Raw genomic sequence first — 57,671 nt, forward strand, 5'->3', positions numbered from 1 at the left:
CTGTGCCGCCTCCAACATACGGTGCGCCCAATCTACCCCCCCCCCGCCCCCCGGGCGCCCGGGCCCACAAGGTAAAAAAACGAGGGGGGGGGGGCCCCCCCAACCGGGGCGCCCACCCCTCGCGCGAGGAGAAGCGGGAGACCTACTTCGCGGACAGCTCCGCCGCCACCAGCTCCGCGATCTGCACCGCGTTCAGGGCCGCGCCCTTGCGGAGGTTGTCGCCCGAGACGAACAGGGCGAGGCCGTTGTCCACGGTCTCGTCGCGGCGGATGCGGCCGACGTACGAGACGTCCTTGCCGGCCGCCTGGAGCGGGGTCGGGATGTCGGAGAGCGCGACACCGGGGGCACCGGCCAGCAGCTCGGTCGCGCGCTCGGGGCTGAGCGGACGCGCGAAGCGGGCGTTGATCTGGAGGGAGTGGCCGGAGAACACCGGGACGCGTACGCAGGTGCCGGAGACCTTCAGCTCGGGGAGCTCGAGGATCTTGCGGGACTCGTTGCGGAGCTTCTGCTCCTCGTCGGTCTCGTTCAGGCCGTCCTCGACGAGGTTGCCCGCGAAGGGCAGGACGTTGAAGGCGATGGGGCGCTTGTAGACCTGCGGCTCGGGGAAGTCGACCGCACTGCCGTCGTGGGTGAGCTTGTCCGCGTCGGCGGCGACCTTCTGCACCTGCCCGTGCAGCTCCGCCACGCCCGCGAGGCCGGAGCCGGACACCGCCTGGTAGGTGGTGGCGATCAGCGTCTCGAGGCCCGCCTCGGTGTCCAGCACCTTCAGGACCGGCATCGCGGCCATCGTGGTGCAGTTCGGGTTGGCGATGATCCCCTTGGGGCGGTCCGCGATGGCGTGCGGGTTCACCTCGGAGACGACCAGGGGGACCTCGGGGTCCTTGCGCCACGCCGAGGAGTTGTCGATCACCACGGCACCCTGCGAGGCGACCTTTTCGGCCAGGGCCTTGGAGGTCGAGCCGCCCGCGGAGAACAGCACGATGTCCAGCCCGCTGTAGTCGGCCGTCGCCGCGTCCTCCACCGTCACACCGTCCAGGACCGAACCCGCCGAGCGCGCGGAGGCGAACAGCCGCAGCTCGGTGACCGGGAAGGCGCGTTCCTTGAGGATCCCGCGCATGACCGTGCCGACCTGACCGGTGGCTCCGACGATTCCGACCCTCACGGTGACTCCCTCACGTGTTCCTGTATGTCTGCGGCGTTTCCATCATGCGGCCGACCCGGGTCCGCCTGTCCAATTCTTTGCGCCCCATGCCCGAGGAATGGACGGCTGGACGGTGTGACGTACGCCTCTGCGCGAAAGTCCCGGGATCCGCCGAACGTTTCCGTGCGCTGCGGCGTCGTAGAGGAAACGCGGGGAGGGGTGGCTTGTGCTGCGCAGAAGGGCACGCCGGGTCCAGGAGGACGACGATCCTCTGGACGCGGCGCAGGAACGCCGGGTGCGAGCGGTGCTCGCCCTGGGCGGGGTGCCGCAGACGGACCTGCCGGACGGGGTGCAGCAGGTCCGTCTGCGGTTGCTGGAGCGGGCGGCGAAGGGGTACGAGGCGCCGCGGGACGTGTCCGCGTGGGCCGCCGTGGTCGCCTCCAACCTCGCCATGGACTGGCACCGGGCCAGGAAGCGCCAGGACCGGCTGGGGGAGCGGCTGGCCTCGCTGCGCCAGCACGAGCACCCGTCGGGGGAGGACACCAGCGTGCTCTCCCTCGCTGTCGCCCAGGGCCTGGACGAGCTGCCCGACCAGCAGCGCCAGGTCCTCGTGCTGCGGTTCTTCGCCGACCTGCCGGTGCGCTCGATCGCCCAGGAGCTGGGCGTCCCGGAGGGCACGGTCAAGAGCCGCCTGCACACGGCGGTCCGGGCCCTGCGAGCCCGCCTGCACGAGGACGAGGTGGTGTGACATGAGCGCCGAGAACGAGACATACGACGGCGACGCGCTCATGGCCGCGATCACCGGCGAGAAACCGGCCGGCGAGGCCCGCGAGGACGCCGCGTTCATGGCCGAGTACCGGTCGGCCGAGACCGACATCGCCCTGCTGCGGGAGCAGCTCGGGATCCTCGGCGAGACGCTCGCCGAACCGCCGGCCGTCCGGAAACCCGTTCCCCCGCGACTACGGCCGCCCTCCCCGGCCCGCCGCCGCGCCCGCACCCTGGCCTTCGGCACCCTCGCGGTGGCCGCCGTGGCCAGTGTGGTCACGGGTCTGGGCTGGCTCGTCGGACACAGTGGTGCGGACAACATCAGCTCGGCCGACTCGGGATCCTCCAAGGCGCAGGCCACGGTCCGCTTCGGTACCCCGGTCTACCTGGCCTGCGCCACCACGGTCGCCGAGGGCGAGGTCACCGTGGTCCGACGGCTCCCCGGAGAACTCCAGGTCACCGTGCATGTCACCTACTCCTACAAGCCGGCCACCGGCGTCGAGAACCTCACGTACGTGATCGGTGAGCACGACCTCCCTGAGCCCCTCGCCCAGGGCACCCGTGTCCTGTTCGGCGTGACCCAGGGCTCGCCGGTCCCCGACCACTGGGCCGTCGGTGAGAAGGCGGTCGCCCGGGAACGGGCCTGGGTCGTCGCCTCGCTGCCCGAGTCGCGCACGCTGTCCTGCTGAGAGACGGGGCTGAGGCACGAGAAAGGGCGGGCGCCCGGATGGACGCCCGCCCTCATCGCCGTACGGAGAAGTGTTACGGCGTGACCTTCTCGATCTTCACGCTGCCGACGCCCGCGACCGTGCCGCGCGTGTTGACGAGGCTGACCTGGCCGAAGAACTCACGGCCCGCCGGTGCGGCCGCCAGGGCGGTGACGCTGCCGGAGACGGTCGCCGAGCCGCCCGTCGCGATCTTGACCGGCGTGCCGTCGACGCTGACGGTGCCCAGGGCGCTGGAGAAGAACACGTCCTGGTAGTCGTACGCGGTGGAACCGGCCGGGACCGCGTAGCCCGCGACCTCGACGGTGTACGTGCCGGCGGCGGGCGAGGCGACCGAGACCGCCTCCTCCGAGTCACCGTCGGCGGACTGGCCGACCACGGTGCCCGCCGCGTTCTTGACCGTCAGGTCGAGGTCGGCGGACGGGTCGGAGACGTTGCCGATGACGACGTCGAGGGACGTGGCGCCCGCGGGCACCTCGACCGTGCTGGTCTGGACGACGCCCTCGGTGATCGTCGGGCGGGCCGACTTGGAGGAACCGAGGGGGCCACCGGCCAGCTTGCCGTCGATCGCGGCGAACTTGTTGGTCACCGTCCAGGAGGCGGTGACCGGGGTGCCGACCTTGGCCTCGGGGACGGTCACGGTCGCCGGGTCGAAGACCGCGCCGTAGACGGCGACGTCCAGCTTGTACGGGTTGTCGAGCAGCGGCGACGTGCGGCGCGACTCGACCTCGACCTCCCAGACACCGGCCTGCGGGTTCGCGTACGAACGCACGTCGGGCTTGCAGCCGTTGGTGTTCGGGTAGTTGCTGTAGCAGTACGGGGTGCCGGTGTCCTCGACCGCGACGCCGTACGGGTGGATCGAGATGAAGCGGGTCTGGCTCTTGTCCTTGAGCCCGCCGATCGCGACCTCCAGGGCGGTGGCGCCCTCGGGGACGGTCAGGAAGTAGTGCTGCGTGCTGTTGCGCTGCACGGTGTTAGACGCGGAGAAGGTGTACTTCACCGGCGTCGAGACGATGACCGTGGTCATGATCTGCTTGTCGACACCCTCGGTCCTCGGGTCGTCGAGCTCCAGGACGGCGCTCTTGATACCCGCGGACTTCGGCGCGGCCTGGACCTTGACGGTGACCGGCTGGTTCAGCGGGAGCGTCACGTCGCCCTTGCCGACGACCTTGAAGGTGTCACCGGCGTTGTTCTCGAAGCGCAGCTTGTGCCGGATCGCCTTGTCCGCGCCGGACGTACGGGTGATCGTGACGTCGTACGTCTTCTTCTGGCCGGCCTTCAGGCCGCCCTCGCGGTCGTAGAGACCGGTGCCGAAGCCCGGGGTCTTCAGCAGCTGGTCGAGGGCGGTGTCGACGGGCGCCTTGACCGTGTAGTCGGAGGCGGTCGCCTTGTGCGTGATGGCGTCCCAGGCGTCGACGATGTCGATGCGGCCCGCGCCCTCCTCGTACGCCTGCAGGCCCTTGATGTGGCCGGCGGTCGAGGTCAGGGCCGTGCGCAGGACCTGCGGGGTGAGCGCGATGCCCTTCTGCTTGGCGGCGCTCAGCAGCAGCGCGGAGGCGCCGGTGGCCTGCGGGGAGGCCATCGAGGTGCCCTGGAGCATCGAGTAGCCGGCCGGCAGCGTGTAGCCCGCCTCGGCGACCGGGGAGCCCGGCAGCCAGGTCTGCGTGGTGTTGATCGCGGCGCCGGGGGCGACCAGGGTCGGCGCGAAGCCGCCGTCCTCACGCGGGCCGCGCGAGGAGAAGGGCATCAGCCAGTACTTCTTGGTCACCTGCGAGCCGTAGTTGGCGGCCCAGGTCTCCTTGGAGACGGCCGCGCCCACCGAGATGACCTTGTCGGCCAGGCCCGGGTCGCCGATGGTGTTGGCGCCGGAGCCGGAGTTGCCCGCGGAGATGACCAGCTGGACGCCGTAGGTGTCGATGAGGCGCGTGTAGAGCTCGGCGCGAGCGTTGTTGCCGTCGTTGAGTGCGGGCAGGCCGCCGATCGACATGTTGACGATGTCGACGCCGCGGTTGACGACGAGGTCGATCATGCCCTCGGTCAGCGCCACGTTGGTGCAGCCGCCGGTCCAGGTGCAGGCGCGCGAGGAGACGATCTTCGCGCCCGGGGCCGCGCCGTTCATCTTGCCGCCGAACAGGCCGTGGGCGGCGGTGATGCCGGCGACGTGGGTGCCGTGCTCGGACTCGATGACGCCGATGTTGACGTAGTCGGACTTGCTGCCGGCGGCGTCGAAGACGACGTCCTTGCGGATCTCGACGACGAAGGGCTGGCGCTCGACGACGTCGGTCGACGGGTTGTCCGTGCCGAAGTAGCCGACCTGGTAGCCGTCCTTGTAGGGCTTCATCGGCGTGTCGTCGCTGAAGTCCTGGTTGTTGTTCAGGTCGACGCGGACGGTCCCGGCGGCCGCGTCGTAGAGGACGCCCCAGACGTCGGTGGTGTCGCCGTCGCGGTTGGCGTCGCCCTTGGCGTCACCGCCGGTGGTGGCCGACTCGCGGAACAGGTTGAACTGGTAGGAGCCCGCCGGGGCCTTCCAGGTGGCGCCCGCGATGGTGAAGGTCGGGCCGCTGACGGGGTTGTTCATCCGTCGCCAGGTGGCGTCGCCGTCGGAGACCGGGTCGGTCGCCGTCACCCAGTCGACGATCTTCCGCTCACCGGTGGTGGTCTTCTGCAGCGCCGGGTGGCCGAGGTCCACGCCGGAGTCCAGGATGCCGATGGTGACGCCGCGGCCGTCCGCCTTCGGGTGGTCCTTCACGAAGTCGACGGCGCCCGTCTCGAAGGACGGGTTGTACGGGTTCTCGGCGGGGGTCTTCGCGCTCGGCGCCGGGTAGGTCTTCGTGGCCTTGCCCGCGGCACCCTTGACGGTGTCGGCGCTCGGCGTGGGGTCGTCCAGCGGGATGTCCTGCTTGACGTCGATGCCGTGCACGGAGGAGAGCTTCGCGGCGGCGGCGATGGCCGAGTCCGCCTTCGCGGTGGGGACGGTGGCCCGGACGTAGCCGAGCTTGTCGTACGTGAGGCCCACCAGGCCGCCCTTGACCGCGTCCAGCTCCGCGGCGACCTGCTCGGTCTTGCCGGGCGCCGTGGCGACCATCAGCGTGATGCTCTTGTCGCCGTCGGCCTTGGCCTCGGCGAGCGCGTCGGCGTCGTCCGAACCGAGCTTCGCGGCGGCGGACTTCAGGCCCGGGTCGGCGGCGGGCGCGTCGTTCGCGGCGGAGAAGGCCATGGGTATCGGCCCCGCCGCGGAGAGGGCGGCGACCAGACCGGCCGCCACCGCTATTCGCGCCACACGTCTCGCGCCCGTTGTCTCAGTGGGCTGGGGGGTGAGGGTCATCGGCATCCCTTGTAGGTAAAGGAACGAGCAGGCATGTGACCGGGACCGATCGATCCTGGCCACGATGATCCGGAATACGACCCCGGATGAGCGCCCAGCTTTACCCATGGGAAGGATGTTTAGGGAGAGTTGACCGAATCGATATGGGTGTATGGGGAAAACCCGCGATGCCCTTTGGGTTCTTCACGGTCTTTCGTGATATTGGAGAAGATGCGTGAGGAAGCGGACTATTCGCCTGGACCGGGCCCGGAAGCCCACCGGACAATCCGGACCCCGGCGGGCTAACTTCCTCCTATGCGCAAGAAGTTGAGGGTGGCGGCCTACGCCGTGTGTGTCCGCGACGGACAGGTTCTTCTCGCCCGCTGGGTCAACGACGGCCAACCGGAGTGGACGCTGCCCGGCGGCGGCATGGAGCACGGCGAGGACCCCTACGACACCGTGCTGCGGGAGGTCGAGGAGGAGACGGGCTACCGCGTCGAGGTCACCGGGCTGCTCGGGGTGCGATCGGTGCGCTTCCAGACCCGGCACTCCTTCGGCCGCACGGTCGACCGGCACCACGTGGGACTCATGTACGAGGCCCGGGTCACCGGAGGTGAACTGCGCTTCGAGGTGGGCGGCTCCACGGACATGGCCGAATGGCACGACCTGGACGCGGTCCCCGCGCTGAAGCAGGCGCCCCAGGTCGACTGCGGCCTGCGCCTGTGGCGGGAACGCCCGGTGACCGGACAGCCCGGGGGATAGGTGTCGTACCCCGGAAGATGAACACGGCGTAGCCGCTCCCGGGCCGTTCGACGAGCGCTCATGAACGCGCAGGGTGGGCCAAGATCGACGTACGGTGATCGGCGTTGCGCGTTGCCGTCTCGTTCACGCGCAGGTCATCCCCAGTGCCAAGCATCCAGTGAGAACGGGTTGTTCGCGAACGCGATCACCCGTGACCACTGCCGACGCAGTTCGCACTCGGGGAGATCGCGCCATGTCGCGCACACGCTCTGTCGCCAGCAGCACGCTGGGGGTCCACCGCCGTACCGTCCTCGCCGCCGCAGGCGCCGCCGCCGTCTCCGCGGGCGTCGGCTACGCCCTGCGGCCCACCGACAGCCAGGCCGCGACCACCGCCGCTCCGGCCGAGGCGCCGGTGGCCCAGACCGTCCACAAGGCCGCCGCCCCGGCCGAGGCCCCCCTCGCCCCGTACACCCGCGGCACCACCGTCGCCTCCGTCGCCGCCCCCCGCACCAGCTCCGGCTACCGGCGCCTGGGCGACGGAACCGGCTGGAGCCGCAAGGTGCGCTCCGAACTCGCCGCGCCGAAGGCCGGACGGGCCGGCCGCCGTACCTCTCTGGCCGCGTTCGTGCAGCTCACCGACCTGCACCTGATGGACAGCCAGCACCCGACGCGCCTGGAGTACCTGCGCTCGACCGACGTGCACGCCTGGCGGCCCCAGGAGGCGCTGACCGTGCCCGGCGCGATCTCGCTCGTCGAGCGGATCAACGCGCTGCGCGCCGGCCCCGTCACCGGCGCCCCGCTCCAGTTCGCCATGACGACCGGCGACAACACCGACAACAACTCGCACACCGAGCTCGACTGGTTCCTCACCATGATGAGCGGCGGCCGGATCACCCCCAACTCCGGGGACCCGCGCCACTACGAGGGCGTCCAGAACAGCGGACTCAAGCAGTACTGGCAGCCCGACTCCACCACCCGCGACAACGACAAACAGCTCGGCTTCCCGCACCTTCAGGGCTACCTCGCCGCCGCCATCCGCGAGGTGAACAGCCCCGGCCTGAACATCCCCTGGTACTCCACGGTCGGCAACCACGACAGCCTTCCGCTGGGCTGCTACGGCCACGGCGACTCCTGGCTCGCCGAGTACGCCGTCGGCGGCAAGAAGCTCATGTCGCTGCCCGCGTCCGAGTCGAAGAAGCTCCAGGACATGATCAGGAAGGCCTCCGACCCCCAGGGCCACGCCTTCCGCGACCTGCTCAAGGCGCACGCCCGGAACATGCGCACGGTCACCCCCGACGAGCGGCGAGCCCCCTACACCTCCCGCGACTACCTCACGGCCCACCTCGACCCCGCGCACCGGGGCGTGGGCCCGGTCGGCCACGGCTACTCCACCGCCAACCTCGACGCGGGCACCCAGTACTACAGCTTCCGCATCGCGGACGACGTCGTCGGCATCAGCCTCGACACCACCGACCCGGGCGGCCACTACCAGGGGTCCGTCGGCACCAAGCAGCTGCGGTGGCTGGAGCGGACGCTGCGGGAGAACAAGGACTCCCACGTCGTCGTCTTCAGCCACCACACCAGCGACTCGATGGACAACACCCGCCCCGACCCGGCCCACCCGGGCGAGCGGCGGCACAGCGGTCAGGAGGTCGTCGCCGTCCTCACCGGCCACAGCAACGTCGTCGCCTGGGTCAACGGCCACATCCACCGCAACGTGATCACCGCCCACCAGGCCTCCGGCGGCCGTTCCTTCTGGGAGATCTCCACTGCCTCCCACATCGACTTCCCGCACCTGGCCCGGGTCATCGAGCTGGTCGACAACAAGGACGGCACGCTCTCGGTCTTCACCACCCTGATCGAGTCCGCGGCCCCGCACCGCACCGACTTCACCGACCTCTCCCAGACCGGCCTCGCCGCCCTCTACCGCGAACTGGCCTACAACGCCCCCGGTGGCAGCGACAAGCTCGGCGGCGCCGCGAGCGACCGGAACACGGAGCTGGTCCTGAAAAAGGGCTGAAACCGGCCCAACCTCCTTGATCCACCTCAACCTTCGTCCTCCGGTGTGAGTCTCCCCCGCCGATCGCGCTCGCCGAGCGTGACCGGACAGGGGGAAGACATGACCGTACGTACGACAGTGGTGGTGGCGACGACGGCCGTGGCGCTCACGGCCGGCCTCGCCGGTCCGGCGATGGCGGCCGGGCCCGGCGACCACGACGCGACCCGCCGGGCCGTCCGCGCCGCGGTGAAGGACGGTGTGCCGGGTGTGACGCTGACGGCGAAGGACGGCCGGAGCACCTGGTCGGCCACCGCCGGGGTCGGCGATCTGAAGACGCACGCGCCGCGTTCGGCGGACGACCGCTACCGCGTCGGCTCCATCACCAAGACCTTCGTCTCCACCGTGCTGCTCCAACTGGAGGCGGAGGGACGGCTGTCGCTCGACGACAAGGTGGAGAAGTGGCTGCCGGGCCTGGTCCGCGGCAACGGCCACGACGGCCGCCGGATCACCCTCCGTCAGCTCCTCAACCACACCAGCGGGATCTTCAACTACACCGCCGACGACACGTTCGGGCGGACGTACTTCCTCAAGGACGGCTTCTTCAAGCACCGTTACGACACCCAGAGCCCCGGGGATCTCGTCGCGATCGCCATGGCTCACAAGCCGGACTTCGCGCCGGGCGCGTCCTGGAACTACTCCAACACGAACTACGTCGTGGCGGGCATGGTGATCCAGAAGGTCACCGGCCGGTCGTACGGCGAGGAGATCCGCCACCGCATCATCGGCCCCTTGCATCTGACGGCCACCTCGGTGCCGGGCACCCGCGTCACCGTCCCGCAGCCCAGCAGCCGGGCCTACTCCAAGCTGGCGCAGACCGCGACGGGGCCGACGTACGACGTCACGAGGCTGAACCCCTCGCTGGCCTCCTCGGCGGGCGAGATGATCTCCGACTCGGCCGATCTGGACCGCTTCTACTCGGCCCTGCTGAAGGGCGGACTGCTCCCGCCGAAGCAGCTGAAGGAGATGAAGACCACGGTGGCCGCCCCGGGCATCCCGAACGCCGGGTACGGCCTCGGTCTGATGGACCGCGAGCTCAGTTGCGGGGTCCATGTGTGGGGGCACGGCGGCGGCATCCACGGCTCGTCCTCCGAGGCCGTGACCACGGCGGACGGCCGGCACTCGGTCGCCTTCAACTTCAACGGCGACTGGTCGGGGGACAGCGACGCGGTGATCGACGCGGAGTTCTGCGGCGGGTAGCCGCGCCGACCCGGATCCGAAGCACCCAGTTCATCCGGACGTAATGTCCGTACCGCCTCATATCGGCTAACCCGCACTTCACGGGGATGGCTCGATTCATGTGCGAGGCGGGTGGTCGTGTGCGTACCGGACGCGAACTGCGGGTGCTGTCGGTGTACGAGGGTTTCTTCTCCGGCGGGGCCCGGATCGTGCACAGTGACATCGTTCTGGGCCTCACTGAGGGCGGCCAGCACCATGAGGTGCTGAGCCTGTACGGCGAGGTGCACCGGGAGGCGACCCGTCAGCGGATGGCGGACGACACCTGCTACCGGGCGCTGACCGCGGCCGGGGTGGGCGTCACCACCCTCGGCCGCACGTTCCGCGGCACCGGCGTTTCGGCCGACTTCACCGGTGCGGAGCTGGCCGAAACAGCCCGGGCGACGGCCGGCGCGGACGTCATCCTGTCCCTGAAGGAGCAGCCGCTGGGGCTGCTGAACCAGGCGGGCCTGCCGCGCCGCCCGGTCGTGGTCTGCCTGCACCGCTCCGACCCGCAGAACCAGGGCGCCGCCCTCGACGAACTGAAGGCCGCCATCGCCGACGGCACGGTCGTGGCCTGCGTCTGCTGCGCCGAGTCCACGAGGGCCGCCTACCTGGCCGCCGGCATCCCCGCGGGCCTGCTCCACGTGATCCCCAACGGCGTCGACCTCTTCCGCTTCCGCCCCGACGCGGCCCGCCGCCTCGCGGTCCGCACGGAACTCGGCATCGACCCCGCGGCCCCCGTGGTCGTCTTCGCCGCCCGCTACGACGCCATGAAGAACGTGCCCCTGCTGCTCGCCGCGGCCCGCGCCTGGCTCGACCGCGTCCCCGACGGGCAGGTGCTGATGTGCGGGGCGGGCATGGCGGCGGCGAACACGGGCCTGACGGCGGACATCGCGGAGGCGTTCGGCGCGCGGCAGGGCCTGACCGGCCGTCTGCGCCTCCTGGGCGTCCGCCGTGACATGGAGGGGCTGTACGCCGCCTCCGACGTCGTCGCCCTCACCTCCGCCTGGGGCGAGGCGGCTCCCCTGTGCCTGATCGAGGGCATGATGTGCGGCGCGGTCCCGGTGGCGACGGACGTCGGCGACAGCGCGGCGATCGTGGCGGGCCACGGCCTGATCACGGCCCCGGACCCGGAGGAGATCGCGGCGGCCTGGTCACAGGCGGCGGCCTCCCGCACCGACCTGGCCCCGGCCCTCGCGGCGAGCCGTGAACGCTTCAGCCGTACGAGGATGATCGCGTCGTACGCGGCCCTGCTGGACCGTGCCGCCGCGGACGTCTTCAGGGAGTTCGACGAGTCCCCGGCCGGCTGAGGGCGGCGGAGGGAGCGGTTACTTCACCACGCTGACCGTCGTGCCCATGCTGGCGAACGCCCACATGGCGGCGCCGTCCGCGACCCGCTCGCGGATGGCGCCGGTGCGGAGGTCGGGATTCGGGGACGGGGAGGAGCCGTCCACCGCGTTGGAGAAGGCCGAGCTGGTTCCGAAGTAGACGGCGTGCTCGATGGCCACCCCGTCGGATCCGGTCCCCTGCTCCCGCCGGAAGGAGACCTTGTACGACCCGGGGGCGGGAGTGATGGTCCCGGCCCACACGGTGAAGGACCGCAGGACGCCGCCGTTGACGTCGACCAGCCACACACGCTTCTGGCCGGTGGAGTAGACGACCCGACGACCGGTGCCGGAATCGCCCGGAAGCGGACTCTGTGCCTTCGGAGTGCTCGACCCGGAGGGCTTCGCGGCCGGCGTGGAAGCGCTGGAGCCCAGGCTGTCCTTCGGCGCGTGCTGGCGTGCCTGCACGGCCAGCGCACCCACGGTGACCAGTGCGCCCACCAGCAGGGCGGTTATCCAGGCACCCGAAGGAACTCTGCGGCTCGACACTCGACTATTCTCCACGATCATCCCGGTACGAACGCGCGGATGGCCCGCGGTGGCCTCAGGCTATCGGAGCGAAGCCGTCCGTCCGGCGCCCCGTCCAGGAGCGGGCCACCAGGGCGAACGTGCGCCGAACTCCCCGGCCGGCGCCCCGACTTGGAGGAGGGGCCGCGGGCATCCCCGATGCCGACGGCCCCTCCTCTCCCCTCCTGGCCCCGCCCCGGTCCGTCACTACCGGGGCAGCACCACGACATAGGCGGCGGGTTCCCGGTCGCCGGAGGCCATGAGGGCCGTGCGGACGACCGCCGCCTGCTGTTCCAACGCCTCCCGCAGCTTGCGCGGCGTGATGTGGACGACCGTGATGCCGAGCCGCTCCAGGTGCTCGCGCTTGCGTGCGTACTCCGACCACAGGGCGTCGTCGTCCTCGCGGTGGCCCTGACGCGGGGCGCGGGTGTCCAGCTCGACGGCGACCGCCTGCTCCGGCCAGTACGCGTCCAGGCCGCCGAGGTGCGGCCCGCCCGGGATCCTCAGGTCCACGTTCCACACCGGGTCCGGGAGGCCGTACTCCTCGACCATGCGGTACAGCCGGTCCTCCGCGATCGCGCGGCCCTCGGCGAGCAGGGAGTCCACCGCGTCCACCACGTGCGGGCGGCTCAGCAGCTTGGCGTTGTTCAACTCCCGGACGACGGCGGCCGGTTCGCAGTGGCCGCCGCGCACCGCCTCGGTGAGCAGCCTGCGTACCGTGCCCGCGTCCGTCAGTTCGGTGACCGCGTCGGCGAGGGCGCGCGGGACCGGGGCGACCGGGAGGCCCGTGACCTGTTCGGGGGCGGGGAGTGCCGAGGTGCGGACGATCCGCGCGCCGCCCGTCGAGCGCAGCCGGCGCAGCCTGGGCACCAGGACGTCGATCCGGTCCAGGGAGGGCAGGGGAGGGGTCGAGGTGAACCCGTGCAGTGTCAGCGCCGCCAGTCCCGTGATCATCGCCTCGGCGTAGACCGGCCGGTGCGGTTCCTCCGCGCCCGGCTGCGTGGGGACCCCGGTGCCGCGCTCGCGTGCCGCGTACATCAGCACCGCGTGCAGCCGCTCCTCGCTGGTCGGCGGGCCAGGGTGGAGCAGGAACACGCCCGGGAGGATCTGCTGCCAGGGCCCGCCGGGCCGGCACTGCTCGTTCGCCTCGGCGGCCGAGACGCCCTGCGTGCGGAGCCGGCCGGCCGTCACGACGCGGCGGTGCACCTCGGCGAGGTGGCGCAGGGGGCGGGGGGAGAGCGGGGGGACCGGGGTGTTGTGGTTCATGCAGCGGAGATTCCCGCAGTTCGTCCGGCTCCTAACCGCTGTTACACGTCCGTCGACAAATACGGACAAGGCAGTACTAAAGGACGGGTGTTCGGGTGCCGAGTAGGCAGCGAAAACCCCTGGTCCATTCGGGTCGGACCAGGGGTTACGGCTGCTATTGACCGTATTTCGTAACGGCTACCGGGCGCCCAAGCTCAGGCCAGAGGTCACCCGTGGTTGACGGCCCCGGCGTCGCACTCCTGCCCCCGCAGCGCCCGCGCCAGATCGTCCCGCCCTTCCAGCACCAGCCGCCGCAGCGCCGGCGCCGCGTCCGGGTGCGCCGCGAGCCAGGCGTCGGCCGCGTCCAGCGTGGCCCGCGAGTCCCGCAGCGAGGGGAACAGTCCCGAGACGATGTTCATGGCGATCTGGATCGAACGGTCCTGCCACACCCGCTCGAGCACCGCGAAGTACTTCTCCGTGTACGGCTCCAGCAGCGTCCGCTGGGACGGCTGGTTGAAGCCCGAGATGGTCGCCTCGGCCAGGGCGTTGGAGAGCGCGTCGGACTCCACGATCTGCGCCCACGCCTGCGCCTTCACCGCCTCGGACGGACGGGCGGCCAGACAGCGGACCTGGTGCCGCTTGCCGGACGCGGTGTCGTCGCGGGCGAGTTCGGCGGCCAGCGCCTTCTCGTCGGCGTGCCCCGACACGGTCAGCGGGTGCAGGAACGCCCACCGCAGCTCCTGGTCGACCTCCAGCCCCTCGATGGCCGACGTGCCGTCCAGCAGGCCCTGCAACAGCTCGAAACCGGCCGGGCTCTCGGCCGTCCGCGCGAAGAACCGCGCCCACGCCAGCTGCTGTCCGCTGCCCGGCTCGGCGGCGAGCAGCTCCCGCTCGGCCCCCTCGGCGAGCAGCGCCGCCCCCTGGTCCCGCCACGCGGGCGCCGCGTAGTGCACGAGGGCCGACTCGGCCCAGGCATGCAGCATCTGCAGGACGCCGATGTCGGACTCGCGGCCCGCGAAGCGCAGCACGATGTCCACGAACTCCCTGGCCGGCAGCAGCGCGTCCCGCGTCATGTTCCACAGCGCCGACCAGCACAGGGCCCGGGCGAGCGGGTCGGTCAGATCACCGAGCCCCGCCCTCAGGGTCTCCACGGAGCCCGCGTCGAAGCGGGTCTTGCAGTAGGTCAGGTCGTCGTCGTTGACGAGCACGAGTTCCGGTGCCTCGGCGCCGGCCAGCTCCGCCACGACCGTACGCGGGCCGTCGACGTCCACCTCGGCGCGTGCGTACCGCTCCAGCGCGCCGTTCCCGGAGTGGCGGTACAGGCCCACCGCCACCCGGTGCGGCCGCAGCTCCGGGTGTGACTCGGCCGCCTCCTGCACGACCGCCAGCTCGTCGACCCGGCCCTCCGCGTTCAACAGCACCTGCGGGGTGAGGGAGTTGACCCCGGCCGTCTGGAGCCAGGACCGCGCCCACGTGCCCATGTCGCGCCCGCTGGTCTCCTCCAGCACCGACAGCAGGTCACCGAGGCCCGTGTTGCCGTACGCGTGCCGCTTGAAGTAGCGCCGCGCGCCCTCCAGGAAGGCGTCCTGGCCGACGTACGCGACGAGCTGCTTCAGCACGGACGCGCCCTTGGCGTACGTGATGCCGTCGAAGTTGAGCTTGGCGTCCTGGAGGTCGCGGATGTCGGCCGTGATCGGGTGCGTGGAGGGCAGCTGGTCGGCGCGGTACGCCCAGGCCTTGCGGCGGTTGGCGAAGGTGATCCAGGCGTCCTTGAAGCGGGTCGCGCCGACGTTGGCGAAGGTGCCCATGAAGTCCGCGAAGGACTCCTTCAGCCACAGGTCGTCCCACCACACCATGGTGACCAGGTCACCGAACCACATGTGCGCCATCTCGTGCAGGATGACGTTGGCCCGGCCCTCGTAGGACGTCTGCGTGACCTTGCCCCGGAAGATGAACTCCTCGCGGAAGGTCACGATCCCCGGGTTCTCCATCGCGCCGAGGTTGTACTCGGGCACGAACGCCTGGTCGTACTTCCCGAAGGGGTACGGGTAGTCGAAGTGCTCGTGGAAGAAGTCCAGCCCCTGCTTGGTGACGAGGAAGACGTCGTCGGAGTCGAAGTAGGGGGCGAGCCCCTTGCGGCACAGGGCGCCGAGCGGGATCTCCAGCGTCGTGCCGTCGGCGAAGGTACGGGAGTACGAGTCGGTGACGTAGTGGTACGGGCCCGCCACCACACACGTGATGTACGTCGGGATCGGCTTCGTCTCCGCGAACCGCCAGACCCCGTCGGACAGGTCCCCGGCTCCGTTGCTCCACACCGTCCAGCCCTCGGGGGCCCGCACCTCGAAGCGGTACGGCGCCTTGAGGTCCGGCTGCTCGAAGTTGGCGAAGACCCGGCGGGAGTCGGCCGGCTCGTACTGCGTGTAGAGGTAGACCTCGCCGTCCTCGGGGTCGACGAAGCGGTGCATGCCCTCGCCGGTGCGGGAGTAGGCGCACTGGGCGTCGACGATCAGCTCGTTGTCGGAGGCGAGGTCCTCCAGGGCGATCCGGGAACCGTCGAAGACCTCGCCCGGGTCGAGGTCCCGGCCGTTCAGCGAGAGCGCCGTGACGCTCGGGGCGATCAGGTCCGCGAAGCTGGACGCGCCCGGCTCGTTGCACCGGAAGCGGATCGTGGTCACGGACCGGAACGTCCGCGGACCGTCCCCGGCCTGGTCGCCGACCGCCGAGCGCAGGTCGAGGGACACGTCGTACCCGTCGACGGACAGCAGGGCGGCCCGCTCCCGGGCCTCGTCACGGGACAGATTCTCACCGGGCACGGGGGGCGCTCCCTCGGGTCGTGTTCAGCATGCGGACAGGCCGATCCTGCCATGTGCCCCTGACATCGGTCAGCCGGGAATGGGGAAGGCGGCGGCCGGTGTTGCCAGGGGAAAAGAACTCTTCTCTAGGAGACCCATGTCCGAGTCCGCGAGCGCTCCCGGCAAGACCCCCGTCGACTTCTGGTTCGACCCGCTGTGCCCCTGGGCCTGGATGACCTCCCGCTGGGTCCTGGAGGTCGAGAAGGTCCGGGACATCGAGGTGCGCTGGCACATCATGAGCCTGGCGGTGCTGAACGAGCCGAAGATCGACGAGCTTCCCGACGAGTACCGCGAGCTGCTGGAGACCAAGGCCTGGCAGCCGATCCGGGTGGTCACCGCGGCCTGGCAGAAGCACGGCTCCGACATCCTCGGCCCGCTGTACACCGCGCTCGGCACCCGTATCCACAACGAGGGCCTGGGCCCGGTGCGCGAGGCCGTCGAAGGCGCCCTTGCGGACGTCGGTCTGCCCGCCGACCTGATCGAGTACTTCGACCAGAAGGACTTCGAGTTCGACGCCGAGCTGCGCGCCTCCCACAAGGAGGGCATCGACAAGGTCGGCCAGGACGTCGGCACCCCGGTCATCGCGGTCCCCGGCCCCGACGGCGAGCAGATCGCCTTCTTCGGCCCGGTCGTCACCCCGGCCCCCAAGGGCGAGGAGGCCGCCAGGCTGTGGGACGGCACCGTGGCGGTCGCCTCGGTCCCGGGCTTCTACGAGATCAAGCGCTCCCGCACGAAGGGCCCGGACTTCAGCAACCTGTAGTCACTTCTTCGGCTCGGGAAAGGAACCTCCGTCGTTCTGGTCCCCGAGCCGCTGGTACCGCAGACACCCTTCACGGGAGCACCGGAAGTACGAGCCCAGGCGGGTATGCCTGGGCTTGTGCTCCCGGACGAACGCCTGTTCTTCATCGGTGAGGGCTCGAAACTCCTGAAGAGTCCCCCCACAGTTCGAGCACCGCATGAACACCGTGCACCCCCACCCACCCAGGGGCGCGGGGAACGGCGCGACCAGCCACGACGGCGCCGCAGCTAACGACCGGCCTGTCCCCGAGCCACATCCAACCGAGCCACATGCTCCTGGAATCCCTTGGAGTAGTACGCGGAACGCCCAGGATCCGGCTCGACGATCGCCGTGGGTTCGGTCCAGACCCCGGCATCAAGCGAAACCCCGTACCGCTCAGCCGCGGCCAACACCGCCCCCCGAGCCCCCACCTCGCCCTCGACCACCCTGAGCGGCCGCCCGAGCACATCGGCGAGCAGCTGCATCCACGCCGAACTCCGCGTCCCGCCCCCGCACACCGCGAGCGACCCCATCAGTCCCGCCGCCTCCAGACAGTGCCGGGCCGCGTACCCGATGCCCTCGCAGGTGGCCCGGACCAGGTCGGCCTTGGTCGTCTCCAGGGAGACCCCGCTGAGCTCGGCCCGCAGATGCGGCTCGACGAAGGGGGCGCGCTCGCCCGAGGGCGCGAAGTACGGCAGCACCCGAACCCCGTGCGCCCCCGGCGGGGTCGCGGCCAGCAGGTCGTCGGCCTCGGCGTGGGTGACGCCCGTCGTGGACAGCACCCAGTCCAGCGCCGCCGTCCCGACCATCGCCGGCATCGCCCGCAGCCAGTGCCCCGGCCGGTCGGTGGAGATGTACAGCCCGGCGGGCTCGCCGCTCAGATCGAGCTCGGTCGTGGCGACCAGCGCCGCCAGACAGGTCCCGACGATGAGGAGCCCGTCGCCCGGCGTGGTGACCCCGGCGCCGAGCGCACAGGCCGGCAGATCGTACGGCCCGTTCGAGATCCGCGTCCCGGACGGCAGCCCTTCCCCCCGGGCCGAACCCGTGGCGATCGGATCCCCGACGGACGGGAGCAGCCCCCGGCGACGGGTGAGTCCCAGCAGCTCGACCACCCGGTTGTCGTACGTCCGGGTCCGCGGGTCGAGGAACGGCATGGACGCGTCCGACACGTCCGTCACGGCCCGCTCCGCACCCGTCAGCCGCTGGAAGACCATGTCCTTGCAGTACAGGGCGGCCGCGGCGGCGTCCAGGGACTTCGGGTCGTGCCGGTCCAGCCAGGCCAGCAACGGCCCCGGCGAGCCGGGGAACATCGCGCCGCCCGTCCGCCGGAACACCGTCTCGAACGTGCCGTCCGCCAGCCACTGGTCGAGCAGTTCGTGGGCCCGCCCGTCCATCCAGGAGACGGCGGACCGCACCGGCCGCCCCTTCCGGTCGACCAGCCACACCCCGTCGCCCTGCCCGGTCAGCCCGGCCAGCTCCACCGGCTCGGGCACCCGCCCGGTGAGCCTGCCGAGGACCTCGACCACGGCGTCGTAGACCTCCGCCATGTCCTGCTCGACGAACCCGCCGTGCAGGGAGAGCTCCACCGGGCGTGATTCGACGGCCAGTTGACGGCCCTCGGCGTCGAAGGCGGCGGCCTTGACGACGGACGTGCCCACATCGATACCGACGTACATGGAAATCCCTTCTCGGTCACGTCAAGCAGTGCGCCAACCGCTCCCCCCGCACCCAGCGGCCCACCTCCTCCGCCGCGATCCTCGCCGCCTTCTCGGCCACCGCGCGGCTCGCCCCGCCGAGGTGTGGGGTGAGGACGACCCGGTCGGCCAGGGCGTGCAGCCGGGAGTCCGCGGGCAGCGGTTCCTGCTCGTAGGTGTCGAGGGCGGCGGCCGACACCTGGCCGCTCTCCAGCGCGTCGCACAGGGCGGCCTCGTCGACGAGCGGTCCGCGGGCCACGTTCACCACGACCGCGCCCTTCGGCAGCAGCGCCAGTTCGCGGGCGCCGATCAGATGCCGGGTCTCGGCGGTGAGACGGGCGTGCAGGGTGATCACCCGGGAGCGGCCGAGGAGCTGGTCGAGCGAGGACACGCGCAGGCCGTGGATCTCGCCGCGCACATAGGGGTCGTACACCATCACCTGCGCCCCGAAGGCGCACAGCACGCGCGCGACCCGGCTGCCGACGGCGCCGTAGCCGACGAGTCCGACGGGCAGGTCCTCCAGCTCCAGACCGCTGTGCTCGTACGTGTAGTAGGCGGCGCCCTCCCAGCTGCCCTGGCCGGCGAGGAGACCGTGGGCCTGCGGGATGCGGCGCAGCGCGGAGAGCAGGGTGCCGACGGTGAACTCGGCGGTGGCGGCGGCGTTGCGGCCGGGCGCGAAGCACACCCGCACGTCACGGGCCTTGGCCGCGTCGAGGTTCACGTTGACCGGGCCGCCGCGGCAGACCACGACCAGCCGCAGATCGGCGGCCGCCTTCAGCACCCGTTCGGTGACCGGGCCCATCTGGGTGACCAGTACCTCCGCTCCGGCGAGCGCCTCGATCAGTTCGTCCTCGGCGTCGCTCGCCTCCGTCACCTCCGAGACGGGCCCGAAGGGCTCCAGGGGCCAGCCGAGCGTCAACTCCCTCGTCCTGACCGGGATGCCGCCCAGCTCGGCCGCGACGGCCCCGGCGATCAGCCCCGGCAGTACGAAGTGGTCGCCGGCCGCCACGACACGTACGGGATCGGTCCTCTGGGTCATCGTCGACCTCCGAGTCGTTGCTTCACTGAGACGATGTTGAGCCGCGTGTCCGGGGTACGCATAGACCCCGTGCGGGTGGGAGGCCCCGATGACAGAGACGACTGACCGGAACGAGACGGCGTGGCTGGGGATCGACCTCGGCACCCAGAGCGTGCGCGCACTGGCGGTGACGGCCGACGGAACCGTGCTGGGCCGGGGTTCCGCCCCGCTCGGCGGCCGGCGCGAGGGCGGGCGGCACGAGCAGGACCCGGGGGAGTGGTGGCAGGCGGTGCGCACCGCGTCCCGGTCCGCGCTCACCACCCTGACGGGCGTACGGATCGGCGGGCTCGCGGTGTGCGGGACGTCCGGGACGGTCCTGCTGACGGACCCCGAAGGACGCCCGACGAGCCCGGCGCTGATGTACGACGACTCACGCGCGGCGGACCGGGCGGCACGGCTGCGGGAGGCGGGACTCGCCGTACAGGACACCTGGGCGCTGCCCAAGGCGCTGTGGCTCGTCGGCGCTCACGGAAAGGGCCGGGTCACCCACCAGCCCGACGTCGTCACCGCCCTGCTCGTCGGCCGGCCGGTGCCCACCGACTCCAGTCACGCCCTCAAGACGGGCTACGACCTTCTGCGCGACACCTGGCCGGATATCGACCTGGACCTCCCCGAGGTCGTCCTCCCCGGCACCCGGCTCGGCGAGGTCTGCCAGGCCGCCGCCGAGGCGACCGGCATCCCCGCCGGGACCCCCGTCATCGCCGGGATGACCGACGGCTGCGCGGCCCAGATCGCGGCGGGCGCCCTGCGCCACGGCTCCTGGAACTCGGTGCTCGGCACCACCCTCGTCCTCAAGGGGGCCACCGCGGAACCGGTCCTGGACCCCACCGGCGTGGTCTACAACCACCGTGCGCCGGGCGGGACATGGCTGCCGGGCGGGGCGTCGAGCGTGGGCGCCGGAGCGCTCCCCGCGGACGCCGACCCCGTGGCCATGGACGAGCGCGCGGCCGCCTTCGAGCCGTCCGGCACGGTCACCTACCCGCTGGTGTCGCGAGGCGAACGGTTCCCCTTCCTGGCCCCGGACGCCACCGCCCTCCTCCTGGGCACCCCCGCCGACGACGCCGACCGCTGGGCGGGGATCCTCCAGGGCGTGGGGTTCGCGGAGCGCCTGTGCCTGGACTACCTGCACCACCTGGGCGCCCCGCTCGACGGCCCGCTCACCTTCACCGGGGGCGCGGCCCGCAGCCCGTACTGGAACCAGCTCCGCGCCGACATCCTGGCCCGCCCGGCCCGCGTCCCCGAACAGCCCGAACCGGCCCTGGGAATGGCCGCGCTGGCCGTCCACGGCGTCACCGGCGTGCCCCTGCCGGACATCGCCGGGCGCATGGTCCGCATCCGCACGCTCCTGGAACCCGACCCCGCCCGCACGGCACGCTTCGCCGATCCGTACGCCCGCCTCATCGACGAACTCACGAAGCGAGGCTGGCTCCCGACCCAGGTGGCGGCGCACGCACACAGCCGACTGCACTGAGGAACCAGCCTGGACGCCAACCTACTCAGGGGCGCGGGGAACTGCGCGACCAGCCACGACGGCGCCGCACTCGAAGACGGGACCAAGCCATGAGCACCGGCACAACCCTCCTGCTGGCCCGCCACGGCCAGACCATCTGGCACGCCGAGAACCGCTACGCGGGCATCAGCGACATCGGACTCACCGACGAGGGCCGCGCGCAGGCGGAGGCACTCGGGAGATGGGCCGCAGAACATCGCCCCGACGCGATCTGGACGTCGGACCTGTCCCGGGCGATCGCCACCGCCGAACCGGCCTGCCAGGCCCTCGGCCTCACCCCGCACCGCGACCCCGGGCTCAGGGAGTGCGACTTCGGTGTCGTGGAGGGCCGCACCCTCGCGGAGTTCGCCGCGGAGGTCCCCGACGCGGCCGAGGCCTTCCGTGCGGACCCGGTGACGTATCCCTTCCCGGGCGCGGAGGACCCGAAGGCAGCCGCGGACCGCGGCACGGAAGCCCTCCGCCGTATCGCCGCCGCCCACCCCGGCGAGCGTGTCCTGGTCGTCGCCCACAACACCCTGCTGCGCCTGGTGCTGTGCAGACTGCTGTCGATCCCGGCCAGGGAGTACCGCAGAGTGTTCCCGCGGTTGCGCAACGCGGCGATCAGCGAACTCCGCCTCGACGAGAAGGGATCCGCGGCACTTCTCTCGCTCAATGTGCCGTGCGAGCCGGACAGGTCGTAGCACGATAGGACCATGACGGAGATCGACACCTCGGTGCCGCATTCGGCCCGGATCTGGAACTACTGGCTCGGCGGCAAGGACAACTACCCCGTGGACGAGGCGGCCGGTGACGCGTACACCGCCGTCTTCCCCGGCATCGTCACGATCGCCCGCAGCAGCCGCGCCTTTCTCGGCCGCAGCATCCGGTACCTGGTCGAGGAGGCGGGCATCCGCCAGTTCCTGGACGTCGGCACCGGCCTGCCCACGGTCGACAACACCCACGAGGTCGCCCAGCGCGGTGCCCCCGAATCGAAGATCGTCTACGTCGACAACGACCCGCTGGTCCTCGCCCACGCCCGCGCCCTGCTCACCTCCACCCCGGAGGGTGTGACGGCGTACGAGGACCTGACCCTCTACGAGCCCGAGAAGATCCTCGACGCGGCCTCCCGCACCCTGGACCTGACCCGTCCCACGGCCCTGATCCTCAGCGGTCTGCTGGGGCATGTCGCCGACTACGACCTGGCCCGGGACCTGGTCCGCCGCCTGCTGGCGGGCCTGCCCTCGGGCAGCTACCTCTGCGTCAACGACGGCTCCCGCGGCACCGACCCGGACTACGAGCAGGCGCAGGACGCCTACAACGAGACCGGCGCGGTCCCCTACTTCCTGCGGCCGGTCGACAAGATCGAGGCGTTCTTCGAGGGCCTGGAGCTGGTGGAGCCGGGCGTGGTCTCCGTCCCGCTGTGGCGTCCCGAGGGCGGGGGGACACCCGCGCCGATCGGCCAGCACGGAGGTGTCGGCCGCAAGCCGTAGAGCCCACGGCAGCACAGGCGAGGCCCCCGCGAGTCATGTCCTCGCGGGGGCCTCGCTTCCTTCCGCCTGCCGTCATGAAGGGTGAGAAGACGATCACGAGGCAGGACGCTCCTGGGTGGTGCCGCTCAGGGCGCCAACAGCAGTACGTCCGCGCGGGACTTGGCGGCCGCGTAACGCCGGGCCACGTCCTGCCAGTTGACGACGGCCCACATGGCCTCGATGAAGTCGACCTTCTGGTTCTTGTACTGCAGGTAGAAGGCGTGCTCCCAGGCGTCGAAGACCAGGATCGGGGTCGAGCCCTGGCCGACGTTGCCCTGGTGGTCGTAGACCTGCTCGACGATCAGCCGTCCGCTGAGGGGCTCGTACGCGAGGACGCCCCAGCCCGAACCCTGCGTGGTGGCCGCGGCCTTGGTGAGCTGCGCCTTGAAACCGGCGTAGGAGCCGAAGGACTCGGCGATCGCGTCCGCCAACTCGCCCACGCCGTCGGCCTCCAGGGGCTCGCCGCCGCCGTCACCGGTCATGTTGTGCCAGTAGATCGAGTGCAGGATGTGCCCGGAGAGATGAAAGGCCAGGTTCTTCTCCAGCCCGTTGACCGAGCCCCACGACTCCTTGTCACGCGCCTCGGCCAGCTGCTCCAGGGTGTCGTTCGCCCCCTTCACATAGGCGGCGTGGTGCTTGTCGTGATGCAGCTCGATGATCTCGGGGCTGATCACGGGCGCGAGCGCGGAGCAGTCGTACGGCAGCTCGGGCAGCGTGTAGACGGACATGGGTGGGCCCCTCCGAACCTCTTATTGCAACAAGCTTGCAACTACACGCTAGCAACAAAAAGACCCCCGCGGGTGAACCGGGGGGCCTTTGTGGGGCGTGCCGGGGCTCGGTCCTGGACAGCCTCCCCAGGTCGAAGGGAAGGCCGCCCGCCGTCCAAGCCGTGCCGGAACCCGCTGTGACTACGCCGCTACGGCCGAGTAATGCGAGGCGTCGCCCTCGATCGAGTAGCTCTCCTTGCCCTCGATGCCGACCGGGATGTCCCCGGCGACGGTCACCCGGTGCAGTCGGCGCGGCAGGCCGTCGTAGTTGTCGACGGCGTAGTGCTGCGTGATGCGGTTGTCGAAGAGGACGAGCTGGTTCTCGGACCAGCGGTGGCGCAGGATGTTCTCCGGCCGGGTCACGTACGACTGGAGCAGGTCCAGGATCTTGCGGGACTCGCCCGGCGACAGGCCCACGATCCGCTGGGCGAACCCGCCGATGAACAGGCCGCGTTCACCGGTCAGCGGGTGGACGCGGACGACCGGGTGGGCCGTGCGGTACGTGATCGAGGTGAACTGGGCGCGCCGGGCGGCCTGTTCCTCGTCCAGCGTCTCGTCCGGCACGGCGTAGTCGTAGTCGTTGGTGTGCTCGGCCCACAGGCCGTCGGCCAGCCGGCGCAGCGGCTCCGGCAGATCCCGGTAGGCGGCCGCCGAGTTGGCGATCAGTGTCTCACCGCCGTACGACGGGATCGTCAGGCTGCGCAGGGTGCTGGCCTGCGGCGGGTTGAGGACGAAGGTGACGTCGGTGTGCCAGTGGTTGGCGGCCCGGCCGCCCTCGCTGTCGACGGGCAGGACGTTCGGGACGCCGTTGATCGCGGGCACGGTCGGGTGGGCGGTGGTGAGCTCGCCGAGGTGCCGGGCGAAGGCCTGCTGGCCCTCGTCGTCGAGGTTCACGTCACTGAAGACCAGCGCCTTGTGGACGTTGAGCGCATCGCGCACCGCGGTGGCGGTCTCCTCGTCGAGGGGCTCGGTGAGGTCGACGCCGGATACGTGGGCGCCGATGCGGGCGGTGACCTTGCGGATCTCGATACCGGACATGTGCGGGGTCCTTTCTAGGCGTGGACGGGCTGGACGTACTGGTTCACGGGGCGGGGGAGGCCGTAGCGGTCCCGCAGGGTCCGGCGCGGGCCGTATTCCGTGCGGAGCAGACCGCGGGCGCGCAGGATCGGGACGACGTGGTCGACGAAGGCGTCGAGGCCGGACGGCAGCACCGCGGGCATGATGTTGAAGCCGTCGGCGGCTCCCTGCGTGAACCACGTCCCGATGGCGTCGGCGACCTGCTCGGGTGTGCCGGCGAAGGTGAGGTGGCCGCGTCCGCCGCCGAGCCGTCCGATCAGCTGCCGCACGGTGAGACGGTCCCGCCGGGCCAGCTCCACGACCAGCGTGTAGCGGCTCTTCGCGCCCTCGATGGCGGACTCGGGCGGCAGGTCGGCGGGCAGCTGTCTGTCCAACTCCAGTGTTCCCTCGGGCAGTTGCAGCAGCCGTTCCAGGGTGGCCACGCCGTGCCGGTGCACGATGTGCTCCTCCAGCTCCTGTTCCCTCGCCAGCGCCTCGGCCTCCGTGGCGCCGATGACGGGGACGATGCCGGGCAGCACCTTGATGTGGTCGGGGTCCCGGCCGGCCGCGGTGGTACGGGACTTGAGGTCGGTGTAGAAGGCGCGCGCGTCCTCGATGGTCTGCTGCGCGGTGAACACCGCCTCCGCGTACCGGGCCGCGAACTCCTTGCCGTCCTCGCTGGATCCCGCCTGCACGAGCAGCGGGTAACCCTGGGGTGTGCGCGGCACGTTGAGCGCGCCCTCGACGCTGAAGTACGTCCCCCGGTGGCGCGGCGGATGGATCTTCGTGTCGTCGCCCCAGACGCCGGCCGCCTTGTCGCCGACGATCGCGTCGTCCTCCCAGCTGTCCCAGAGCTTGAGGGCCACGTCGAGGAACTCGGCGGCCCGGGCGTACCGCTCGGCGTGCGCGGGCTCCGCGTCCAGACCGAAGTTGCGGGCGGCCTCGGCGCCGGCGGTGGTGACGATGTTCCAGCCCGCCCGGCCGCCGCTGATGATGTCCAGCGAGGCGAACTTGCGGGCCAGGTTGTAGGGCGAGTTGTAGGAGGTGGAGGCGGTCGCGATCAGCCCGATGTGCTGGGTGGCCGTCGCCAGCGCGGTCAGCAGCGTGAGCGGCTCCAGCGCGCCCGCGGGCCGCTGCGCCAGGTTGCTCCACAACTGCGGCCCGTCGGCCAGGAAGAGCGAGTCGAAGGTGCCGCGCTCGGCGATCCGGGCCAGGTGCACGAAGTGGTCGAGCTCGACGTGCGCGAACGGGTCGCTCTCCGGGAGCCGCCAGGAGGCCTCGTGGTGCCCGGTGTTCATGAGGAAGGCGTTGAGGTGGAGCTGTCGTGCGGTCATGCGTGGTCCTCCGTGACGCCGAGCGCGGCCAGCAGTCGTTCGCGGTACTCACCCAGCTGGGGGTCCCGGTAGGAGCGCGGGTGCGGGCTGTCGATGGTCAGGTCGAGGCCGATGCGGCCCTGGTCGAGTACGAGCACCCGGTCGGCGAGGACGATCGCCTCGTCCACGTCGTGGGTGACGAGCAGTACGGACGGCTGGTGGCGCTTCCACAGCTCCCGCAGCAGGGCGTGCATCCTGATCCGGGTGAGCGCGTCCAGCGCGCCGAACGGCTCGTCGGCCAGGAGCAGTTCGGGCTCCCTGACCAGCGACCGGGCCAGTGCCGCCCGCTGCGCCTCACCGCCGGACAGCTCGTTGGGCCAGGCCCGTTCACGGCCCGCAAGGCCCACCTCGGCGAGCGCCTCGCGGCCCCTGGCCTCACCGTCCGTGCCGAGGAGCACGTTGTCCAGCACCCGACGCCAGGGCAGCAGCCGGGAGTCCTGGAAGACCACGGACACCCGCTCGGGGGCGGTCAGCCGGCCGCTCCCCACCACCTCGTGGTCCAGGCCCGCGATCGCCCGCAGCAGCGTGCTCTTGCCGGAGCCGCTGTGCCCGAGCAGGGCCACGAACTGCCCTGCCGGGATGTCGAGGTCGACCCGGTCGAGGACCGTGCGCCCGTCGAAGGACCGGGTCAGTCCCCGGAGCCGGACGGCCGGGCGGGTCAGCTGCTCAGTGTGCGTCGCCATGACAGCACCCTCCGTTCGATGAGACGGACCGCGCTGTCGGAGACCAGGCCGAAGACGCCGTAGACGACGAGACCGACGAGGATCACATCGCTCTGGCCGTAGTTCTGGGCCTGGAACATCATGTAGCCGAGTCCGCTGGTGGCGTTGATCTGCTCCAGGACGACCAGGCCCAGCCAGGAGCCGGTGACGCCGAGCCGGAGTCCCACGAAGAACCCGGGCAGCGCGCCGGGTACGACGATCTGCCGTACGAAGGCGAACCTCGACAGCCCCTGCACCTCGGCCAGTTCGACGAAGCGGTGGTCGATGCCGGACAGCGCGGCATGCGTGTTCAGATAGATCGGGATGTAGACGACGATCGCGATGATCGCGACCTTGAAGGTCTCGCCGATGCCCAGCCAGAGGATGAACAGCGGGATCAGACCGAGGGTCGGGATCGCCCGGTTGAGGTTCACCGTCCCGTCGATCAGCGCCTCGCCGACCCGGCTGAGCCCGGCGGCCAGAGCGAGGGCGACACCGGCGACCAGCCCGATCGCGAACCCGGATCCGGCCCGCTGGAGGGAGGTCATGATGTCGGTCGGCAGCGTCCCGTCGGTCCACAGCCGGGCACCGGTCCGCACCACCGTCCAGGGCGCGGGGACCGCGGCCGGGTCGAGCCGGCCGGCGGCGGAGGCGGCGGCCCACACGGCGAGGAAGAGGAGCGGGCCGACGAGCCGGGCGGCGGGCAGGCGTTTGCCGGGGGAGAGCCGGCGGCGCCTGCGGACCTGGGGCGCGTCCTCGGCGACCACGGCGGGCACGGCCGCGGTCGTGGTCACGGCGGTCACCGCCGGTACTCCGCGGGCACAGCCTTCGCGGCGATGCCCTCGAAGCGGTGGTCGAAGAGGGAGCCCACGTCGAACTTCTTCACGAAGCCGCCCTCCGCCAGCAGGTCCGCCGTTTCCTGCTCCCACTTGATGGCCTCGTCCCAACTCGGCGGGAACAGCGGCTTGTTGGCGAGCGCGGTGACCGCCTTCGCCTGGGGGAGGGTCAGGTTCTGCGTCTTCACGTAGAACTCCTCGTTCCAGAGGCCGGGGTTCTCGTACGTCCACACCTGGCTCTTGGCCCAGAACGGGATGTAGGCGGCGACCGCGGCGGCCTTCGCGCGGTCGCTCAGCACGGAGGCCGGCGCCCACAGCAGGTTGAGCAGGTCGACCACGTCGGTGGTGATGGCGTGGGCGCCCTTGGCCTCGTACTGCTGGAGGTAGGCGGGCGCCTGGCTGTTGGCGAGCGGCGCCACGTCCACCTGGCCGGACTGCAGGGCGGTGAAGAACTGGTTGCTGGTGAGCGGGACGAGCTTCACGTCGTCGTAGGCGAGCCCGGCCTTCTTCAACGCCCGCAGCAGGACGACTCCCTGCGCCTGTCCCTGCGAGAAGGCGAGCTTCTTCCCCTTGAAGTCCTCGACCGTGCGGACATCGCTGCCGGGCTTCGTGGCGAAGAGGTAGTTCGGTTTGCGGGTGATGTTGATCGCGACGATTTTCGCGTCATAGCCCTGGAAGTGCGCCTGGATCGGCGGAATACCCGCGTTGTTGCCGATGTCGAGGGAGCCCGCGCGAAAGGCGTTGATGACATCCGGACCGGCGCCGATATTGGCCCAGTCGGTCACCTTGAACGGCAGTTCGCCGAACTTGCCGAGCTTCAACTGGAGTTGCTGGGTGCCCAGATACGAAGCGATCTTCAGGCTCGTACCCGCCGGGACCTTGGCGGCGAGCGGGGCGGACAGTGCGTCCTTGGTGTCGGCGGCGGCACTGCTTCCGGCGCACCCGCTGAGGCCGGCGACACCGGCCGCGGCACCGAGTATCGAGGAGAGGAACAGTCGCCGGTCGACACCGGACGTACGGGAAACAGGCATGGGAGGACTCCCGGAATCAGCGCCGAAGGAGCGCAGGGGAAAACGCGGAGGACGAGATCACGGCGAACGGGATCACGAGAACGAGATCCCGGAGAAGGGGATCGCGGAGGGGAAAATCAACGCAGGGGAAATGAGCGCGTCACGCGGGGCAGCGTGTCAGCAACAAAGGGTGCGACAGTACAGGTGCGGGCTCATGGAAAACATGTTCCCGGTCGTGCGGAGGGCCTGTCAACATTCGGCGTTTCTGAATTAACTCCGCTGAGGTGACAGGGTCAGCGGATCCCGGTAGAGCACGTCGAGGGCCACCGAACCGCCCGCCACAGCCAGCACGGTCTCCGGGAAGCTCGTCGCCACCACGGAGTCCGCCCGCTCGTCACCGACCCCCTCGCGCAGCGCGGCGAGGCAGTCCGCCCGGTGGATCGTGCCGACCTCGGTCACGACCACCGTCTCCGGGTTCAGCACGTCCAGCAGCAGTCGCACCGCCCGCCCGATGGCACCCGCCCGCTCCACCAGCAGCCGTACCGCCTCCGGGTCGCCCGCGGCCGCCGCCGCGACCACATGCATGGGGTTCACGCCCTCGGTGACGCCCGCCTGCCGTGCCCGCCGGCACAGCGTCCGTTCGCTCAACTCGGCCTGGAGGCAACCGGTCCGGCCGCACGCGCAGGGCTCCGTGCCGCCCGGCACCGGCAGATGGGCGATGGCGCCCGCCTGGGAGCGCGGCCCGTGGTGGACCTCGTCGTTGGTCGCGAAGGCCGAGTCCACCACGTTGCCGACGAACAGATGCAGCAGGCTCCGGCTGCCGCGAGCCCGTCCGAACAGCCGCTCCGCGTTGACCAACGCCCGCGCGTGCCCGTCCACATGGACCGGCAGCCCGGTGCGGGCACCGAGCACCTCCCGCACCGGCACCTCGCGCCAGCCCAGCAGCGGATGCTCGACGACGGTCCCGGAGTCCCGGTCCACCCAGCCGCCGACGGCCACCCCGACGCCGAGCGGCCGGCAGCCGGGCGAGTCGGCCAGCAGAGCGGCCAGCCCCTCGGCGGCCCGCGCCAACACCGGCCCGGGCGCGGTGTGTTCGTGCTTCAACTCGCGCCGGGCCAGCACCCGGCCGCGCAGGTCGAGCAGCGCGACCGTGGTGTACGGCACCGCCACGTGCACACCGCCCACCACGAACCGCGAGTCGTCCAGGTCGACGGGGACGTGCGGACGCCCCACGCCGTTGGACTGCCGGGGCGCGGCCGACTCACGGATCAGGCCGAGTTCGGTGAAACGGGAGCAGTAGTCCGTCACCGACGCCGGGGACAGGCCGGTCAGCCGGGCGATGGTGCTGCGCGCCACCGGCCCGTGCTCCAGCACGGACCGCAGGACGACGCTGGCGCTGGTCCGGCGCCGGGAGGTGGGGGTGACAGGGGGTGCCTCGGTACGGGGCATGGAAAACCGTCCTTAAGGAACGGGGGCCGACACGTCTCGGAAGTGAGGCGCGCCGGAACCCGCCTCACACCGGACGGCGACAGGTGGCCGTGCCCACGCGTCGCAGGTCGACATGACGACGCGACGAGAAGTACCGGGACTGGGCGACCATGACGGCAAGAGTAGGGCAGGAAACCTGAATCCGACCAGACCACTAGGATTCGTTTGGTGGTTCTCCACAGCGTGGCCCCTCGCCGCCCCCGTGCCGTCAGCCACCCCACCTCAGTGACGGGGGTCACGCCGAACCGGGTGTAAGCGGCATCCTTTGTCCGAAGCCCACCAAGGCGCCGTTCCCCGCTTTGTGGGGCGCTGACGGTGATCGGCCGGATCGCGCTGGGATAGCGTCACGATGTCCCCCGCCGTCCACACCCTCGCGGAGTCCCCATGAGCACCGCCGTCGCCCCCCTTCGCACCGGCCAGGTCCTCGCCGACCTGATCCCCGCCTCCCGCGTCCGGGACGTCGCGCTCGTGGTCGGCGGCGCCGCCCTTACCGGCCTGGCCGCGCAGATCGCCGTGCCCGTGCCGGGCTCCCCGGTGCCGGTGACCGGACAGACCTTCGCCGCGCTGCTCGTCGGCACGACCCTCGGTGCCCGCCGCGGTGTCGCCTCCCTCGCCCTGTACGCGCTGGCCGGCCTCGCGGGGCTGCCGTGGTTCGCCCAGGGCACCTCCGGGATCTCCGTGTCCTTCGGCTACATCCTCGGCATGATCCTGGCCTCCGCCGCCGTCGGTGCCCTGGCCCGCCGCGGCGCCGACCGCTCGATGCTCCGCACGGCCGGCACGATGCTGGTCGGCGAGGCGATCATCTACGCCGTCGGCGTCCCCTACCTCGCCTACGACGCCGGCATGTCCGCGTCCGCCGCGATCGCCGCCGGCCTCACCCCGTTCCTCCTCGGTGACGCCCTCAAGGCGGCCCTGGCGATGGGCGTCCTGCCCACCGCCTGGAAGCTCGTCAAGCGCTGAGACCCCGCGCGCCCCGCGCCCCGCGCACGCCGGAGGCATGACCTGACAGGTTCCGTCAGGTCATGCCTCCGGCGTTTTCCTACGCTGTTCCTCCGTGGGATCAGCAGGTGGGCCGGGGCCGCCGCTGCGACCACCACAGTCCGGCCGCGCCCGCCGCCATCAGTGACGCCCCGGCCGCCCCCAGCGGCAGCAGGTCACGTCCGACACCGGTCTTGGGGAGCTCGTCGCCGCCGGGTGCCACGGGCGTGTTGTCGGTGCCCAGCAGCAGCGGGGTGGCCGGAGCGTTCGGCGACGGGTTGGTCGTACCGAACGGAACCGGGCCCTGCTGCCAGAACGTCTTCTTTCCGTCGCCGGTCTGCACCGGCAGACAGATCTTTCCGGTCTTGCCGAGATCGAACGTCGCGTCGACGGCGTACGACTTCGACTTACCGGCCGCGAGATTGTCGACGGGGCAGGCGAAACCGCTGTTCGAGCCCTCCGGGAGATCCTTTTTATCAATCGGAGAACAGCCTTGAACGTTTTTGACCGTAAGGCCGTCGAAACCGACGACCAACAGCCTGATCTTTCCGCTGTCCTTACTCCCGTCGTTCTTCACGGTTGCCGTGATGTCGGTCTTCTGCGAGCTGTTGTCCACAGAGATCGTCCCGGGCAGTGTCGTCGTCAGTTCCACGCCTGCCGGCGCCGTGTCGACGGCCTTTCCCCCCTTGCCGCTCGCGGGCCCCTCGTCCGCGCTCGCGGTGAAGGAAAGGATCATCACCGTCGAGAAAGATGCCGTGACGAGCGATCCGGCGATGGTCGTCATACGACGAGAACTCATGTTCGTCCCCCTTGGCTGCGCCTGAATTCGCAGTACTTGAAGAGGTACCACAAGATTTCTCCGCACTATGCTGGTACGGCGCGAAGTGTGACCATTGTGTTTCAATCGGGGCGTCGTTGAGGGGGGTGCAGCGGATTGCCGGGAAATACGGGAAACACGAGGAGCGGCGGAGTTCCAGGGCTCCTGGTGACAGGACGATATCGCCTGGTCGAGAGTATCGGTCAGGGGGGAATGGGGCGGGTGTGGCGAGCCGCCGACGAAATGCTCGACCGGCAGGTCGCGGTCAAGGAGATGCGGATCGACGGCCTCGACGCGGAGGACGCCCGCACCCGCCGTGAACGCACCCTGCGCGAGGCCAGGGCCACCGCACGGATCGACCACCCGAACGTCGTGCGGGTCTACGACGTCGTGGACGAGGGCGAACGTCTGTGGATCGTCATGGAGTTGGTCACCGGCCGTTCGCTGGAACGGATGATGGTGGAGGACGGCCCGCTGAGCCCGCGCGCGGCGGCACAGCTCGGCCTCGGTCTGGTGGAGGCACTGCGCCAGGTGCACGCGCGCGGAGTCCTGCACCGGGACATCAAACCCGGCAACGTCCTGGTGGAGTCCAGCGACCGGACCGGCCGCCGGATCGTCCTCACGGACTTCGGTATCGCCGCGATCCAGGACGCCAAGGCGCTCACCATGGTCGGCATGCTCGTGGGCTCCCCGGACTACATGGCCCCCGAGCGGGTCTCCGGCCGCCCTCAGGGCCCACCGTCCGACATCTGGTCGCTCGGCGCGACCCTCTGTGCGGCCCTGGGCGGGCGCTCCCCGTTCTCCCGCGACACCACCCTGGCCACGCTGCACGCGGTCCTCTACGAGGAGCCGGAACTCCCCGCGGACGCGGGCCCGTTGGCGGACATCCTGTCGGCCCTCCTGGAGAAGGACCCGTCGGTGCGCCCGGGCCTGGACGAGGTGGAGGCGGCCCTGCACACGGTCGCGTTCCCGACGGTCGCGCCCACGCCGACTCTGCGGGTGGGCGCGGAGGACGCCGGGACGGCGGCACCGGGGGGACGCGTCGGCGAGAGCGACGAGGCCCGTGAGAGCGGTGATATCGGGGATACCGGCGAGGCCGACGATGCAGACGAGGTGGCCGAGGAGCGGGCGGCTGAGGGGCGCGAGGCTTCGCGGACGCCGGGTGCGGCAGAAGCCTCCGGGGTACGGGACGGGGCCGGAGAGCCGGACGTGCCCAGCGGTCCCGCGGGTTCGCCGGGCGCGTCGCAGGGGACGCCCCCGTCGCCGTGGGCCCCACGGGAGTCGCACACCCCCGCCTATCTGGACGCGCGAGTGGTGCGGGCGGCGCGTGATCCGCGGTTGCCGGAATCGGAGGCCGCGGGCGAGACGCCGGTGCGGGACGCCGTACGCGAGTCGGGGCGGGACGATTCGGGGACGGAGCCCTCGGATGCAGTTCCGGCCGGGTACGCGCCCTCGGACACACCGCCGGAGGGGGCGCGGCCGGTCCCCGAGGCCGCCGGGTCCTCCGTGGCCGCCGAGGTCGTGGACGCGCCACCCCGACCGCCCGACCCGGCCGAGGAACCTGCCCCGGCCGGACCGTCGGCTCCGCACTCAGCCAGCGCCTCCACCGAGGCAGCCTCCGCGGAACGTTCGGAGGTTCGGTCCGAGACACCGTCCGGGAACTCGGTGGGAGCCGTGCTCCGGGCAGGCGCCACCACGACCAGCACACCCGTCGCGAGCGCCCCCACCCAGGACTCCCTCCTGGCGGGCGCCCCCACGGAGCGCTTCCCCATGCCGGACGCGCCGACTCGGGACACCCCCTCGCGCGCCGCCTCCGCCCCCACCCGGGTCGGACCGGTACCGGCGGCCCATCGCGGTTCCCGCCCCGGCGTCTCCCTGATACGAGGCAAGCAGGCCGTACCCGGCCGGCATCCCGACTCCGGCCCCGACCCTGACCCCGGTGCCGATCCGGGTCCCGGCTCGGGCGAGGGCGTACACCCCGACGCCGACCCCCGGCCCAGCTCCGCACCGCATCCGGGTCCGGAGGCCGCTGCCCCCGGCTCCACCCTCGCTCCCGACCCCGACCCCGGCCCAGTCCCCGTTCCCGACCCGGCCGCGGACCCGACCCCAGACCCGGGCTCAGCCCCCCTCCTCGGCCCCCACCCCCTCCGCATGCCCCCGGGCGAACTCCCCGGCCCCGCCCGCCCCGCCCCGCCCCGACGCGGCCGTCGCCGTACCGCCCTGGTCGCTGCCGGGAGCGTGCTCGTCGTGGGTGCCGCGGTGGTCGGCGTACTCCTCGCGAACACCTCGGGCTCGCCCGGCGACGACAAGGCCGGCGACTCCCCGGCCGCGTCGGTGTCGGCCTCCGCGTCGGCGTCGCAGTCCGGCTCGTCCACCGGAGGCTCGCCGTCCTCCCCTTCCTCCACCGTCGAGGGCACCTCCCGTCCCCGTTCCCTGCCACCCGGCGCGCATGAAGAGGCCGGAGGGTTCGCGTGGGCGACGCCGACCGGCTGGCGGCGGGACGTGCGGACGGGGGCGGAGGTCCACTACACCTCGCCCGACGGAAAGCAGGAGCTGGTGGCCAAGTCCTCCCTGGCGCGGGGCGACTTGATGGAAAGCTGGGAGACCTCCGAGCAGAACGCCCACCAGGGCAAGGACTACAGCAAGATCCGGCTGGAGGAGACGACGTTCCAGGACCACCCCGCGGTCGTCTGGGAGTACACGTTCACCCTCGGCGGGGTCCCCTGGCACGCCCAACTGCTCGGCTTCAACGTGGGTGGCAAGTCGTACCAGGTCAGCACCTGGTACCAGCCGGACATCGAGGGACCGGCCCTCAGGACGTACGGCAGGGTGAAGGACAGCTTCACCGTCCTGTAGGCGTCCTGTAGGCACAGGTGAAGGGCCCCGCGACACACACCGCGGGGCCCTTCACCACACCGTTCGGACAGGTCAGCCGACGGACACCTTGTCCGTCACCTCACCCGCCGAGGCCGAGGCCGTACGCCGTCCCCGGAGCCTCTCCTTCACCACGGCGATGACCAGCACCACCGCCGCGACGAGCAGCGACAGCAGCACGGTCTCCCGGCCGTCGTGCTCCGTGTCGGTCAGCATGTACGCGAGGACGAACACGATCAACGCGGCCGTCGCCCAGGTCAGATACGGGTACAGCCACATCCTCACGACCAGCTTCTCCGGCGCCTCGGCCTGGATGATCTTCCGCATCCGCAGCTGCGAGAAGCAGATGACCAGCCACACGAACAGGGCCACCGCACCGGAGGAGTTGACGAGGAAGAGGAAGACCTTGTCGGGGGAGAGGTAGTTGAAGAAGACGGCCACGAAGCCGAACACCACCGAGGCGAGGATCGCCGCCATCGGCACGCCCCGGCCGTTGACCCGCGCGAACGCCTTCGGCGCGTCTCCCCGCTCGCCGAGCGAGAAGGCCATCCGGGAGGCCGTGTACAGACCGGAGTTGAGACAGGACAGCACCGAGGTCAGCACGATGAAGTTCATGATCTGACCGGCGTGCGCGATGCCCAGGGAGTCGAGGGCGGCGACGTAGGAGCCCTGGTCGGCGATGGACTTGTCGTCCCACGGCAGCAGCGTCACGACGACGAAGATCGAGCCGAGGTAGAACACGCCGACACGCCAGATGATGCTGTTGGTCGACTTCGTGACGGCACGCTGCGGGTTCTCCGACTCACCGGCGGCCAGGGTCGCGATCTCGCTGCCCATGAAGGAGAAGACGACGAGCAGGACGCCGGTGAGGATGGCGCCGGGCCCGTTGGGCAGGAAGCCGCCGTGGTCGGTGAGGTTGGAGAGCCCCGCCTTGTCGCTGTCGACACCGGGCAGCACACCGAAGACGGCCAGGCCGCCGATGACGACGAACGCGCTGATCGCGACGACCTTGATCCCGGCGAACCAGAACTCGAACTCGCCGTAGGAGGCGACGGAGACGAGGTTGGTGGCGGTCAGCACCACCATCACGATGAGCGCCCACCCCCACTGCGGTACGGCGGGGATCCACCCTTCGAGGATCTTGGCACCGGCGGTCGCCTCGACCGCGAGCACGACGACCCAGAAGAACCAGTACAGCCAGCCGATGGAGAAGCCGGCCCAGCGCCCGAGCGCCCGGTCGGCATGCGCGGAGAACGAACCCGAGGTCGGGTTCGCGGCGGACATCTCGCCGAGCATCCGCATCACGAGGACGACGAGCGTGCCGACGAGAAGGTACGACAGCAGGATGCCGGGTCCGGCGGTGGCGATACCGGAGCTGGAGCCCACGAAGAGGCCCGCGCCGATGACACCGCCGATGGCGATCATCGAGAGGTGACGGTTCTTGAGTCCGGCCTGGAGACCAGTCATACGGGGAATTCCTTCGTACCGGGTGTGGGGGTTCCCATACGAGCGGCGTACGGGTCGGTCCAGTGAATCGGAGGTAAAGGAGTCCGTGAACCTTTGAATCCAGATCGTTACTTGAGGTTTCCTTGAGGTTCTATTGCTGGGCTCATATTTTTCCTGGCCGACACCCGGGGCTGCTGCCCCGAAACAGCCGTGTCACACTCATCCCATGCGCGTGTACATCGGATCCGACCATGCGGGCTTCGAGCTCAAGAACCACCTCGTCGACTGGCTGAAGGCGGCCGGTCACGACGCGGTCGACTGCGGCCCCCACATCTACGACGCCCAGGACGACTACCCGCCGTTCTGCCTGCGCGCCGCCGAGCGCACGGCCGCCGACGCCGGCTCCCTCGGCATCGTGATCGGCGGCTCCGGCAACGGTGAGCAGATCGCGGCGAACAAGGTGAAGGGCGTCCGGGCGGCGCTCGCCTGGAGCGTGGAGACCGCGTCGCTGGGCCGTCAGCACAACGACGCCAACGTCGTCGCGGTGGGCGGGCGCATGCACACGGAGGAGGAGGCGACGAAGTTCGTCGAGACCTTCCTCAACACCCCGTTCTCCGGCGACGAACGCCACCAGCGCCGCATCGACATGCTGGCCGACTACGAGACCACGGGCACCCTCCCCCCGATCCCGCCCCACCACCCCCAGCAGTAGCCTTCGGCGGCAAATCCAGCCCCGGCGGCCCCATCCAGCCCCTCCGGCGTTTGAGGAGCGGGGGCCCCGGGGGGCGGAGCCCCCGAAGGACGGGACGGGTAGGGGCGGCGGGGGCGAGAAAACCTCCGACGACCACGCCCCCACCCGCAGACGAACAGGGAGCACCCGTGCCTGAGGGGCACACGATCCACCGCCTCGCCCAGGACTACGGCGCCGCATTCCTGGGCTCAGAACCCCGAGTCACCAGCCCCCAGGGCAAGTTCTCCGACGCAGCCGCCCTCCTCGACCGCTCCGAACTCACCCACACCGAAGCCCACGGCAAGCACCTCTTCCTCGGCTTCCGAGCCACCGACTGGATCCACATCCACCTCGGCCTCTTCGGCAAGGTCACCTTCGGCGGCACCCCCGCACCCCCGCCCACCGACACGGTCCGCCTCCGCCTCGCGAACACCACGGCATACGTCGACCTCCGCGGCCCCACGACCTGCGCCCTGATCACCCCCGCCGAGAAGCAGTCGATACACGACCGCCTCGGCCCGGACCCCCTCCGCCCAGGCGCCGACGCCGACCCGCGAGCCGCGTACCGACGGATCTCCCGCAGCCGTACGACGATCGCCGCCCTCCTGATGGACCAGAAGGTCATCGCGGGCGTGGGCAACGTCTACCGGGCCGAGGTCCTCTTCCGGCACCGCATCGACCCGTACCGCGCGGGCCGGGACATCACCCCCGCCGAGTGGGACACGATCTGGGCCGACCTGGTCGGCCTCATGCGCGAGGGCGTCCGCAACAACCGCATCGACACCGTCCGCCCCGAACACACCCCGGAGGCGATGGGCCGCCCGCCCCGCGTGGACGACCACGGCGGCGAGGTCTACGTCTACCGCAGGGCCAACCTGCCCTGCCACATCTGTGGCGGCGAGATCCGCACCGCCGATCTCGCCGCCCGCAACCTCTTCTGGTGCCCGGTCTGCCAGAAGCGCTGAACTCCTGGGGCGTGTTGCGAAAGTCCCGTCTGCCGGGCGACGCCTGGCCCGCACTCTCGCCGCACCGGACGCCGCCCGGCCCGCCCTCCGGGCGGACGACGGGACTTTCGCAACACGCCCCAGAACTAGAACCCGTGCGGCAGCCAGGGCACCACCGCCGACCCGAACCCCACCGCCGCCTCGGTCAGCGCCCCCTGCCGCACCTCCCGCACCAGCCCGGCCGCCGCCAACGAGGCGAGGCTCACGCCACCGAGATAGGCCGCCCCCAACTCCCGTACGGACAGGGCGAGATCGGCCGGGTCCGTCGTACGCTCGCACGTCGCGCCCTTGGTGTCTCCGCTGAGCCGCCAACGCCCGGAGTTCCAGGGGCAGAAGGCGTCCTCGACCTCCAACACCACGTCCACCGGCACCTGGTAGGTCCGCGCCTCCAGGGCGGCTCCGACGTCCACCAGCCGTACGTGCAGCGAGTCCCGTACCAGCAGTGAGCAGCGCCGGACATCGGAGACGAGATACAGCCAGGGTTCGTCGACCGGCCGCCGCCTGACGTCGATCCGCGAGGTCAGGTCGAGGTCGAACAGGAACCGCCACAGCGCTCCCTGCGCGGCCGGATCCAGCGCGTCCAGGTCGGAGACCACCACCGTGCCCCTGGGCCCGGCCGCCTCCCACTCCGCCTTCACCCGGTACCGCACATAGCCCACGACCTCCCCGTCCCGCTCCGCGACCACGCACTGCAGCGGCGAGGCGCCGTCCCGCTCGCTCTCCGGGTCGAGCAGCCCCAGCCGCTCCCAGCCGGGGATCCGCGCGAGCATCCCGGGCCGCCTCGACACGAGCCGGGCGTACACCGCCTCGCACGCCTCGAGCACGTCGGCGGGCGCCGCGTACCGCAGTTGTACGTCGTCGGTGCCGGGCGGCACGGACAGCCGTACGCGGGTCGTGTCGATGTCGGCGTTGAGGTGGTACGTGCCGACGCCGTACCCGAACCGGCCGTAGATCACCGGCTCGGAGGCGGTGAGCACGGCCAGCGGTTCGCCCCAGGCGCGCACGTCGTCCAACTGCCGCCGCATCATCGACGTCAGCACCCCGCGCCGCCGGTGCGTGCCCGCCACGCTCACCATCGTGACGCCCGCGGCCGGCACCGACGCACCGCCCGGCACGGTCAGCCGGAAGCCGTACGCCCCCGCCGTGCCCACCCACCGGCCGCCCTCCCAGGCCCCGATGGACCGGTCGTACGCGGTGAGCCCGCGAAACAGCTCCCGCTCCTCGGCCGACTCCGGAACCCCGCCGAAAGCGCGGACCAGGTTGTCGTACCACTCGTCCCAGTCGTCCTGCCGAAGCACCCGCAAGTCAGTCCCCATGAACCATGCCTACCAGGGCTATGCGGGAGGAGCGAGGGAATTTCGGCTGATCACGGAGCTGAGAAGACTGTGAAGTTGAAGCTCGCACGGGGGACAAGTCGTACCTCCTGTGCCAAGCAGGGGGTTCGACGGATAAGGTCCCGAACTAATGGCAGCAGGACGACAGCGGCGCGCGGAAGCCGAGACGTTCACGGCCCGGTTGAGGATGCAGTGGCACCGGGTCCGCACCGGCCTGCGCAGAAGCGCCGTGGACTACTTCCGCGGTGACGGTTCCGACTGGGTCGCACTGGCCGGTCTGCTCCTCACGGTCCCGGTGATCGCCGCCACTACTTTGATGAACTCCGTGTGGTGTTCGCCGGCCGCGCTGGTCCTGCCGATCGTCGCCGGCGGCCTGCTGCTGCGCCCGGCGAGCCTGCTCGGCCTGTACGCGGCTGCGGCGACCGCGCTGATCGTGGAGTCGGTGCAGCTGGGGCCGTACACCGAGGGGGCGGCGCGGGTCACCCCGGGCGTGGTGCTGGTCGTGGCGGCCTGTGGCTTCTTCGGGCTGCTCATCGCCCAGTTCCGCAGCCGGGTCGGGGTGCCCTGGCGGCGCGGCGGAACCATGCTCTTCGACCTACGTGAACGCATCCGGGTGCAGAGCAAACTGCCGCTGCTGCCGCAGGGATGGCACCGGGAGATGGCGCTGCGTCCCGCGGGCGGCCAGTCGTTCTCCGGCGACTTCGTGGTCGCGGCGCGGACCAACGGCGGCCGGACGATGGAGGTCGTCCTCACGGACGTGTCCGGGAAGGGCATGGACGCGGCGTCGCGCGCGCTGCTGCTGTCGGGCGCGTTCGGAGGCCTGCTGGGTTCGCTGCCCCCGCACGACTTCCTGCCCGCCGCGAACGGCTATCTGCTCCGCCAGGACTGGGACGAGGGCTTCGCGACCTCGATCCACCTGGTCCTTGACCTCGACTCCGGCGACTACGAGCTCTACTCGGCCGGCCATCCGCCGGGGCTCCAGCTCAGCGCGGGCAGCGGCCGCTGGGAGGAGAAGGCCGCGGACGGTCCGCTCCTCGGGGTCTACGACGGTGCGCAGTTCGACCCGGTGAAGGGCTCGCTGCGCCCCGGAGACGTCCTGATGCTCTTCACGGACGGCCTGGTGGAGACCTCCGAGCGGGACATAGTGGAGGGCATAGACCGCCTCACGGGCGAGGCCGACCGCTATGTCGCCGGCGGCTTCCACGGCGCGGCCTGGCACCTCATCGAGGCGGTCGCGAAGGACGTCAACGACGACCGGGCGCTGCTGCTGATCTGCCGGGAAGGCCCCACGGCCGCGGCGATGCCGCACTGACGCGGGGCCGCGCGCTGGGACACTGAACGGGTGACGCACATCTCCCAGTTGACCCTGGCCGAAGTGGAGGCCCTGGCCCGCGCGGCGCACGAGGGCCAGACCGACAAGGCGGGACGGCCCTACGCCGAGCACCTGCAAGCCGTCGCCGAGGGCGTACGCGCGCGTGGTGGCGACGACGAGCAGATCGCAGCGGCCTGGCTGCACGACTCCGTCGAGGACGACGCCCTCTCCGAGCACTGGCTCCACGAGGCCGCGCTGAGCCGCCGTACGAAGGACATCGTGCTCGCGGTCACCAAGCGGGCCGGAGAGCCGCCCGAGGCGTACGCCGGACGCATCCTGGCGACCCCGGGCGCGCTGCTGGTGAAGGAGGCGGATCTGGCGCACAACGCGGACCCGGCACGGCTGGCGGTCCTCGACGGGACGACCCGGAAACGACTGACCGAGAAGTACGCCAGGATGCGCGCGCTTCTCGGTCTTCGGCAGCCGTCGGTCTAGGCGTCGACCGTCTCGCGAGGGGCGGCCTTCAGGGGTGTTTCGCGTCCCCGCGTCACCTCGGCCGCGTCCCGCCTGAACGCCCAGTTCATGTCGGGCTCCATCACGTACCGGAAGACCCGGCGCACCGGCGAGGTGCACATCAGGGTGACGGCGACCGCGGCGAGCGCGCTCAGGAAGATCTCGCCCCGCGGCCGGTGCAGCCAGGCATGGTCGAACCAGCCCGTGAAATCCGCGCCCTTGATCAGGAAGCCGTGCAGCAGATAGCCGTACAGCGTGCCGGCGCCGAGCGCGGTGAACCACATCCGCCGGCCCGGCACCCAGGCGAAGAAGCAGGCCGTCAGCAGCAGCGAGGCGCCGAACATGGCCAGCACCATGACCGGACCCGTCCACCAGGGCGCGCCCAGGTTCTGGGCGGCGTCGCGGTGGTAGAACCACGCGGTGTTCATGCGCGGCACCGCCCACCAGCCGACGGCGAGGGCGACCGCGAACACCGGCACCGCCACGATCCGCATCGAGCGCCGGCGCACCATCCGGAAGTGCTCGGGCTTCATGACCAGGCCCAGCACGAAGTACGGCAGGAACTGGAGCACCCGCTGCAGGTCCAGGTCGTCGCCGATGTCCGGGGTCACGGACGCCAGCATCGCGATGCCCAGCGCGAGCGGCAGCGGCCACCGCACGAGGTTCCAGATCGGCGTGGTGAGCCGCCAGATGAACAGCGCCACCAGGAACCAGGTCAGGAACCACGGGTCAAGGAGGCTGATGTCCATGCCCGGGTCGTGGTCGGCGTAGCGCTTGAAGAGGGAGTACGCCGTCTCGAAGACGACGTACGGCACGGCGACACCGGTGATCAGCCGCTTCAGACGGTCCGGGCGCATGTCGAAACTGCGCGAGAAGAAGCCGGAGATGACGATGAACGCCGGCATGTGGAACGAGTACACGACCGTGTACGCGGCCTCCAGGATCCGGCTGTCGCCCTTGACCGGCTCCCAGGAGTGCGCGACGGCCACCAGGACGATCGCCAGGTACTTGGCGTTGTCGAAGAAGGCGTCGCGCTGTTTGCCGGGCGGCGGGTTCTGCGGCGAGCGCGGACGGGGGACTGCGTCGGCGGCGGCTGGAAACATCTGAGGGACCCTAGCCCCGGCTGTGTGTTTCCGTAAAACCGGCCGTCTCGTTGCTGGTTGTTCACTTCTGAGCCGTCTTCAACAGGCCTGTATTGTCAGGATTAATCCCTCTGAAATGCCGCATAACCATGCCCGTCGCACATCTGTGTCGATGCTTCGGATTCCCTGCGGACGGAATGTGCGGACCCGGTGGCCGCCGACCGAAAGGAACCGGCCAGGGGGTGCGGCGCGTGTATCGGCATGGCCAAACGTTGCCTCACCGGCCGCATATGCGGGCCGCGTTGGTGGCACGATGGTCCTGGCGGGGGTCGCGGGGTCGCGTCCCCGGGCCGGGAGAGCGGGACCGACCGAGGGTGTGATCAGTTGTGGCCATTTCGCTGTCAGTGGTGCTGCTGTTGGGAATCATCCTGGTGGTGTTGATCCGGGGAGGTTCCATCAAGGCCGGCCCCGCCATAGTCGCGGTGCTCTTCGGCTTCTTCCTCGCCTCGACCGGCATGGCCGACGACATCCAACGCTTCCTGGACTCGATAGCGGACACCATCAACTCGATCCAGTTCTGACCCCGAACCACCCGCGGGACCACCGGCCCGGTGGTCTTCGGCGGGTACGGCGGCTCGGTCCGCGTCGTTCCCGTCGAGCGCCCGGCGCCGCTTCGGCGGGGGGAAGGCGTGATCGATGACCGCACCCACGGCAGTCGCAGCGCCCACGAACAACAGGACGACGGAGACGACGCGCATCATTCCCTCGCCGTACAGGGCCTGGTAGCCGAACCACGCCACGGCGACGCACGTCATGAGACCGCTGCCGAGCCGCCTGAACCGCGAAGCCATAAACACCCCCGAGCCGGACCCGCCCGCAGACCGGGCGCCCGAGTGTGTCACGGGCCCGTGAGAGCACCGGGAACAGCCCCCGGAAAACGATCAGGACCAGGCAGAGAATCGAACCTCTGACCTGGCCCTGATGCGTATGGAGCGGGCGACGGGAATCGAACCCGCGTAGCTAGTTTGGAAGACTAGGGCTCTACCATTGAGCTACGCCCGCACAGCACGCACCGCGGATCACTGCGCGGCGGCACGGAAGCATCGTAGCCGGTCGCCCCGCCTCGCCGCACATCCCTTCCGCCGATGCCCCCCGCGCTCGTGAAATGCGGCAACCCCGCTGCCTGCGGCCATGTACCCTACGTGTCGCACCAGACGGGGTGTGGCGCAGCTTGGTAGCGCGTCCGCTTTGGGAGCGGAAGGCCGTGGGTTCAAATCCCGCCACCCCGACCACCTGCGCGATCTCTCGCGGACCGGCTGCGCGATCACCTCGCGCGACCGGGTTCGTGATCGCCTTTGGGGCGTGTCGCCGCTGCCGTTACTATGCAAGCTGCATGCCCGTGTGCCTCATCCACTGGATCTCCACTGGACGACCCCCGGGCGGCGAATCCGCCGGAGCCGTTCTGGCACCGGCAGAAACCAAGAAGTCAGCCCCCAAGGAGACCGAACCGTGAAGAGCGCCGTGGAGACCCTGAACCCGACTCGGGTTCGGCTCAGCATCGAGGTGCCCTTCGAGGAGCTCAAGGACAGCCTCGACGCGGCGTACAAGAAGATCAACCAGCAGGTCACGGTGAAGGGCTTCCGCAAGGGCAAGATCCCGGCCCGCGTCATCGACCAGCGGTTCGGCCGCGGTGCGGTGCTGGAGGAGGCCGTCAACGACGCGCTTCCCAAGTTCTACACCGAGGCGGTCAACGAGGCCGAGATCGACGTCCTCGGCCAGCCCGAGGTCGACATCACCGAGCTGAAGGACGGCGAGACGCTGAACTTCACCGCCGAGGTCGACGTCCGCCCGGCCATCGAGATCCCGGACTACTCCGGCATCGAGGTCGAGGTCGACTCCGTCGAGGTCAGCGAAGAGGACATCGACAAGTCGGTCGAGCAGCTCCGCGAGCGCTTCGCCTCGACCTCCCCGGTCGAGCGTGCCGCCGAGGACGGCGACGTCGTCACCATCGACCTGGAGGCCAAGGTCGAGGGCGAGATCCTGGAGGACGGCGTCGCCAGCGGCGTCTCCTACACGATCGGCTCCGGCGAGCTCCTCGAAGGCATCGACGACGCCGTGAAGGGCCTGGAGGCCGGTGGCGAGGCCACCTTCGCCTCCGAGCTCAAGGGCGGCTCGGCAGCCGGCAAGGAGGCCGAGGTCACCGTCAGGGTCACCCAGGTCGCCGCCCGTGAACTGCCCGAGCTGGACGACGAGTTCGCGCAGCTCGCCTCCGAGTTCGACACCCTCGACGAGCTGAAGGCCGACAGCCGCAAGCGCCTCGAGAACATGAAGCAGTACGACCAGGCCACCCAGGCCCAGGAGCGCGTCCTGGAGAAGCTCCTGGAGCTCGTCGAGGTGCCCGTCCCCGAGAAGCTCCTCGAGGACGAGATCAACACCCGCAAGCACAACCTGGAGCACCACCAGCTCGGTCAGATGGGCCTCGACCTCGAGAAGTACCTGGAGATCCAGGGCAAGACCGAGGAAGAGTTCGTCGCCGAGACCAAGGACGCCGCGGTCAAGGGCATCAAGACGCAGTTCGTCCTCGACGAGCTCGTCAAGCGGGAGAAGCTGAACGTCAGCCAGGAGGAGCTCACCGAGCACCTCATGCGCCGTGCGGCCTCCTCCAACATGTCCCCCGACCAGTTCGCCCAGGCGGTCGTCGAGGGCGGCCAGGTCCCGCTCCTCGTCGGCGAGGTCGCCCGCGGCAAGGCCCTGGCCGTCGTGGTCGAGGCCGCCACGGTCAAGGACACCAACGGCGAGGTCATCGACCTGGACGACGACGAGGACGAGACGGCCGAGACCGTCGAGGCCGTGGAGGCCTCCTCCGAGGACGCCCCGGCCGAGGCCGGGGAGAAGACCGAGGGCTGAAGCCCCCGGCACCTCTGACAGTCGTACGACGGGCCCCCGGGAGTCACTCCCGGGGGCCCGCGTCGTCCCGGCGGGCGACGGCCGACCCGAGGGGCGCGCGGAAGCACGCGACCGCCCCCTGCGGCCCGCGGCCGCCCTGCCGTCGGAGGCCCCCCGCGCTACGCCCCCGGCGAACAGCCACGAATCCGGGATTCCCCGAAGGGACCAGCGCGTTAGGGTCCATGAACAAGAGGGCGATTGGAGTCCCCAATGGCTCCAGCCCCGCAGGGAACACGCAGGGAAACGTGAGACGGCCCGGCGCCGTCGTAAGACGAGCAGGTGGATACGTGACGAATCTGATGCCCTCCGCCGCCGGCGAGCCCTCCATCGGTGGTGGCCTCGGCGACCAGGTCTACAACCGGCTGCTCAACGAGCGGATCATCTTCCTCGGCCAGCCGGTCGACGATGACATCGCAAACAAGATCACCGCGCAGCTCCTCCTCCTTGCCGCGGCCGATCCCGACAAGGACATCAACCTCTACATCAACAGCCCGGGCGGTTCGATCACGGCCGGCATGGCGATCTACGACACCATGCAGTTCATCAAGAACGACGTGATGACCATCGCGATGGGTCTGGCCGCCTCCATGGGGCAGTTCCTGCTCAGCGCGGGCACCCCCGGAAAGCGCTTCGCGCTGCCGAACGCCGAGATCCTGATCCACCAGCCCTCCGCCGGTCTCGCGGGTTCCGCGTCGGACATCAAGATCCACGCCGAGCGGCTGCTGCACACCAAGAAGCGCATGGCCGAACTCACGGCCCAGCACACGGGACAGTCGGTCGAGCAGGTCACCCGTGACTCGGACCGCGACCGCTGGTTCGACCCCGAGGAGGCCAAGGAGTACGGCCTCATCGACGACGTCATCAGCACGGCTGCCGGCATCCCGGGCGGCGGCGGCACCGGGGCCTGACCGCCCCACGGGACCGGGAACGGCCCCAGAAAGCCCCCAGCCGACCGCCACAGCCCCTAGGAGACAGACAGTGAACGACTTCCCCGGCAGCGGCCTGTACGACCGCACACGCGCCGAGTACGCGGGCCCCGTGGCCGAGTCCCGCTACGTGATCCCCCGCTTCGTCGAGCGCACCTCGCAGGGCGTCCGCGAGTACGACCCGTACGCGAAGCTGTTCGAGGAGCGCGTGATCTTCCTCGGCGTGCAGATCGACGACGCCTCCGCCAACGACGTCATGGCGCAGCTGCTGTGCCTGGAGTCGATGGACCCCGACCGGGACATCTCGGTCTACATCAACAGCCCCGGCGGCTCCTTCACGGCGCTCACCGCGATCTACGACACCATGCAGTTCGTGAAGCCCGACGTCCAGACGGTCTGCATGGGCCAGGCCGCCTCGGCCGCCGCCATCCTGCTGGCCGCCGGTACGCCGGGCAAGCGCATGGCGCTCCCGAACGCGCGCGTGCTGATCCACCAGCCCTACAGCGAGACCGGCCGCGGACAGGTCTCCGACCTGGAGATCGCCGCCAACGAGATCCTCCGGATGCGCGCCCAGCTGGAAGACCTGCTGGCCAAGCACTCCACGACGCCGATCGAGAAGATCCGCGAGGACATCGAGCGCGACAAGATCCTCACGGCCGACGACGCCCTGGCGTACGGCCTGATCGACCAGATCATCTCCACCCGGAAGATGAACAACGCCTCCGTCCGCTGACGCGGACCCGTAGGATATGCCGCCCCTTGGCACAGTGCACGTCAAAGTGAACCCTGCCAAGGGGGGCCCGAACGGGGGGCCCGGCAAGGTACCGTCGGACATAAGGCAGCACCAGGAGCCGCTGGACCTAGGCGTCTCCCAGGCGAAGGGGAAGCACACCGTGGCACGCATCGGTGACGGCGGCGATCTGCTCAAGTGCTCGTTCTGCGGCAAGAGCCAGAAGCAGGTCAAGAAGCTCATCGCAGGTCCTGGTGTGTACATCTGCGACGAGTGCATCGATCTCTGCAACGAGATCATCGAGGAAGAACTCGCGGAGACGAGCGAGGTGCGCTGGGAGGAACTCCCCAAGCCCCGCGAGATCTTCGAGTTCCTCGAGGGCTATGTGGTGGGCCAGGACTCGGCCAAGAAGGCCCTCTCCGTGGCGGTGTACAACCACTACAAGCGCGTTCAGGCCGGTGAGAACGGCGGCGGCAGCGGCCGTGACGACGCGATCGAGTTGGCGAAGTCCAACATCCTCCTGCTGGGCCCCACGGGCTCCGGCAAGACACTCCTCGCGCAGACCCTCGCCCGCATGCTGAACGTCCCGTTCGCGATCGCCGACGCCACGGCGCTCACCGAGGCGGGGTACGTCGGCGAGGACGTCGAGAACATCCTGCTGAAGCTGATCCAGGCGGCCGACTACGACGTCAAGAAGGCCGAGACCGGGATCATCTACATCGATGAGATCGACAAGGTCGCGCGGAAGAGTGAAAACCCCTCCATCACGCGTGACGTGAGCGGCGAGGGCGTGCAGCAGGCGTTGCTGAAGATCCTCGAGGGCACCACCGCCTCCGTCCCGCCGCAGGGCGGACGCAAGCACCCGCACCAGGAGTTCATCCAGATCGACACGACGAACGTCCTGTTCATCGTGGGCGGTGCCTTCGCGGGCCTGGAGAAGCTCATCGAGTCCCGGGCGGGCGCCAAGGGCATCGGCTTCGGCGCGACGATCCGCTCGAAGCTCGAGCTGCAGTCCAAGGACCAGTTCGGGGACGTCATGCCCGAGGACCTGGTGAAGTTCGGCATGATCCCCGAGTTCATCGGCCGTCTCCCCGTCATCACCTCGGTCCACAACCTGGACCGCGAGGCCCTCCTCCAGATCCTGATCGAGCCTCGCAACGCGCTCGTCAAGCAGTACCAGCGCCTCTTCGAACTCGACGGCGTGGAGCTGGACTTCGAGCGCGAGGCACTGGAGGCCATCGCGGACCAGGCCATCCTCCGCCAGACCGGCGCGCGCGGCCTGCGCGCCATCATGGAAGAGGTCCTCCAGGGCGTCATGTACGAGATCCCGTCCCGCAAGGACGTGGCCCGCGTCGTCATCACGGCGGACGTCGTCCACTCCAACGTCAACCCGACGCTCATCCCGCGGGACGCGCGCGGGCGGGGCCCGGGCGAGCAGAAGACGGCGTAGCCCTCAGGGACTTACCGCTTTCACGAACGCATGAAGGGGCCCCGGTCGGTCAACCGACCGGGGCCCCTTCGTCGTTGAGGGTGCCGGCGTCCGTCCGTCAGGACTTGACGCGCACGTCGTCGCGGACCTTGGCGGTCAGTTCGGCCGCCTCCGCCATCGTGGTGCTCTTGCCTTCGGTCAGGGCGGCCATGTCGTACGCGAACACGTACGTCACCGTGCTGTGGTCACCCCAGATGCACACCGGCATCGAGATGGTCTGGCCGGACTCGGTGGTCTTGATCTCCTGGCACTTCATGACGCCGTTCTCGAAGCCCGCGGGGGTGAACTCCTTGGGGCTGCCCTCGAACGAGCCCGAGTCGGAGTCCTTCGCGGAGCCCGTCTTGGCCTGGGCGAACATCGAGTCGACGACCTTCTCCGGGTCGTCGATCGTGCCGTACACCCCGGCGAACATCAGCGACTTCGTGCTGAGGCCCGTGCCCGCGGAGTAGGTCGCGCTGACGTCCTTGGCGTCCTTCACGCCCCACGACTCGGCGTCCTTGACGTCGTTCTCGCTCAGCGCGCCGATCCCGGCGTCGCTGCCCTTCTTGTACTCCCCGCCGAGGATCGTCGCCGGCGCCGCCAGCTTGTGCGCCCCGTCGTCGGAGACGTCGGAGCCGCCGCTCCCGCCATTGATCACCAGGTACGCGCCGACCGCGATCGCGGCCACGACCGCCACCGCGCCGAGGATGATGCCGATCTTCTTACCGTTGCCACCACTGGGTGCCGGGGGCTGCGGAACGCCGTAGGGGGCCTGGCCGTACGGCGACTGCTGACCGTACGGGGGCTGCTGGCCGTAGGGAGCCTGCGGCTGCCCGTACGGCGGGGTCTGCGGCGGGGCGCCGTTCTGCTGCGGGTAGCCGTAGCCGGGCTGCGTCTGCGGCTGGCCCTGAGGGGCCTGCGGCGGCTGCTGCGGGTAGCCGTAGCCGGGCTGCGGGGCCTGCGGCGGCTGGCCGTAGGGGCCCGGCTGGCCGTACGGCCCGGGCTGCGGCGGCTGCCCCGGCTGCTGAGGCTGCCCGTACGGGCCCGGCTGGTTGTGACTCATCTCTGGGTTCCCCTCCAGATGCTTATGTGTTGCCGACATCCTGGCCCAGGCACAGTCGGCGCACCGCGTCGGGGCCCCCACCGTTACAGAACAAACGCGTTTCGGGGCAGGCCCACGACACCCCTAAACTGACCCCGTGACCGAGAACGCTCAGCAGCAGCCCACAGCGCCCAGCACCGAACTGCCGACCCAGTACACGCCGGCCGAGGTAGAGGGGACGCTGTACGAGCGCTGGGTGGAGCGCGGTTACTTCGCCGCCGACGCGAAGAGCGACAAGCCTCCGTACACCATCGTCATCCCGCCGCCGAACGTCACCGGCTCACTGCACCTGGGCCACGCCTTCCAGCACACGCTGATGGACGCCCTCACGCGCCGCAAGCGCATGCAGGGCTACGAGTCGCTGTGGCTGCCGGGCATGGACCATGCCGGTATCGCGACCCAGAACAAGGTCGAGCAGCAGCTCGCCGAAGAGGGCAAGTCCCGGCACGACCTGGGCCGCGAGGAGTTCGTCGAGCGCGTCTGGCAGTGGAAGGAGGAGTACGGCGGCCGGATCCTCGGCCAGATGCGACGCCTCGGTGACGGTGTCGACTGGGACCGCGAGCGGTTCACCATGGACGAGGGCCTGTCCAAGGCCGTCCTCACCATCTTCAAGCGGCTCTACGACGACGAGTTGATCTACCGCGCCGAGCGCATCATCAACTGGTGCCCGCGCTGTCTGACGGCCATCTCGGACATCGAGGTGGAATACCAGGAGGACGCGGGCGAGTTGGTCTCCATCCGCTACGGCGAGGGCGAGGACAGCCTCGTCGTCGCGACCACGCGCGCGGAGACGATGCTCGGCGACACGGCCGTCGCCGTCCACCCCGACGACGAGCGGTACAAGCACCTCATCGGCAAGCAGATCAAGCTCCCGCTCACCGACCGCACCATCCCGGTCGTCGCCGACACCCACGTCGACCCCGAGTTCGGCACCGGCGCGGTCAAGGTGACCCCGGCCCACGACCCGAACGACTTCGAGATCGGCCGGCGTCACGACCTGCCGTCCCTGACGATCATGGACGAGCACGGTGTGCTCACCGTCCACGGCCCCTTCCTCGGCCTGGACCGCTTCGAGGCCCGCTCGGCCGTCGTCGGCGCCCTCAAGGAGCAGGGCCGCATCGTCGCCGAGAAGCGCCCCTACATGCACTCCGTCGGCCACTGCTCGCGCTGCAAGACCACGGTCGAGCCGCGCCTGTCGATGCAGTGGTGGGTCAAGGTCGGCCCGCTCGCGAAGGAGGCCGGCGACGCGGTCCGCGACGGCCGCGTGAAGATCCACCCCGAGGAGATGTCGAAGCGCTACTTCGACTGGGTCGACAACATGCACGACTGGTGCATCTCGCGCCAGCTGTGGTGGGGTCACCGCATCCCGATCTGGTACGGCCCGGACGGCGAGGTCGTCTGCGTCGGACCCGACGAGCAGCCGCCGACCGGGGAGGGATGGACCCAGGACCCGGACGTCCTCGACACCTGGTTCTCGTCCGGCCTGTGGCCGTTCTCCACGCTCGGCTGGCCCGAACAGACCGAGGATCTGCGGAAGTTCTATCCGACCGATGTCCTGCTCACCGGCCACGACATCATCTTCTTCTGGGTCGCCCGGATGATGATGTTCGGCCTGTACGCCATGGACGGCGTCGCGCCCTTCCACACCATCGCCCTCACCGGCCTCGTCCGCGACGAGTTCGGCAAGAAGATGTCCAAGTCGAACCCGAACGCGGTCGACCCGCTGGTGTGGATGGACGCGTACGGCTCCGACGCCGTCCGTTTCACCCTCGCCAACGGCGCCAACCCGGGCGCGGACGTGCCGATCGGCGAGGACTGGGTCAAGGCCTCCCGGAACTTCACCAACAAGATCTGGAACGCCACCCGCTTCGCCCTCATGAACGGCGCCACGGTCGACGGCCCGCTGCCGGACGCCTCGCAGATGTCGGCGACGGACCGCTGGATCCTCTCCAGGCTCAACTCGACGGTCGCCCAGGTCGACGCGTACTACGACGACTACCAGTTCGCCAAGCTCGCCGACGCGCTCTACCACTTCGCGTGGGACGAGGTCTTCGACTGGTACGTCGAGTTGTCGAAGACGACGTTCTTCGCGGGCGGCGAGCAGGCGCGGGTCTCCGGCCGGGTCCTCGGCGAGGTCCTGGACGTGACGCTTCGCCTGCTCCACCCGGTCATCCCGTTCGTGACGGACACCCTGTGGACCACCCTCACCGGGGGCGAGTCCCTGGTCATCGGCGAGTGGCCGAGCGACAGCGGCTTCCGCGACAAGGACGCCGAGGACGAGATCGCGCTGGTCCAGCGGGTCGTCACCGAGGTGCGCCGGTTCCGCAAGGACCAGGGCCTGAAGGACGGTCAGAAGGTCCCCGCCCGCCTGGAGCTGGACGGCACCGCGCTCGCCCCGCACGAGCCGGCCATCCGCCAGCTTCTGCGCCTCCAGCCGGAGGGCGACGCCTTCTCGGCCACGGCGACCCTCCCGGTCGCCGGTGCCACGGTCGCCCTCGACCTCTCCGGCACGATCGACGTCGCCGCCGAGCGCAAGCGCCTCGCGAAGGACCTGGCGGCGGCCGAGAAGGAGAAGTCCCAGGCCAACGCCAAGCTCGGCAACGAGGCCTTCCTGGCGAAGGCCCCGGACAACGTCGTGGACAAGATCCGCGGCCGCCTGGCGAAGGCGGACGAGGACATCGAGAGGATCAAGGCCCAGCTGGACGGCTTGCCTCAGGCGTAAGGCTTTGTGGGCCCCGGGGTCGTCTGGACTCCGGGGCCCACGCCTACCTAGGGGCGCGGGGCTGTGTCAATTTGCGGCTCCGCCGCGTGGGCGCGACCAGCCCCCACCGGCCGCAGCCGCCCCCCGAAGCCCAGCCACCCCACTCCGAAGGCACTCTGTCAGTCCGCGTCCGTAGACTGGGCCCCGTGAGTGAGACCGACCCCTTCGACGAAATCGTCGCCGCCGAGACCGACCGCGACCCCGACCTCGCGGTCATCGAGGCCGGCAGCCGCACCCTGCGCACCCAGGGCGGCCCGCCGGAGGCCGACGTGCCCGGACGCCCCGAGGACCCCGAGGTCGACAAGGCCCTGCGCGAGGTCGAGGCGGAGCTCGCCACTCGCTGGGGCGAGACCAAGCTGGAGCCCTCGGTCAGCAGGATCGCCGCGCTGATGGACCTGCTGGGCGAGCCGCAGCGGTCGTACCCCTCGATCCACATCACGGGGACCAACGGCAAGACCTCCACCGCCCGCATGATCGAGGCCCTCCTCGGCGCCTTCGAGCTGCGCACGGGCCGGTACACCAGCCCCCACGTCCAGTCGATCACCGAGCGCATCAGCCTGGACGGCGCCCCGATCTCCGCCGAGCGGTTCATCGAGACGTACGAGGACATCAAGCCGTACATCGGGATGGTCGACGCCCAGCAGGAGTACCGGCTGTCGTTCTTCGAGGTGCTGACCGGGATGGCGTACGCCGCCTTCGCGGACGCTCCCGTCGACGTGGCCGTCGTGGAAGTGGGGATGGGCGGCTCCTGGGACGCCACCAACGTGATCGACGGCGATGTCGCCGTGGTCACCCCCATCGACCTGGACCACACCGACCGGCTCGGTGAGACGCCCGGCGCGATCGCCGTCGAGAAGGCCGGGATCATCAAGCAGGACGCGACCGTGATCCTGGCCCAGCAGCCGGTGGACGCGGCGCAGGTGCTGCTGAAGAAGGCCGTCGAGGTGGATGCCACGGTCGCGCGCGAGGGCCTGGAGTTCGGGATCGTGTCCCGGCAGGTCGCCGTCGGCGGGCAGTTGCTGACGCTGCGCGGTCTCGGCGGTGAGTACGAAGAGGTGTACCTGCCGCTGCACGGTCCCTACCAGGCGCACAACGCGGTCGTGGCGCTCGCGGCCGTCGAGGCGTTCTTCGGCGTCGGCGCCCAGCGCCCGGAGCGGCTGGACATCGACACCGTCCGCAAGGCCTTCGCCGCCGTCTCCTCCCCGGGCCGTCTCGAAGTCGTACGACGCTCCCCGTCCGTCGTCCTGGACGCCGCGCACAACCCGGCGGGCGCCCGCGCCACCGCGGAGGCGGTCGGCGAGGCCTTCGAGTTCAGCCGGCTGATCGGTGTGGTGGGCGCGAGCGGCGACAAGAACGTGCGGGGGCTCCTCGAGGCCTTCGAGCCGATCTTCGCCGAGGTCGTGATCACCCAGAACTCCAGCCATCGGGCGATGGACGCCGACGAGCTGGCCGCGATCGCCGTCGAGGTGTTCGGCGAGGACCGCGTCCAGGTCGAGCCGCGGCTGCCGGACGCCCTGGAGGAGGCGATCACGCTGGCCGAGGAGGACGGCGAGTTCGCGGGCGGCGGGGTGCTCGTCACCGGGTCGGTCATCACGGTCGGCGAGGCCCGGCTGCTGCTGGGAAGGGGCTGAGCCGGGTCATGCGTACGCTCTGTGCCTCGACGCTGATCGGCGAGTTCTTCGTCATCGGCTTCGCCGGACTGGTCGCGATGAAGGACCCCGATCTGGCCGGCTCCACGGTGTGGACGGTCAGCGGTATCGCCATGTTCCTGTGCCTCGCGCTGTGCGGGGTGGTGACCCGGCCCGGCGGTATCGCCCTCGGCTGGGCGCTGCAGCTCGCCCTGATCGTCTCCGGCTTCGTCGTGCCGACCATGTTCTTCATGGGGGCGGTCTTCGCCGCCCTGTGGTGGGCGTCCGTGCACTACGGCCGGAAGATCGACGAGGCGAAGGCGAGATTCGCCGCCCAGGCGGACTCCCCTACACCTGACGCTGCGTAACCGGCGCACCGACACGCCCTGTAACCTCGTTTCACCGCACATGTCAGCAGGCAAGGAGCCCCTCGTGAGCCAGCGCACCCTCGTCCTCCTCAAGCCCGACGCCGTCCGTCGTGGCCTGACCGGCGAGATCATCAGCCGCATCGAGCGCAAGGCGGGCTGGTCGATCATCGCGCTGGAGCTGCGCACCCTGGACCAGGAGACCCTGGAGCAGCACTACGGCGAGCACAAGGGCAAGCCCTTCTACGAGCCGCTGGTGGAGTTCATGGCCTCCGGTCCGGTCGTCGCGCTGGTCGTCGAGGGGGAGCGGGTCATCGAGGGCGTGCGGGCGCTGGCCGGCCCGACCGACCCGATCGCCGCCGCGCCCGGCTCCATCCGCGGCGACTTCGGCGTGATCGTCCGCGAGAACCTCATCCACGCGAGCGACTCCGTCGAGTCGGCGGAGCGCGAGATGAAGATCTTCTTCCCGGGCGGGGTGGGCTGACCGGGTTCGAAGAGGGGTCTTAGGGAGTTTTCGTGGACGTTTCTGATGAGGCGTCAGCCCGATCCCTCTCCTGACCTGGGGCGGCCGGATGTTTTCGGCCGTCCCTCGGCATATGCGCGCCGATCGGGGGAACGGGTGCCCCCTATGGACCGTCTCCACAAGCGGGGCCGCGTTTGATCTGCTGACAATGGCGAAGACCCTCGCGCAGTGTTCGTGCAGGCGCGTCTACGATGGAAGCCTTCACGTCACCGCACCCACTTCGCCGACCTGAAAAGCCCTCAAAAGCTCCCAGGGAAGGCCACACGAATCCTGATGGGGAACTCAATGTCGTTCATCGGCCGTGACATGGCTGTCGACCTCGGGACCGCCAACACGCTGGTGTACGTCAGGGGTCGCGGGATCGTACTCAACGAGCCGTCCGTCGTCGCGATCAACACCAACACCGGTGGCATCCTCGCGGTCGGCGCCGAAGCGAAGAAGATGATCGGGCGGACCCCCGGCAACATCGTTGCCGTGCGCCCGCTGAAGGACGGCGTGATCGCCGACTTCGAGATCACCGAGCGGATGCTCCGCTACTTCATCCTGAAGATCCACAAGCGGCGGTATCTCGCGAGGCCGCGCGTCGTCGTGTGTGTCCCCTCGGGCATCACCGGCGTCGAGCGCCGCGCCGTCATCGAGGCGTCGTCCCAGGCCGGCGCCCGCCAGGTGCACATCATCGAGGAGCCCATGGCCGCGGCCATCGGCTCCGGCCTGCCGGTCCACGAGGCCACGGGCAACATGGTGGTGGACATCGGCGGCGGCACCACGGAGGTCGCGGTCATCTCCCTCGGCGGCATCGTCACCGCCCAGTCCATCCGGGTCGCGGGCGACGAGCTGGACAACGCGATCATCCAGCACATCAAGAAGGAGTACTCCCTTCTGCTGGGTGAGCGGACGGCGGAACAGATCAAGATCACGATCGGTTCGGCGTACGACCTCGACGCTGACGAACACACCGAAATCCGCGGCCGGGACCTCGTCTCCGGACTGCCCAAGACCGTCGTCATCTCGGCCGCCGAAGTCCGCAAGGCGATCGAGGAACCCGTCAACGCCATCGTCGACGCCGTCAAGACGACCCTCGACAAGTGCCCGCCGGAGCTCTCCGGCGACATCATGGACCGCGGCATCGTGCTCACCGGCGGCGGCGCCCTGCTGCGCGGCCTCGACGAGCGGCTGCGCCGGGAGACCGGCATGCCGATCCACATCGCCGAGGACCCGCTGGACAGCGTGGCGCTCGGCTCCGGCAAGTGCGTCGAGGAGTTCGAGGCACTTCAGCAGGTGCTCGACGCCCAGCCCCGCAGATGACGTAACTCTTCGATTCCGCCGTACGAGATGATCTCCTCTCGTACGGCGGATCGTTGATATAGAGGCATAAGCTCCGCAAAAGACTCTGTTGTCACAAAGAACTCTGTTGCCACAAAAACTCTCTTGAGGAAGGCACGGCCGCCGCACGTGAGGGACACACGAGAGAGCCGGCTGCTCCTGGTGCTGTTGATCGCCGTCGCATTCGCGCTGATCACAGTCGATATCCGCGGTGGGGAGGACTCACCTGTCGACGGTGCCCGCCAGGGCGCGGCCACCGTGTTCGGCCCGATCGAGAACGGAGTGTCGGCCGCGGTCGACCCGGTCGGCAACGCCGTGTCGGCGATCCGCGACTCCGGCGACCGGCACGACCGGCTCGCCGCGCTGCAGACGGAGAACGCGGCCCTCAAGGCGAGGCTCGGCAGCGACGACCGCAACGCCAGCCGCCTCAAACAGCTCAACAAGATGATCAAGGTCGCCGGTGAGGGCCAGTACGGCATCAAGGGCGCCGAGGTCATCGCCATAGGAGCGGCCCAGGGCTTCTCCTGGACCATCACCATCGACGTCGGCGCCAACGACGGCATCCAGCGCGACATGACCGTCCTCAACGGCGACGGCCTGGTCGGGCGGGTGACGACGGTCGGCCCGAACACCGCCACCGTGCTCCTCGCCAACGACCCCGACTTCACCGTCGGCACCCGCATGGAGGCCACCGACGAACTCGGCTTCGCCTCCGGACAGGGCGACCGCCCGCTGCGCGTCGAACTCCTCAACGGCAAGGCCGACGTGAAGAAGGGCGACCGCCTGGTCACCTTCGGCTCGCAGGCCGACAAGCCCTTCGTCCCCGGCGTTCCGGTCGGCGTGGTCTCCCGCGTCGACCCCTCCGGCGGCGACCTCACCCGCACCCTCTACGTCACGCCGTACGTCAGCTTCACCAAGCTCGACATCGTCGGCGTCGTCGTAGAGGCACCCAAGAAGGACCCGCGCGACACGGTGCTCCCCGCCAAACCCAAGCCGACGCCCACGCCCACGGTGACGGTCACCGTCACCCCGTCCGCGAACGCGCCGGTCGACGGCGAGATCCAGCAGTAGGAGCTGTACCTGATGCGCGTCAACCGGATCCTGCTCTCGTCGGCCCTGATCGTCGTCGCCCTGGTGCTCCAGGTGAGCGTCCTCGCCCGCCTCCACCTCCCGGGCGCCGTCCCCGACCTGCTGCTCCTCACCGTCCTCGGCCTCGCCCTGGTCTACGGCCATGTCGGCGGCTCCCTCGTCGGCTTCGGCGCCGGCCTCCTCGCCGACCTCGCCCCGCCCGCCGACCACGCCGCGGGCCGCTACGCCCTGGTGCTGTGCGTCATCGGCTACCTCGCCGGCCTCGCCAAACCGGAGAACGGCAGACTCAAGTCGGCCACCGGACCCATGGTCGTCGTGGTCGCCGCCGCCGTCGGCACCACCCTGCTGTACGCCGGTGTCGGAGCCCTCGTCGGCGACACCGCCGCCCGCCATGTCGGCCTCCCCAGCCTGCTGTTCACGGCCGCCCTGTACGACCTGCTGCTCGCCCCGTTCGTCGTCCCCGGCATCATGGCGCTCGCCCGCCGCGCCGAGAACGACCCGCTGGCCGACACCGGCTCCGCGGCCAAGTCGGCGGACATCTCCTCCGGTTGGCTCTCCTCTGGCACCGGCCTGAAGATCGGCGGTCAGCGCGGCGGCCTGGGCACCCTGAAGACCAAGGCACGGACCCGGACGACCCGGGTGGGACGCATCAAGGGGGTCAAGCGGCTGTGAGGTCGGGCGAAGTGGCTGTGAGGGTCGACGAGTTCACTCGAACGGGTTTGCCGGGGCGGAACGCGGCTTCACAGGTCAGCCGTTCATCATTCGTACGCGCACACACGTCGGCGCACTGAGAGGGGGCGGCAACCGCAGTGACCAACATCCCCGAGACCGGACGGACCCCACGGGTCCAGATCCGACTCGTCGTCATCCAGATCCTCGTGCTGTCCCTCCTCGGCACCCTCGGCGGACGCCTGTGGTACCTCCAGATCCGCGAGGGCGACGAATACGCCAAGGAGGCGTCCGGCAACCACGTCCAGCAGGT

The 57,671-nt window shown here is 70.3% G+C and carries 48 protein-coding genes and 2 tRNA genes (1 of these 50 running past the window's edge); 30 read left to right on the forward strand and 20 right to left on the reverse strand.

Translation table 11 applies throughout. From position 1 onward, the window contains the following. Positions 1 to 142: 142 nt before the first annotated feature. Positions 143 to 1,162 carry an aspartate-semialdehyde dehydrogenase gene (locus tag ACFYRX_RS36115; RefSeq protein WP_389109348.1) on the reverse strand — a complete coding sequence of 340 codons (1,020 nt, stop codon included), beginning with the start codon at positions 1,160 to 1,162 and terminating at the stop codon, positions 143 to 145. Between the two features lie 205 nt (positions 1,163 to 1,367). Here ACFYRX_RS36115 and ACFYRX_RS36120 point away from each other — a divergent pair, with 205 nt between their 5' ends. Both ACFYRX_RS36120 and ACFYRX_RS36125 read left to right on the forward strand, forming a co-directional pair. Beyond that, positions 1,368 to 1,889, forward strand: coding sequence for a sigma-70 family RNA polymerase sigma factor (locus tag ACFYRX_RS36120; protein WP_389109351.1), 522 nt, complete (start codon positions 1,368 to 1,370; stop codon positions 1,887 to 1,889). A 1-nt stretch (position 1,890) separates the two neighbouring features. After that, positions 1,891 to 2,595, forward strand: a complete 705-nt coding sequence (locus tag ACFYRX_RS36125; protein ID WP_389109354.1) for a hypothetical protein — start codon at positions 1,891 to 1,893, stop codon at positions 2,593 to 2,595. Positions 2,596 to 2,668: 73 nt separating this feature from the next. On the opposite strand, the gene ACFYRX_RS36130 is transcribed toward ACFYRX_RS36125, so the two are convergent. Next, complete coding sequence (locus tag ACFYRX_RS36130) at positions 2,669 to 5,956, reverse strand: S8 family serine peptidase (RefSeq protein ID WP_389109357.1); 3,288 nt, start codon at positions 5,954 to 5,956, stop codon at positions 2,669 to 2,671. Positions 5,957 to 6,250: 294 nt separating this feature from the next. Here ACFYRX_RS36130 and ACFYRX_RS36135 point away from each other — a divergent pair, with 294 nt between their 5' ends. The 4 genes from ACFYRX_RS36135 (at position 6,251) to ACFYRX_RS36150 (ending at position 11,260) form a co-directional block, all read left to right on the forward strand. Beyond that, positions 6,251 to 6,697, forward strand: a complete 447-nt coding sequence (locus ACFYRX_RS36135; RefSeq protein WP_389109359.1) for an NUDIX hydrolase — start codon at positions 6,251 to 6,253, stop codon at positions 6,695 to 6,697. A 232-nt stretch (positions 6,698 to 6,929) separates the two neighbouring features. Next, positions 6,930 to 8,696 (forward strand): TIGR03767 family metallophosphoesterase, encoded by a 1,767-nt coding sequence (locus tag ACFYRX_RS36140; protein WP_389109361.1) that lies wholly within the window; start codon positions 6,930 to 6,932, stop codon positions 8,694 to 8,696. A gap of 99 nt (positions 8,697 to 8,795) precedes the next feature. After that, positions 8,796 to 9,932: a serine hydrolase domain-containing protein gene (locus ACFYRX_RS36145; protein WP_389109363.1), complete on the forward strand. Its 1,137-nt coding sequence runs from the start codon at positions 8,796 to 8,798 to the stop codon at positions 9,930 to 9,932. Between the two features lie 143 nt (positions 9,933 to 10,075). Continuing rightward, positions 10,076 to 11,260 (forward strand): glycosyltransferase, encoded by a 1,185-nt coding sequence (locus ACFYRX_RS36150; RefSeq protein WP_389109840.1) that lies wholly within the window; start codon positions 10,076 to 10,078, stop codon positions 11,258 to 11,260. Between the two features lie 18 nt (positions 11,261 to 11,278). Here ACFYRX_RS36150 and ACFYRX_RS36155 read toward each other — a convergent pair whose 3' ends face one another. The 3 genes from ACFYRX_RS36155 to pepN all read right to left on the reverse strand — a co-directional run bounded on the left by ACFYRX_RS36155 (position 11,279) and on the right by pepN (position 15,900). After that, positions 11,279 to 11,824 (reverse strand): hypothetical protein, encoded by a 546-nt coding sequence (locus ACFYRX_RS36155; RefSeq protein WP_389109364.1) that lies wholly within the window; start codon positions 11,822 to 11,824, stop codon positions 11,279 to 11,281. Positions 11,825 to 12,049: 225 nt separating this feature from the next. Then, positions 12,050 to 13,108 carry a hypothetical protein gene (locus ACFYRX_RS36160; protein ID WP_389109367.1) on the reverse strand — a complete coding sequence of 353 codons (1,059 nt, stop codon included), beginning with the start codon at positions 13,106 to 13,108 and terminating at the stop codon, positions 12,050 to 12,052. Between the two features lie 206 nt (positions 13,109 to 13,314). After that, on the reverse strand, positions 13,315 to 15,900 hold the full coding sequence (gene pepN, locus ACFYRX_RS36165; RefSeq protein ID WP_389109368.1) for an aminopeptidase N: 2,586 nt from the start codon (positions 15,898 to 15,900) through the stop codon (positions 13,315 to 13,317). A gap of 136 nt (positions 15,901 to 16,036) precedes the next feature. Between pepN and ACFYRX_RS36170 the strand changes: the two genes are divergently transcribed. Further along, on the forward strand, positions 16,037 to 16,699 hold the full coding sequence (locus ACFYRX_RS36170; protein WP_389109370.1) for a disulfide bond formation protein DsbA: 663 nt from the start codon (positions 16,037 to 16,039) through the stop codon (positions 16,697 to 16,699). Between the two features lie 266 nt (positions 16,700 to 16,965). Here the strand turns inward: ACFYRX_RS36170 and ACFYRX_RS36175 are convergent, their stop codons facing one another. Beyond that, a complete protein-coding gene (locus ACFYRX_RS36175; RefSeq protein ID WP_389109372.1) occupies positions 16,966 to 18,393 on the reverse strand; it encodes an FGGY family carbohydrate kinase in 1,428 nt (475 codons plus the stop codon). Between the two features lie 16 nt (positions 18,394 to 18,409). Then, positions 18,410 to 19,450, reverse strand: a complete 1,041-nt coding sequence (locus tag ACFYRX_RS36180; protein WP_389109375.1) for a 2-hydroxyacid dehydrogenase — start codon at positions 19,448 to 19,450, stop codon at positions 18,410 to 18,412. 88 nt (positions 19,451 to 19,538) lie between these two features. Between ACFYRX_RS36180 and ACFYRX_RS36185 the strand changes: the two genes are divergently transcribed. The 3 genes from ACFYRX_RS36185 to ACFYRX_RS36195 all read left to right on the forward strand — a co-directional run bounded on the left by ACFYRX_RS36185 (position 19,539) and on the right by ACFYRX_RS36195 (position 22,468). Then, a complete protein-coding gene (locus ACFYRX_RS36185) occupies positions 19,539 to 20,960 on the forward strand; it encodes an FGGY-family carbohydrate kinase (protein WP_389109378.1) in 1,422 nt (473 codons plus the stop codon). Positions 20,961 to 21,049: 89 nt separating this feature from the next. Beyond that, the gene (locus ACFYRX_RS36190) at positions 21,050 to 21,679 is read left to right on the forward strand and encodes a histidine phosphatase family protein (RefSeq protein ID WP_389109380.1); all 630 of its coding nucleotides are present in this window, start codon (positions 21,050 to 21,052) and stop codon (positions 21,677 to 21,679) included. 12 nt (positions 21,680 to 21,691) lie between these two features. Beyond that, positions 21,692 to 22,468: an SAM-dependent methyltransferase gene (locus tag ACFYRX_RS36195; protein ID WP_389109382.1), complete on the forward strand. Its 777-nt coding sequence runs from the start codon at positions 21,692 to 21,694 to the stop codon at positions 22,466 to 22,468. A gap of 125 nt (positions 22,469 to 22,593) precedes the next feature. Here ACFYRX_RS36195 and ACFYRX_RS36200 read toward each other — a convergent pair whose 3' ends face one another. The 7 genes from ACFYRX_RS36200 to ACFYRX_RS36230 form a co-directional block, all read right to left on the reverse strand. Next, entirely contained in the window at positions 22,594 to 23,235 is a 642-nt protein-coding gene (locus ACFYRX_RS36200; protein ID WP_389109385.1) for a superoxide dismutase, read from the reverse strand. 180 nt (positions 23,236 to 23,415) lie between these two features. Further along, a complete protein-coding gene (locus ACFYRX_RS36205; protein ID WP_389109387.1) occupies positions 23,416 to 24,312 on the reverse strand; it encodes a TauD/TfdA dioxygenase family protein in 897 nt (298 codons plus the stop codon). Between the two features lie 14 nt (positions 24,313 to 24,326). Next, complete coding sequence (locus ACFYRX_RS36210; protein ID WP_389109390.1) at positions 24,327 to 25,664, reverse strand: LLM class flavin-dependent oxidoreductase; 1,338 nt, start codon at positions 25,662 to 25,664, stop codon at positions 24,327 to 24,329. Continuing rightward, positions 25,661 to 26,386 (reverse strand): ABC transporter ATP-binding protein, encoded by a 726-nt coding sequence (locus ACFYRX_RS36215; protein ID WP_389109392.1) that lies wholly within the window; start codon positions 26,384 to 26,386, stop codon positions 25,661 to 25,663. The genes ACFYRX_RS36210 and ACFYRX_RS36215 overlap by 4 nt, the downstream gene beginning before the upstream one ends. Further along, positions 26,362 to 27,207, reverse strand: a complete 846-nt coding sequence (locus ACFYRX_RS36220) for an ABC transporter permease (RefSeq protein ID WP_389109394.1) — start codon at positions 27,205 to 27,207, stop codon at positions 26,362 to 26,364. Before ACFYRX_RS36220 ends, ACFYRX_RS36215 begins: the two co-directional genes overlap by 25 nt. Continuing rightward, a complete protein-coding gene (locus ACFYRX_RS36225) occupies positions 27,204 to 28,271 on the reverse strand; it encodes an ABC transporter substrate-binding protein (RefSeq protein WP_389109396.1) in 1,068 nt (355 codons plus the stop codon). Before ACFYRX_RS36225 ends, ACFYRX_RS36220 begins: the two co-directional genes overlap by 4 nt. Before the next feature lie 249 nt (positions 28,272 to 28,520). Beyond that, the gene (locus ACFYRX_RS36230) at positions 28,521 to 29,699 is read right to left on the reverse strand and encodes an ROK family protein (protein WP_389109399.1); all 1,179 of its coding nucleotides are present in this window, start codon (positions 29,697 to 29,699) and stop codon (positions 28,521 to 28,523) included. Positions 29,700 to 30,122: 423 nt separating this feature from the next. Here ACFYRX_RS36230 and ACFYRX_RS36235 point away from each other — a divergent pair, with 423 nt between their 5' ends. Further along, positions 30,123 to 30,698, forward strand: coding sequence for a biotin transporter BioY (locus ACFYRX_RS36235; protein WP_389109402.1), 576 nt, complete (start codon positions 30,123 to 30,125; stop codon positions 30,696 to 30,698). A gap of 100 nt (positions 30,699 to 30,798) precedes the next feature. Here ACFYRX_RS36235 and ACFYRX_RS36240 read toward each other — a convergent pair whose 3' ends face one another. After that, positions 30,799 to 31,515, reverse strand: a complete 717-nt coding sequence (locus ACFYRX_RS36240) for an LPXTG cell wall anchor domain-containing protein (RefSeq protein ID WP_389109405.1) — start codon at positions 31,513 to 31,515, stop codon at positions 30,799 to 30,801. A 231-nt stretch (positions 31,516 to 31,746) separates the two neighbouring features. Here ACFYRX_RS36240 and ACFYRX_RS36245 point away from each other — a divergent pair, with 231 nt between their 5' ends. Beyond that, positions 31,747 to 34,389 carry a protein kinase gene (locus ACFYRX_RS36245; RefSeq protein ID WP_389109843.1) on the forward strand — a complete coding sequence of 881 codons (2,643 nt, stop codon included), beginning with the start codon at positions 31,747 to 31,749 and terminating at the stop codon, positions 34,387 to 34,389. Positions 34,390 to 34,461: 72 nt separating this feature from the next. Here ACFYRX_RS36245 and ACFYRX_RS36250 read toward each other — a convergent pair whose 3' ends face one another. Further along, positions 34,462 to 35,874: an amino acid permease gene (locus ACFYRX_RS36250; protein ID WP_389109407.1), complete on the reverse strand. Its 1,413-nt coding sequence runs from the start codon at positions 35,872 to 35,874 to the stop codon at positions 34,462 to 34,464. A 205-nt stretch (positions 35,875 to 36,079) separates the two neighbouring features. Here ACFYRX_RS36250 and ACFYRX_RS36255 point away from each other — a divergent pair, with 205 nt between their 5' ends. Together ACFYRX_RS36255 and ACFYRX_RS36260 are read left to right on the forward strand one after the other, a co-directional pair. Then, entirely contained in the window at positions 36,080 to 36,565 is a 486-nt protein-coding gene (locus ACFYRX_RS36255) for a ribose-5-phosphate isomerase (protein WP_389109410.1), read from the forward strand. Positions 36,566 to 36,732: 167 nt separating this feature from the next. Continuing rightward, positions 36,733 to 37,548 (forward strand): Fpg/Nei family DNA glycosylase, encoded by an 816-nt coding sequence (locus ACFYRX_RS36260; protein WP_389109413.1) that lies wholly within the window; start codon positions 36,733 to 36,735, stop codon positions 37,546 to 37,548. Between the two features lie 125 nt (positions 37,549 to 37,673). Here ACFYRX_RS36260 and ACFYRX_RS36265 read toward each other — a convergent pair whose 3' ends face one another. Beyond that, entirely contained in the window at positions 37,674 to 38,903 is a 1,230-nt protein-coding gene (locus tag ACFYRX_RS36265) for a GNAT family N-acetyltransferase (RefSeq protein ID WP_389109415.1), read from the reverse strand. A 148-nt stretch (positions 38,904 to 39,051) separates the two neighbouring features. On the opposite strand from ACFYRX_RS36265, the gene ACFYRX_RS36270 reads away from it, so the two are divergent. Together ACFYRX_RS36270 and ACFYRX_RS36275 are read left to right on the forward strand one after the other, a co-directional pair. Next, positions 39,052 to 40,233, forward strand: coding sequence for a PP2C family protein-serine/threonine phosphatase (locus ACFYRX_RS36270; protein WP_389109418.1), 1,182 nt, complete (start codon positions 39,052 to 39,054; stop codon positions 40,231 to 40,233). 39 nt (positions 40,234 to 40,272) lie between these two features. Continuing rightward, on the forward strand, positions 40,273 to 40,728 hold the full coding sequence (locus ACFYRX_RS36275; RefSeq protein ID WP_389109846.1) for an HD domain-containing protein: 456 nt from the start codon (positions 40,273 to 40,275) through the stop codon (positions 40,726 to 40,728). Here the strand turns inward: ACFYRX_RS36275 and ACFYRX_RS36280 are convergent. Beyond that, on the reverse strand, positions 40,725 to 41,849 hold the full coding sequence (locus ACFYRX_RS36280; protein ID WP_389109420.1) for an acyltransferase family protein: 1,125 nt from the start codon (positions 41,847 to 41,849) through the stop codon (positions 40,725 to 40,727). The genes ACFYRX_RS36275 and ACFYRX_RS36280 overlap by 4 nt on opposite strands. Positions 41,850 to 42,214: 365 nt before the next feature. Between ACFYRX_RS36280 and ACFYRX_RS36285 the strand changes: the two genes are divergently transcribed. Then, a complete protein-coding gene (locus tag ACFYRX_RS36285; protein ID WP_328976437.1) occupies positions 42,215 to 42,409 on the forward strand; it encodes a hypothetical protein in 195 nt (64 codons plus the stop codon). A 407-nt stretch (positions 42,410 to 42,816) separates the two neighbouring features. Here the strand turns inward: ACFYRX_RS36285 and ACFYRX_RS36290 are convergent. Continuing rightward, positions 42,817 to 42,890, reverse strand: a tRNA-Gly gene (locus ACFYRX_RS36290). 153 nt (positions 42,891 to 43,043) lie between these two features. Here ACFYRX_RS36290 and ACFYRX_RS36295 point away from each other — a divergent pair. From ACFYRX_RS36295 to clpX, 5 genes are all read left to right on the forward strand, one after another. Further along, positions 43,044 to 43,120, forward strand: a tRNA-Pro gene (locus tag ACFYRX_RS36295). A 217-nt stretch (positions 43,121 to 43,337) separates the two neighbouring features. Beyond that, complete coding sequence (gene tig, locus ACFYRX_RS36300) at positions 43,338 to 44,735, forward strand: trigger factor (RefSeq protein ID WP_389109423.1); 1,398 nt, start codon at positions 43,338 to 43,340, stop codon at positions 44,733 to 44,735. Between the two features lie 326 nt (positions 44,736 to 45,061). Next, complete coding sequence (locus tag ACFYRX_RS36305) at positions 45,062 to 45,682, forward strand: ATP-dependent Clp protease proteolytic subunit (RefSeq protein WP_389109426.1); 621 nt, start codon at positions 45,062 to 45,064, stop codon at positions 45,680 to 45,682. Positions 45,683 to 45,752: 70 nt separating this feature from the next. Then, on the forward strand, positions 45,753 to 46,433 hold the full coding sequence (locus ACFYRX_RS36310; protein ID WP_389109429.1) for an ATP-dependent Clp protease proteolytic subunit: 681 nt from the start codon (positions 45,753 to 45,755) through the stop codon (positions 46,431 to 46,433). Between the two features lie 160 nt (positions 46,434 to 46,593). After that, the gene (clpX, locus tag ACFYRX_RS36315; RefSeq protein ID WP_389109431.1) at positions 46,594 to 47,880 is read left to right on the forward strand and encodes an ATP-dependent Clp protease ATP-binding subunit ClpX; all 1,287 of its coding nucleotides are present in this window, start codon (positions 46,594 to 46,596) and stop codon (positions 47,878 to 47,880) included. Positions 47,881 to 47,977: 97 nt separating this feature from the next. Here the strand turns inward: clpX and ACFYRX_RS36320 are convergent, their stop codons facing one another. Next, complete coding sequence (locus tag ACFYRX_RS36320; RefSeq protein ID WP_389109433.1) at positions 47,978 to 48,961, reverse strand: hypothetical protein; 984 nt, start codon at positions 48,959 to 48,961, stop codon at positions 47,978 to 47,980. A 136-nt stretch (positions 48,962 to 49,097) separates the two neighbouring features. Here ACFYRX_RS36320 and ACFYRX_RS36325 point away from each other — a divergent pair, with 136 nt between their 5' ends. The 8 genes from ACFYRX_RS36325 to mrdA all read left to right on the forward strand — a co-directional run. Then, positions 49,098 to 51,722 (forward strand): valine--tRNA ligase, encoded by a 2,625-nt coding sequence (locus ACFYRX_RS36325; protein WP_389109436.1) that lies wholly within the window; start codon positions 49,098 to 49,100, stop codon positions 51,720 to 51,722. Positions 51,723 to 51,907: 185 nt separating this feature from the next. Then, positions 51,908 to 53,392 (forward strand): bifunctional folylpolyglutamate synthase/dihydrofolate synthase, encoded by a 1,485-nt coding sequence (locus tag ACFYRX_RS36330; RefSeq protein ID WP_389109438.1) that lies wholly within the window; start codon positions 51,908 to 51,910, stop codon positions 53,390 to 53,392. Between the two features lie 8 nt (positions 53,393 to 53,400). Then, positions 53,401 to 53,757, forward strand: a complete 357-nt coding sequence (locus tag ACFYRX_RS36335) for a DUF4233 domain-containing protein (RefSeq protein ID WP_389109441.1) — start codon at positions 53,401 to 53,403, stop codon at positions 53,755 to 53,757. 64 nt (positions 53,758 to 53,821) lie between these two features. Then, on the forward strand, positions 53,822 to 54,238 hold the full coding sequence (ndk, locus tag ACFYRX_RS36340; RefSeq protein WP_389109444.1) for a nucleoside-diphosphate kinase: 417 nt from the start codon (positions 53,822 to 53,824) through the stop codon (positions 54,236 to 54,238). Positions 54,239 to 54,562: 324 nt separating this feature from the next. Next, a complete protein-coding gene (locus tag ACFYRX_RS36345; protein ID WP_004931372.1) occupies positions 54,563 to 55,582 on the forward strand; it encodes a rod shape-determining protein in 1,020 nt (339 codons plus the stop codon). 147 nt (positions 55,583 to 55,729) lie between these two features. After that, complete coding sequence (gene mreC, locus ACFYRX_RS36350; RefSeq protein ID WP_389109447.1) at positions 55,730 to 56,671, forward strand: rod shape-determining protein MreC; 942 nt, start codon at positions 55,730 to 55,732, stop codon at positions 56,669 to 56,671. A gap of 12 nt (positions 56,672 to 56,683) precedes the next feature. Beyond that, entirely contained in the window at positions 56,684 to 57,361 is a 678-nt protein-coding gene (mreD, locus tag ACFYRX_RS36355; protein ID WP_389109450.1) for a rod shape-determining protein MreD, read from the forward strand. A gap of 137 nt (positions 57,362 to 57,498) precedes the next feature. Further along, positions 57,499 to 57,671, forward strand: partial view of a penicillin-binding protein 2 gene (gene mrdA, locus ACFYRX_RS36360; protein WP_389109453.1) — the start only. The gene runs 2,077 nt beyond the window's last position; 173 of the gene's 2,250 nt are visible here — the first part of the coding sequence; it begins with the start codon at positions 57,499 to 57,501; the stop codon falls past the right edge of the window.

It is taken from the genome of Streptomyces sp. NPDC005374 (assembly GCF_042872225.1).
Taxonomy (GTDB): Bacteria; Actinomycetota; Actinomycetes; order Streptomycetales; family Streptomycetaceae; genus Streptomyces.

Excerpts from the sequence above, each read along its gene's own strand:
- ACFYRX_RS36125 (WP_389109354.1), top strand. The coding sequence starts at position 1,891 with ATGAGCGCCGAGAACGAGACATACGACGGCGACGCGCTCATGGCCGCG.
- ACFYRX_RS36130 (WP_389109357.1), bottom strand. The coding sequence starts at position 5,956 with ATGACCCTCACCCCCCAGCCCACTGAGACAACGGGCGCGAGACGTGTG.
- ACFYRX_RS36135 (WP_389109359.1), top strand. The coding sequence starts at position 6,251 with ATGCGCAAGAAGTTGAGGGTGGCGGCCTACGCCGTGTGTGTCCGCGAC.
- ACFYRX_RS36140 (WP_389109361.1), top strand. The coding sequence starts at position 6,930 with ATGTCGCGCACACGCTCTGTCGCCAGCAGCACGCTGGGGGTCCACCGC.
- ACFYRX_RS36145 (WP_389109363.1), top strand. The coding sequence starts at position 8,796 with ATGACCGTACGTACGACAGTGGTGGTGGCGACGACGGCCGTGGCGCTC.
- ACFYRX_RS36160 (WP_389109367.1), bottom strand. The coding sequence starts at position 13,108 with ATGAACCACAACACCCCGGTCCCCCCGCTCTCCCCCCGCCCCCTGCGC.
- ACFYRX_RS36170 (WP_389109370.1), top strand. The coding sequence starts at position 16,037 with ATGTCCGAGTCCGCGAGCGCTCCCGGCAAGACCCCCGTCGACTTCTGG.
- ACFYRX_RS36175 (WP_389109372.1), bottom strand. The coding sequence starts at position 18,393 with ATGTACGTCGGTATCGATGTGGGCACGTCCGTCGTCAAGGCCGCCGCC.
- ACFYRX_RS36180 (WP_389109375.1), bottom strand. The coding sequence starts at position 19,450 with ATGACCCAGAGGACCGATCCCGTACGTGTCGTGGCGGCCGGCGACCAC.
- ACFYRX_RS36185 (WP_389109378.1), top strand. The coding sequence starts at position 19,539 with ATGACAGAGACGACTGACCGGAACGAGACGGCGTGGCTGGGGATCGAC.
- ACFYRX_RS36190 (WP_389109380.1), top strand. The coding sequence starts at position 21,050 with ATGAGCACCGGCACAACCCTCCTGCTGGCCCGCCACGGCCAGACCATC.
- ACFYRX_RS36195 (WP_389109382.1), top strand. The coding sequence starts at position 21,692 with ATGACGGAGATCGACACCTCGGTGCCGCATTCGGCCCGGATCTGGAAC.
- ACFYRX_RS36200 (WP_389109385.1), bottom strand. The coding sequence starts at position 23,235 with ATGTCCGTCTACACGCTGCCCGAGCTGCCGTACGACTGCTCCGCGCTC.
- ACFYRX_RS36205 (WP_389109387.1), bottom strand. The coding sequence starts at position 24,312 with ATGTCCGGTATCGAGATCCGCAAGGTCACCGCCCGCATCGGCGCCCAC.
- ACFYRX_RS36210 (WP_389109390.1), bottom strand. The coding sequence starts at position 25,664 with ATGACCGCACGACAGCTCCACCTCAACGCCTTCCTCATGAACACCGGG.
- ACFYRX_RS36215 (WP_389109392.1), bottom strand. The coding sequence starts at position 26,386 with ATGGCGACGCACACTGAGCAGCTGACCCGCCCGGCCGTCCGGCTCCGG.
- ACFYRX_RS36225 (WP_389109396.1), bottom strand. The coding sequence starts at position 28,271 with ATGCCTGTTTCCCGTACGTCCGGTGTCGACCGGCGACTGTTCCTCTCC.
- ACFYRX_RS36230 (WP_389109399.1), bottom strand. The coding sequence starts at position 29,699 with ATGCCCCGTACCGAGGCACCCCCTGTCACCCCCACCTCCCGGCGCCGG.
- ACFYRX_RS36235 (WP_389109402.1), top strand. The coding sequence starts at position 30,123 with ATGAGCACCGCCGTCGCCCCCCTTCGCACCGGCCAGGTCCTCGCCGAC.
- ACFYRX_RS36240 (WP_389109405.1), bottom strand. The coding sequence starts at position 31,515 with ATGAGTTCTCGTCGTATGACGACCATCGCCGGATCGCTCGTCACGGCA.
- ACFYRX_RS36245 (WP_389109843.1), top strand. The coding sequence starts at position 31,747 with ATGGGGCGGGTGTGGCGAGCCGCCGACGAAATGCTCGACCGGCAGGTC.
- ACFYRX_RS36250 (WP_389109407.1), bottom strand. The coding sequence starts at position 35,874 with ATGACTGGTCTCCAGGCCGGACTCAAGAACCGTCACCTCTCGATGATC.
- ACFYRX_RS36255 (WP_389109410.1), top strand. The coding sequence starts at position 36,080 with ATGCGCGTGTACATCGGATCCGACCATGCGGGCTTCGAGCTCAAGAAC.
- ACFYRX_RS36265 (WP_389109415.1), bottom strand. The coding sequence starts at position 38,903 with ATGGGGACTGACTTGCGGGTGCTTCGGCAGGACGACTGGGACGAGTGG.
- ACFYRX_RS36270 (WP_389109418.1), top strand. The coding sequence starts at position 39,052 with ATGGCAGCAGGACGACAGCGGCGCGCGGAAGCCGAGACGTTCACGGCC.
- ACFYRX_RS36280 (WP_389109420.1), bottom strand. The coding sequence starts at position 41,849 with ATGTTTCCAGCCGCCGCCGACGCAGTCCCCCGTCCGCGCTCGCCGCAG.
- ACFYRX_RS36320 (WP_389109433.1), bottom strand. The coding sequence starts at position 48,961 with ATGAGTCACAACCAGCCGGGCCCGTACGGGCAGCCTCAGCAGCCGGGG.
- ACFYRX_RS36335 (WP_389109441.1), top strand. The coding sequence starts at position 53,401 with ATGCGTACGCTCTGTGCCTCGACGCTGATCGGCGAGTTCTTCGTCATC.
- ACFYRX_RS36345 (WP_004931372.1), top strand. The coding sequence starts at position 54,563 with ATGTCGTTCATCGGCCGTGACATGGCTGTCGACCTCGGGACCGCCAAC.
- mreD (WP_389109450.1), top strand. The coding sequence starts at position 56,684 with ATGCGCGTCAACCGGATCCTGCTCTCGTCGGCCCTGATCGTCGTCGCC.